This is a genomic window from Mycobacterium sp. KBS0706, from assembly GCF_005938675.2.
In the GTDB taxonomy this organism is placed as follows: Bacteria; Pseudomonadota; Alphaproteobacteria; order DSM-16000; family Inquilinaceae; genus Inquilinus.
Genome location: NZ_VCCH02000050.1, coordinates 1 through 55,322, shown reverse-complemented (window position 1 = coordinate 55,322; position 55,322 = coordinate 1). Strand labels below are relative to the sequence as shown.

Sequence of the window (55,322 nt, the reverse complement as noted above, 5' to 3'; positions counted from 1 at the left end):
CGTGGCCGCACGGCTGAACGCTGAGACAAAGACCCCCGAGTATGTCGATGCGGCCCGCAGCGGCCGGAACACGCTGTACGTAGTGACCGCCGTCAAATGGGGCGAGATGCAAGCCAAGAAGGGCAAACGGATCGGGTGGCAGCGGCTGCCGGATACCGGCTTCAAAGCCAAGGGCCAAGCTCTCCGGGCCGCCGAGCAGATGGTCGAAGCTGGCCGAGCGACCGGCGCGATGGCGGTGCAGCAGACCGCGGATCCTGATGCCGGCGATTACGATGAGCCGGTCATCCTGGCGAGCTTCGGTCGCCTGCCGGAAGGCTTTGCTGAGATCTGAGCCAAGGGCACGCTGATGGAAGACCTTCGTAAAAGGCTCGAATGGGACATCGGCATCGTGCTGCGTGGTCTGACCGGGCACCCGAGCCGGCGAAAGAAGGGCATGGACGAGATCATGGCCGGCATCGTCGCCAGCCAGATCGTCGATCAGCTGATCGATTCCGGTTGGACTGTCGGCCGGCGTGAGCACGGTCTCGCGGCGTGGCTGGACGGTGGCCGGAGACTGTCGCCGCCGCTGCACAGCGCTCCAGGCAGCAACCCGGAATGAACCTCGATCAATGGAGACGGAACATGACGGTAGCGCACAGCGACGAGACGATCCGCAAGCAGGCGGAGGAATACGAGTGGGCAACGCTACAGGCCCTAGGGGCCATGGATGTTGGCCGCAGGGAAGAGAAGGTGGATGCGTTCAAGCGCTTCTACCTAGTCTACATGCGGATCATCGAGTTGCCCTATGAACACAAGGTCATGGTCAACCGCCATCTCCTGGAGCGGGGGCGAATTTGCACCGGCGATCCCGACACTGTGATCAGGGCCATGGGCCAGATGGCTGACGAGAAGGAGGCGCGAGAGGCCGACAGCCGGCGCCCGCCCGGTGTTTCACTGCTCGGACCGTCACGTTGATCGGATTGACGCCGTGTCCACCCGCTAGCTTCTGTGGAAGCGGCGCTGGCGCTTTTTCACTCCCGCTGAACCAGGGTTGCCACCGGCTGCAATGAAGGCACGTCGGCCCTCCGAAGTGGCGACCAACCGATCCACCGTCTCGCCATCGGCGAAGCGGCTGCTCTCAGCCGTGATCCAGCCCCGCCGTTCGAGGCTCTTCTTGGTGCGCGTCGGGATACGGCGCGGTCCGACCCGCCAGCCAGCACTGTCGGAGCCCCAGACCTGTGGGCGGAACCCCGAGTTGAAGAGCGCGTCCATCGCCGCGAACTGAGGCGGACTCATGCTCCCGACCTGACTGACGGTGCGGTACGGCATTGAGGAGAACAGGTCGGAGGGCCGACTCGGTCCAGGTCGGCCTCGCTTGCTGCGGCGCACCCGACCGGAATGCGAGGAGCGGACCTCGCGTCCGGAGCGGCACCGCTGCAACTGGCGTCCACAAAAGGTGAGGAGCGGCCATGGCCCGACCTCGATGCTGGCCGGCTTTGAGTCCGCAATGGGCAACAGCGGACCTGCGGCAGCGCGTGTTGCAGACTTCACGGGAACCGTGCGTTTCGAGGAATTAGGTGCTCATATATATGACTGACGGTTATCTGTCGGTTGGCACCCACTATATCGCGGCTCCAGCCGGGCTAACTAGCCACTAACGGCACGGTTCACTTCTCAGGACGATGCATGTCGAAGCACATTTCAGCAAGGAGTTGAGAATTGATCGCAAAAGCCATCGACGAATTGGCCTCTAGCCCTCCACCCGAAGTCATGGCAGCTGTCAAGCTGCTCAACATAGTCTCCCAAGATCAACTTTATTTTGAGTTGATCGCCCGAACATTTGGGAAATCAAAGAATTTTGAACAACGAAAAGAGCTTCTCAATCTAGGTCATTTTACCGGCCAGGATTTCTTGAATCTCGTCATGGCGTGCGGAGACACCAGTAAAGGCACTGCCATCAACATTGTTACCACTATCTTTCGACGATTAGTTGAATGGGGATTGATATTTGATAACAGCTTTACGGGCGAACACAGCTTCGTCAAATATCAATGGAATAAAAATAGGATTGCCGGCTTCTGTGCTCTGCGGATTTTGGACAATGTCCTATTTGGGCCAAGCTATGTTGCGCAAAAATATCGGCGGAGCGTTCCTGCAGTTTTTGTGGAAAAATGTGGTGATTATCGCACGGGAACTGGCTTCGTCACGGCCGAGCCCAATTGCGCAAAAAGCGTAATCATAACAGCAAAGCATAACGTTGATCCTGCTGACGGGATCACATTTTTGAATTTTAGCGAGCCAAGCGGCATGAAATATGGGCCCCTAGCCGAAAATTGGATTCTTCACCCCGAGCTAGACCTCGCTCTCTTGCCAGTTGAATGCAGCGAACCTCCCATTCCAATTTTCCTGATAGGCGAGCCGATCGTTTTGTCACGTACGATCACCCTGGGCTACCCGACGATAGCGACCACTAATGGGCCATATATACTTGCTCATGGCGGAGAAGTGAACGCGCTAGTGAAGAATTATTACGGCGGCGAGTATGTCATCATCTCGAACATCGTAGCCCCCGGCAATAGCGGTGGACCCGTCCTTGATGAAGCCGGTTTATGCATTGGCCTCGTGGTGAATGCATTCGAGTCCCAGCACGAGGGGGGTGTAAGCAAATCCAATGCAGCCATTCCGTCCGCCCAGATTCTTGATTTTGTTGCGCCCTATCTTTGACGACCCTTCCTCGACCCGGGCAAGTTGTGCCGCCAGGCGCCTGGCTGGATTGCCACATCAATCGCAGCCTGCGCGGTAATGGGCCGCACCTGCTGTCTGCTCGGGCTCGCAAGCAGACGGATGACGTGGCACTGCACCTGGACCGTGCCCATGTCCGCATCGAGCCGAGACCGGTCTGACGGAGAGGTGCGGCGCCGACGCCGCGCCTCCCGACCGCTTAGGGTCGAATCTGGTCAAGAGGAGGCGCGGCGCAGCACCGCGCCTCCCGTTTCAATCTTCACGTGTTCAAGATCCGTGGGGTCGCCCCCGGCCCCGCGCTTTACGACTGCAGGTCCGCTTCCTGCGCGCGAGCGTTGGCGAAATCCTGCGCCACCTGCAGCGCCTCGATCTGGGCATTTAGGGTGGCAATCTGGGCCTCGGCCTGCTGGCCCAACGCCGAGGCCGTGTCCAGTTCGGCCGCCATAGCCTCTATCTGGTCCTGCAGCTGCTGGATCCGCACCAGGGCTTCTTGCAGCGCCCCCGTCATGATGGCGGAGGTCGGGAAGCCCTCCAGCGCCAGCGGCTCGGCCGGGAGCACCTCGTCCTTCAGGCGCTCGCCGTCCAACTCGACGATCCGCCGCCGTTGGACGTGGGCGCCGTGCGGCGCGCCATCCTCTCCGAAGCGGATCAGGATCTCATAGGGGACGGTGATATCGGTGATCGCCATGTGTGCCTCGTTGTCAGGAAACGATGGTGCCGTCGGCCCAGCACCAGTTGGTGCCGTTGTGAGTGGCGAACCGGCGGCCGCCAGAGCCGTCGGAGACGTAGATCATCTCGGTGGCGGTGCCGACCGGCAGGGTTGCCACCGTGTAGGAGCGCAGCCGGAAGTGTCGCGCAGCGCTGATCACCGTGTTGGCGCCGCCCATGCCGACATTGCCGACCTCGTCGATCCGCAGTCGCTCGCCGATGCCGCCGGTCGAGCCCGTCTGGAAGACGAGTCGCGACGGCACGCCGGCACCGCTCGGCGTGGCCTGGACCACCGCTTGGATCGATGCGGAGGGGGCGAAAAGAGACCCGTTGCTCCCGGCGAACAGGATTTCGGCGACGGTGTCACCGACCAGGAGGATCCCGTGGGTTCCATTGGCGCCGCCGCGCGACTTGCCGAGCAGGACGCGGGCCTGGGCAGCACTCGCGTCCCAGCGGGTGATACCCATTGTGGCGCCAGAGCCCGGGTCGTTGACCTGCAGGCTTGGCGTGATGCCGGCGACGTGCGCGTATACGCCGCCGATCGCCAGCCGGGACCCGTTCGTCAGCAGATCGCCTGTCATGGTGCCGCCGGCCGTCGGCAGCGCCCCCAGCGTCGCCAGCATGGCCGCGGTGGTGGTGTCGTCGAGCACCGTCCGGACAGCCGCGGTCACGGTCATCATCGCCCAGCTGCCCGACTCGGTTGCGTAGGGTGCCTGGTCGGCCGCGCTGACCAAGGCCGCGATCGCCGCCAGGTCGGCGTCAAATGGTTGGACAGCCGTCCAGGCGCTGTTCCTCCGGCCATAGAACGTCCCGTCCGCCGGCGCGTCGGGGAGGCTGGCCCAGGCTTCGATCACCTCGATCGCGAAGAAGGTCCGCGCCGAGGCCAGGACCTGGTCCTGCCCCGACATGTTGACGTTCGCCCGAATGGCGAAGACGTCGCCCTCGGCCACCTCGATCACGCCGGTGACCAGGGAGGAGTTGTTGTTGTTGAAGCCGGTCGAGCCCTGCCGAGGACCGCTGAGAGGGCTGCCATAGGCGGGCTCGACTGAGCTGGAGAAGTCGGCGGAGTTCTTCTGGATCGAGATGATCACCGATCCGGCGGCAGTAACGTTGTTCTCGAACTCGACCCCAGCCGTAATCCGCACCCGCGGCACATTGGCCGGGATCGCCAGATAGCGCCCCCGCGACAGTGCGTTGGTGCCGCTGCCGGCGGTGGTGATGTCGATCGCCGCGCCCGCAAGGGCGTTGGCCTTGCTGGTGGCCAGCTTCAGCACATTCGCGCCGACCAGGATGGCCCAATACTTGGTGTTGGCCGCCAGGCCGGTCGGCAGCGCCCCCGTGGTGGTCAGGTAGAACGGGCCCTCTCCGGTTGCCATCCCGTGCGCCACGGCCGTGATCTGGTCGGTGGCCGCGTCGGCCGTGAAGGTCAGGTCCGGCCCCAGCCAGAACCGGCTGCTGTCGTAGCGGGCGCGATCGAACGGAACGCCGATCGGGAAGGTCACGCCGGTCAGGTTCGCGGTCAGGTCGACCAGCGCGCCACGGAATCCGCCGGCCGCCGGCATGTCGCCGAATTCCAGCCCGGTGGCGCCCGGGTTGACGCGCACCACCTTGCCCGCCTGGCTGGTGTAGGCGTTTGGCGTATCGCTCAGGTCGAGGAAGTTGGTCACGCCGGCGCCGGCGGCGACGAACTCGACACCATTCTCTGCCGCATTGACCCGCACGACCTTGTTGGCCTGGCCGACATAGCTTGACGGCGCGTCGGTCAAGCGGATGAACTTCGCGTCGGACACCCCGCTGCTGGTCATCAGGCCGTTGGCCGTGCCGTCGAGATAGACCTTGGCGACCGCGCCGGCCTCCAACGAAATCGTGGTGGTGCCGCGCTTGATCGAGAGCGTCGCCGTACCCTGGTTCTGAATCGCGATCTCGCGCTTCATCTGCGGCAGGGTCAGGTCACGCGCCACCGCATTGCCGGTGACCCGCAGAAGGGTCGCCCGGCGGGCCTGGGTTGCCGTCACTGTGACGTTGCCGGCCGACAGGTTGAGCGGCAGGAACTCGGTCAGGGCGGCGTCCACCTGGCCAAAGGCGTCGTTGATCGTGACTTCCTTCTGGTCCTGGGCGGCCGCGACCTGGTCGAAGGCAAGGTTAGAGGACAAGGGTCACCTCTCGCGGGAAGCCGCGGCCGATCGCGGCGCTGATCTGATAGACGACGATGTCGAGTGAGGCCGGCGCCGCCCCGAAATCGGCGGCGATCTGGGCGGCCAGGTACAGGACGCTCGGCGCGGTGGTGGTCAGTGTCCGAAGCACGGCGCCGGCGCCGGACAGGATGTCGACCTCGTACCGCTCGTCGGCTTCGCCCAGCGGCATTGGGAAGTTGCCATTGCGCAGCGCGCCCCCGAGGCGGGTCCGGCGGATCCAGGACAGGGCAATGTCCGACCCGGCCAAGGCGCCCGTGACATGCACCGGCGCATAGGGGCGAAGGTCGTTGCCGCTCAGCCCATCGAACATCAGCTCGGCCCGATCCAGCCGCGCGCCAGAGGCCACGCCTTTGTAGTATTTCGGCACCCCGACCTGGGCCAGCGGCAGCCCCATTGTGTCCATGGCCAAGGCGTCGAGCAGCACGAAGGTGTCGCCCTCGGCATGGCCGCCGGTGAAGACGTCGGAACCGCGGCGGCCGCGCAGCAGGCCGGTCAGCCGCCAGGTGCCGGGCGCCGTCTCCTCGGCGCTGCGGAACTGGATGATCTCGGCCTGGCCGTCGCCACGGATCAGGGCCGCGGCATTCGCGCCGGCGAGCATCTCCAGCTGGGTCACGTTGGACAGGCCGGCGTCGAGGTTGGTGGCGAGCAGCACCACCAGCTCGGTCACCTCGTCGGTGCCGAAAGGGCGGTCGGTGTCGGGCAGCGCGGTCAGGGCGGTGCCCCAGGTGATCTCTCCCGTGGTCGACGCGACTGTCTCCAGCGTCGCCGGATCGTCGCCGCGATAGACCAAGCCTGCGCGCCAGCCATCCTGGCCATAGCCGCCCATGGCGATATAGGCGCGCGTGCTGCCGCCGCCGCCATCGTCCTGGTCGCGCAGAAGCACGGTGTCGAGGATGAACAGCCGGGTCGGGCCGGCATAGGGCAGATGCTGCTGCGGGAAGTCGCCAGGGTCGACCGGGACGATCGAGATATACTGGGCTGTCTCCTCGCTGACTGCCTTGGCCTGGACCGTGAGATCGGCGCCGAGATCGACCGAGATCAGCCGGAAGCGATGGATCGAGCCGTCCTTCATGGTCAGCTGGACGACGTCGGCCGGGTCCAGGTCCGCATGGGCCCAGCTGGTCGGCAGCTCGTAATCCACGCGCTCGGTCCAGGCCGAGAACAGCATCTTCTCCGCCTGGTGCTTCGCGATATCGGCGTTGATGGCCGCGGCGATCTCCATCCCGGTCCTGTTCGAGGACCACATGGTCGGCATCGGCAGCTGCATGCGCCGGGCCGTGACCGTCTGTTCCTGATAGTCGCGATCGGGGTCGCTGAAGGTGATCGTGATCTGCACCGGCAGGTCGACCTCTTGCCGGCGCGTTTCGGTCAGGATCGGGCCGTCGCCCTCGCGGACGAGATCGGCTTCGGTCAGCTGTCGCGCCACCGCGCGCCCCCGCGGCTGGAACCGGATCTTCCCGTCGCGCTCGACCTGGTCGAGCAGGAACAGGTCGGATAGCGGCTGGATGCCGTCGCTGGCATTGACCTGGCGGGCGATGGCGTAGCCGATGACCTCGTCGGTCAGCTCGGCGACGTCGATGTCGTCGTCGGCCGACAGCCCGACCTGTGTGCAGAGATCGGTGATGATGCGCGATATCGGCTCGCCGTCGCCGGCGACCCGGTTGATCGAGACGCGGGTCAGCCCCAACGCGCCGGACTGGACGATGATGGTATCGGTTCCGCCGTCGTAGCACTGCGATCCGACCCCGTTGAAGTTGCTTCCCCAACTGGTGTCCAGCGTCACCTCGCCGGTCGAGGTGTCGACCTGCTGCAGCGCGCCCGAATCCATCAGGACGTACCGGCCGCGCCGCAGCCGGAACTGGCCGGTCGCGCCGGCATCGAAGGTCATCTTGATGGTGGTGGCTGTCTTCCAGACGATGCCTTCGCCCTCCCGCCATTTGATCGTGTAGGACGGGCCGACCGCCGGGAAGTTACCGAGCTGGACCTGGAAGATCACGCTGTTGTCGGTCGGGTCGTACACCAGCGAGCTGGGCACCCCGTTGAAGTTGGCCCATCCCGCCGCCACCATCGCCGGCGTGATCGTGTCCAGCTTCTCGAACGCGACATTGGTGACGACGCCCGGCCCCAGCGGCGAGGCGGACACCGACGCCGTGACCCGGATCCGGTAGATGCCGTTCGCCGCGCTGCCGGTGCTGGGCGACCCGCCGAGGACCCAGATCTCGCCCGGCAGCCCGGCGCACAGGCCATTGACCTGCGTCTCGTCGATCGACTGGCCGGCGCCCCAGACATAGGTCAGGCTGCCGCCCTTCAGCACCCCGATGTCGCCGAAGATGCCGCCGCAGGCGACGTACTCGTCCACCCCGGCCGGGCCGTAGACCAGTGTCGTCGCCATCCTGGCGGTGCCGACGAAGCCGAGGTCGCTGTTGTCGAGGCCGCCGGGCGCGGCGAGGTCGCCGAAGCGGCCCTTGACCGTCCACGCCTGCCCGTCGACGCAGATGATCGGCCGGATGTTCGTGGCCCTCACCGCGAAGTACAGGTCGCCGTTCTGCCCTGTCACGATGCGGGACGGGAAACCGTCGGCCGCGTTGCCGGTGATGTCGAACACCGGCACCTGGCGGTCCTCGTCCATGGTCCACAGCTTGAACCGGCGGATGATCGCTAGGTGCGGGTCCGCGTCGGAATCGACCATGTAGATCGAGCCGCGGTCCCAATCCACCGCCAGCTCATTGTTCTGGTAGACGGTGGTGCCGCCGGGTAGCGGCGTGGCGGCGGCGTACAGCTTCGGGCTCGACGCCGACCGCGCCACCTCGACCGTGATGTTCGGGATCCGGTTGGCGAAGTTGTCCAACGGGAAGTCCTCGAAAACGATGTAGCACATCCCCCGATGCGCGGAGGTCTGGCCGGCCCCGACCTTGGCCTCGATATGCGGGTCGGGCATCTGGTCTTCCGACCCCGGATAGAACCGGAAATCCAGGTCGCCGATGTCGAGATCGAGATCCGAATCGCCCCTGGCGTCATAGATCAGCTTGGTGTCGGCCCAGATGCGGCTGGCGGCGGCCATCACGCCTTCGCACAGGCCGACCGCGAATGAACAGGTATAGGTATAGGTGACCGTCTTCTGGGTCGGGCCGCCCTTGCCGCCGACCGTCTGCTTCGTCTTGTGTTCCTGGAGCCCGTCACTCCAGATGATGTTGCCGGACACGCGCATGGTGCCCCAGACCTTGGCAATCGACTGGCCATAGGCCGAGGATGTGACGCTGAGGTCGCTGAGCCGCGGCCCCTTCGCCACCTGGGTCGGCTCCGGGAACAGGAATCCGCCCAACACCGATCCAACCGCGAAGCCGAGGCCGGGCTGCCCGAAGGCAAAGCCGACAGCGGCGCCCGCCACGCCGATCGCGAGCCGCCCCATCGTCAGCCCTCCCGATCCGGCAGCGCAAAAGCATGGGTCGCCTTCGCCGCCCAGGCTGCATAGGGATCCTCGACCACCTTGCCGGCTTTGGCATGAGCATGGACCAGCGACCAGGCGCCCTGCGCGTTGGTGCCGAGGATCCCGCAATGGCAGGGATAGATGCCGTCGCGGAACAGGATGATCAGGTCCTCGCGCAGCTCGGCCAGCGAGGCCGGCTGGGTCCGGGCCGCGATCTCGCGCACCACGTCGTAGCCGTGGGCGCCACGGCGGTATTCGGCCACGTCCTCGACCGCATGGCCCATGTCGCGCGCGGCGAGCAGCGCCAGGCCGACGCAGTCGATGCCGAAGCGGGATCGGCCGATATGCCGCCACTTCACGCCGAGATAGCAGCGGGCGGCATCAACCAGTCGCATCGGGATACCTCAGCACCTCGTCGCGGCCGGGCAGCAGCGGCTCGGCCCGCATGTTGATGATGTTCGCCCATTTGTGGATGCAGTGGTCCCGGGTCTTGAAGCATCCCGGGGTCAGCTCCAGTTCGTCGCCGATCGCCGGCAGGTACGGCGCCGGCAGGTGCAGCACCAGGTTCCCGGTCGCGGTCCAGCTGCGGATCTCGATCGCCTTGCCGGCGTTGGGGCCGGTTTCAAAGCGGGCTAAACCGTTGTTGAACCACTCGTCGACGGCCCGCGGGTCGGCGCAGCTCGCCAGCACCGTCCGGCGGTCGAACGCCGCGGTGATCGTGGCTGGGGCCCGGAACGGCGCCAGGTCGATCTTGCAGCGGCTGTCGCCGAGATCGGCTCGGCATTCGGTCTGGTACACCTCGCCGATGTTCTGGGCCAGGGCCTGCGTCAGGCCGCGCAGCTCGCTCTTGAAGGTGCCGTCCGACAGAGTGACGACTTCGCCCAGCCGGCCGCGCCGCAGCAGCATCTGGCCCTGCGAAAGGTCCGCCCAATTGACCTGGAAGATCCGGACCTCGGCATAGTCGAACAGCCCGGCGCGGATCTCCTCCGGCTGGATGGTTTCGTGGTCCAGCACGCCTTCGACGTCCAGGTTGTCGACCGCCATGCCGGCCTGGTTGGCGATGGCGCTGCGGCTGAAGCCGGCGGCGGCATGGTAGGGCTGGACGCCGATGACGAGATCGCGATCGTGGTCGGTGAAGCCGAGCACCAGGCCGTCGAGCCGCTGCAGCCGCCAGCAGGTCGCCAGCGTCGTCAGCTCGCCGTCTAGATGGGCCCGATAGGCGAGGCTGGTCGCCTTCATTCGTCCCGTTCCTTCAGCTCGACGATAGGGATCGTCGGAATCGCCCCCAGGCCGCCGCCGCGCAGCTCGAGCCCCAGCTCGTCGATGTCGAAGCGGACTGGCAGGTCGAATTCGCACGCGACCTCGATCACGGCTGCGGCCGCCGGCGCCGTGCCGAACAGCACCTCGCCGGTGTTGAAGTCGACCGCGACCTGGCCCGCCGGCGGCATCGGCCGCGGCGAGGGGGGCATGCCCGTGTCCCAGCCGTCGGGCAGCAGGCTGCGAAGGACGCCGTTGACCCAGATCTGGGCGGTTCCGCGCACCGGTCGCGTGATCGCCCGGTCGAACGGCGCCGGGCCATCGGCCTCGTACCGCTTGAAGATCGGGAAGCTCCGCGTGGCGCCATCGCCCGTGCCGATTTGCTGCCGGTCCATCTCGGAGTCCGCCCAGTCGCGGAAGCGGAATCCGCGCGCCCGGGCCCGACGCGCATAGAAGAACGCCAGCACCGGGCGCAGACCGTCGAGATCGTCGATGGCGAAGCCGATGTCCCAGCGTCCCCGGTTCAAAGACCAGTTCTGGTTGCGCTTCTCGCGCCCCGACGACAGCTCCTTGATCGTGGTGTTGAAGCCCGGGCCGCCCTTGGCCCCGCGCTCGATGTAGATCGGGAGCCTGACGTCATCGAAGGAATTAGCCATTGCCGCCGTTCCTTCGGATCGCCCGCAGCATCTCGGCGCCGAAGCTCGACATCACCTGGCCGCGGGATCGGCGGAAGCCGTCGAAATCCGAAACGCCATGGAGATGGATTTCCGCCTTCACCTGGCTGCCATTCTGGCCCCGGACGCCGACGTCCTGGTCGGTGGTCCGCATGCCGGAGCTGAAGCTGGCCGGTGGCGGCGTCGGCATGGCGAAGTCGAACACCCCGCCCCGGGCATGCGGCACCGCCGGCGGCAGGGCAACGCCCAGGCTCCCGTCCTGCAGCCTGGTCAGGTGCAGCGGCACCACCGACCCGTTGGCGTTGGCGGCGCGGACGGCTAGGCCCTTCGCGCCGGCGATCAGCGGCATGATCGCCTCGGGGCCGGCCTCTCCCATCAACCCCATCTGGCCGTCCGCCATCGGGAAATACGTCGGGCCGTTCACCACGGTGCCGGACGCGAAGGCCCGCACCGTGCCGCCGACGAAGGCCGCGCCCTTGCTGAAGCCGAGGAACGGCGCGGCGACGCTCAGCAGGCCGTTGAGGATGCCGCTCAAGCCGCCGCCGACATCGCCGGACAACAGGCTGCCGAACCCGTTCACGAGACTGCCCAAGGCACCACCGAAGCTGCCGAGGAACCCTGATCCCTCCTGGCGCACGCCCTCGGCCACGTCGTTCAGCGCATCTCCGACCTGGTCGACGGCGCCGCCGAGCACGTCAGTGCCGGCGCCACCCTGCAGCTTGTCGCCGGCCAGGCTGCCGGCCAGCTTGTCGAGCGTCGCGTCGGGCCGGTCCGGCAGCAGACCGGCGGCCAAGCCACCGGCGATGGCGCCGCCGGCGACGTTGATGGTCGCGGTCGCCACAGCGAAATCCGCCTGGGCCAGGTTGCTGTTGTCATTGGCCGGGCCGGTCCCGAGCAGATCATCGAGCAGTCCGCCGAGGCCGCCCCGGCTGGCCTGCTGGCCGGCAGTGACGTCGCTGTCGCCGCCCAGCAGATTGCCCATCAGACCGTCCGCCCATTGTCCGGCCCGGTCGATCAGCGGGTCGATGATGAACTTCTCGGCGGCCAGGTCCGCCAGCCGATTGCCGAAGGTCATCAGCGCATCGCCGGCGGTGCTGAAATCCGTCGTGATGCTGCGCGCCAGGTCGCCCAGCGCCGACTTGGCGTCATCGGCAAAGCCGAACAGCTCGGGGTTGTTGAGCCGCTGCAGCTGGCGCTGGATCGCCTCCTGAGCGTCCGCTGCCGTGTAGCCGGCCTCGGCCAAGCGCTCCAGGACGCCGGGGTCCATCGACTGCAGCGCCGTCTGCATCTGGGCGAGCTGGCGATACTGGCGTGACAGCTCCTCATCCGGCGTCGCCGTGGCGCCGATCAGGGAAATCGCCTCGCTGGTCAGCTGCTGGCGCTTGCGCTCCTCGATCTGGAGTTGCCGCAAGCGCTCACCCTGCTCGGCATAGGCCGCCGCGGTCTTGTCGATCTCCGCCCGCATCTGCTCGCTGACCTTGAGGCCGGCGGTCTGGGCGGCATAGAGCAGCTGCTGCTTGACGGTCAGCTCGGCCGAGGCGCGCGACGTCAGGCCGATCGCGTCGGCCTGGGTCTCGGTCTCATCGGTCGCTTTCTGGATGCGCTCGATCTCGCGCCCATAGTCGTTCTTCTGCTTGGCGGCACGGACCGCGGCCTTGGCGGCGAGCTTGTCCTGCTCCCGGTCGAACTTCTCGCCGGCGGCGACACCGGCATCGTCAATCAGCGGCTGGGCGTTGATCACCTGGCCTTGGATCGCGGCCTGGGCGGCACGCTCCCTGGCCTGGTCCACCGCCCGCTGGCGCGCCCGCGCTCGCTCGGCCGTCTCATTGCCGATCGCCGCCGCGTCGGCCCGGGTGTTGTCGATGCCCCGGCGGATGTCGGATTCCGCCTGCATGCGGTTGAACGTCTGCAGGAACTGCGATCCGAAGCCCTCGGCCTGGTCCACGATGGTCCGGGCAATCGGCATGTTGAGGTAGCGGTCGATGGAGCCAATCAGCCGGTCGACCATATCCGCCGACCGGCCGACCGCCGTGCCGAGCTGCCCCATGGCGACAGCCGCGTCGATCACGTCCCGGTCCAGCTCATCCGCCGTCCCGCGCGCCGAGCGCATCAGGGCTTCGAGCAGGCGGATCTCCTGGCTGCCGGTCTGAGTGTCCCGTGATAGGCGGGAGACGCTGCTGGCGATGCCCTCAATGGCTTTGCGGGCCTCCCCGTCCGTCTCCTGGGCGATACTCTGCAGATCCCGGTGAAGGTCGGAGAGGAAGGTCCGATCGCGGTTGCCCTCGAACAATGGCTTCAAAAGTGCCTGGACCTTCGCATCGAGATCGGGCGGGATCTCGACGTCGAGCTGGACACGGACGCGGGCCGGTTCGATCCGCGCCAGGCCGAATTCGCCATCGGGCAGTGACCGCGCCTTGTCGAAGGCGACGCCGACCTTGCCCAGCTCGTCGATCGCCTGCTTGGCGGCCTGGTCGATCGCCCCGAGCTGGCCCTTGATCTTGTCCTGGAACTCCAGGGCCGCCGCCTCGCGGGCGGCGCCGGACATCCCGATGAAGCTGTAAGCCAGCTGGTCGGCCTTCTGCTTCGCCAGCTCGCCGGTGCTGGTCCACTTCTTGAGGTTCTCCTCATGGATCTGCACCGCCTCGTCGGACGAGACGGTCGCGTCCTCGAACAGGCCGAACCCGTTGGCCAGGCCGGCGGCGATGGCCAGGGCAGCGCCGGCGACGGCCCCCCAGACGCCGAAGATCCCCAAGACCTGCGTGCCCTGCTGGGCAAAGGCGACCAGGGCGGACTGGCCCGACGAGACCTGGACCGCGAAGTCGCCGATCTGATAGCCCGCCTGCTGGGCCACGGCGCCGAAGCCGCCCATGCGGTTGCCGCCGGCCTGCAGGGTCTGCTCGTAGCGCTGCAGGACCTCGGCGCCGCGCTGCTGAGTGATCGTGCCTTCCTGCACCGCATTCTTCAGCACGTCCTGGGCTTCGGCCAAGAGCCGGGTCTGCCGGGCGGCCGGATCGGCCGCCTCGACGATATCCCGCAGCGCGCGGGCCTGGGCCGAGAGCGGCGGCACGGTACCGGGAAGCGAACCGCCGGCGCCGCCCTGTGCCGCCAGGAAAGCCCGCATGGCTGCCGTGGCCTCGGTCAGGGCGCGGGTGTTGTCGTTGACCGCCAGGGTTTGCGCTTCGACGCTAGCCTCGATCGCCGAGGCCGCCGCGGCAGCCGCAGCCCCGGACTGCTGGACCTGCTCGGCAGCTGTGGCATTGGACTGCCCCATCGCCGCCGCAGCCGTGGCGGCAGCCTGCTCGGCCGCGCCGAGGGCCGAGACCCGCGCTCCTGCAGCGCCGGCGGCGGTGCCGATCGCGACGATCGACGCCGAGGCCGGGCCGGCGCCGGCGGCCGATGCCTTCACCTGGTCGATGCCCTGGCGGGTATCGGCGAGTGCGGCCTTGGCACTGCTGGAGTCGCCCTCGATCCGGAGCGCGACGCGCATATCGGTCATCGGCTGTTCAACGCCTTCCGTGCGGCGGCCTCCATGACGCGGAGGTCCGCCCAGAGTTCAGGGGTCAGGTCGATACCTGCGGCCTTGGTGCTGGCGATGGCGGCGCCGTAGTCGAGGCCGATGTAGATGAGGGAGCCGGGTCCGAGGCCGCCCGGCACGCCTTCGGTGCGCCATTGGGTGCAGACCGAGGGCCAGGCGCAGATCGCGGGCACGTTGTCGGGCCAGATCCGGACGGGAGCGCCGATCGAGAGGAGACCGAGGCGCTTGCGCATCGCATCGATCTTCGTCTCGGACGCGCCGAACCGGCGCATATCCTGGATGGCTTCCGGCTCGATCTCGGCTGTGCTGGGACCGCCGCGGACCCATTGCCGGGCGGCCTCTTCTAGTTTCCCAGCTTGCCGCCTTTGGCGCCGTCGAAATACGCATTGATCAGCGCCGAGCGCGCATAGGGGATGTTGATCGCTCGGTCGCGCAGGGCATCGCTGTACGGGATCGGCTGCTTGTCGCCGCCGACGATGCCGCCGAGGCCCACCACCACCGCCTGCAGGAACTGCGTCGTCCCGGCGATGGTCGCGGTGTCGTACTGCGCCAGCTCGTCATGTCCGAGCAGGCGGAAGGTGGCGTCGAAGCTCACGGTCTCGAACCCGCCGTCGATCGGCTTCTGTGCCTTGACGCTGTGCTTGAAGGTCGGGTTCTCGTCCAGGATCCAGGTCATGTGCGGTCTCTCAGGTGAGCGTGATGGTGAACTGGTCGTCGCCTGCGGTCGGCTGCGGTCGCAGGGTCAGCGGCCATTCGGTCACGCCCTGGTTGTTCTGGTAGCCGGAGAGCCGGCCGACCTGGCAGCGCGGTGCCTTGACGGTGGTGATGAAGCCCGGCGCCGTGCCGTGGGTCAGGACGAAGGGCACCTTGGTGCGGGCCTCGGCCAGGCTGAACGGATCGAACAGGTTGAGCGGCTGGGCCTCGACCACCATCGACAGCTCCTCGGCCCGGTCGACGATGATGATGCTCTCGCTGCCGAGCAGCAGGCGCGGCTGGACGGTGTTGCCGAGATTGAGGTTGGCAGACCGCGTCACCATCGTGACGCCGTTCAGCGTGCTGACCGGGGTGTTGGCGCTGGTCGCCAGCTGCGGGTCCATGAAGTCGGCGAAGTCGACGGCCGGCGGCGGCGACTGCGTCGGCTTGCGCCACAGGCCGGTCAACGTGACCCGGAGGCCGGGGAAGCCCTGGGTCTCGACCTGCACCTCGGCGGTGCCGCGAGCGCCCAGCAGCACATGCCGGGTCTCGTCGATGAAGAAATGCACCGACACCGACTCATGCTGCCGGCTGATGGGGTTGTACTCGACGCTGGTGCCTGCGGTGATCACCTCGGCCAGGCCGCAGGCGCGCGCCATCGGGCTCCAGGCCGGCGCCGTGCCGGCGGTGCCAGAGCCGACCAGCTCGATCGTGCCGGTCAGCACCGCGTTCAGTCCGGCCGGATACTGCTCCTGCCCGCCGAGATAGGGCCGCTCCAGATTGCGGGAGACGTCCTGGCCCTCCATGGGGCGAAATTCCACGTTCGTGAGGAGCATCGCATTGGCGCCGGTCGGGGCCGCATCGGTGCCGTAGGTCGCCTCGGGCTTCACCAGGATGGTCTTGCTGGCCCAGCGGATCGGTTCGGCCATGGCTACTTCTCCCCCTTCGGCCGGGCGCCGGTCGGCGGCGGCTCTGCCGCGGACTTGGCCGCTGGCGCCGGCGTCTGTACGGACGGCACCGCCCGCTCAGTCCAGGTGACGCGTTCGAGGGAGCCGTCCGGCTTGCGGACGTAGCTGCCGCCCTTCGCAGGCAGGCTCATTGCGAAATCCTCAGCAGTTGCGGAATGGAGAAATCGATCTGATGGAAGGCCCGGCCGGCGTTGAGGCCGAGCAGCGCGCCGCGCTCGGCGCCGAAGGGTTCCCAGCCGCCGGGTGGCTTCCACCCGGCCAGGGCGCGCAGCACGAGGTCTTCGAGCTGGTCCAGCTCGGGGATGGTCTCGGCGCCGATCGCGTCACCCGCGAAGTCCACCACCAGGATCACCGCCAGGCGCCGCCGCAGCTGCTGGCTGTGCGGGCCGGCCACGTTCATGGTCTCCCCAACCCGGAAGCCAAGCGGCACGACAAAGGCCGCGGTTCCGCCCTGCGGCAACGATCCGGCCTGGATGAGCGCGCTCATCTCGCCGGCGCGACCGATCCGGCTGGCCAGTGCTGGCACCCGCTCAGTCAGGCGCGCGATCACGTGATCGACGAGGGTCACGGCGCACCATCCGCGATGGCGAGCCATTCCTTGACCTGGGCCTCGATCTCGATGCGATCGTCATTGTCGATGCCGAGATAGGGCCGCTCAGGCATCTCAATCTCATATGCCCCCACCTCATGGTCCGTGGCGAAGTTTGCGAGCCGCTTCGGCACGAACCGGTGCGACAGCTCGTCGGCGCGGGCGTCGTAGCGGCGATAGACGGTCTGGGTCCGTGCCTCGCGCTTGATGGTGCCGCCGAGCTGGTGGATGCGGGCATAGGCGACGTCGCTGCCCCAGGCGACGCCGTTGTCGTCCGCGACATGCGTGATGGACTGCACAAGCCGCGCCGACAGCTGCAGGGTCTTGCCGCCTTCGAGCTTCGCGCGGAGCGACTGCGGCCACGGATTGCCGTCCGGCGCCCGCTCGCGTTCGAACCGCATCTGGGTCGAGACCACCATCGCCGCGCCGATACCATCGTACAGGCCGCGGGCATTGGTCATGCGGTCGACCACCCGGCCCACCGCGGCCCGGACGGCGGCATCGTCGACCCGGATCGAGACGCCTTCCATCAGACGAAGCCTCGGAGGCGCTCAGGCGTGAAGACGCGCGGCGAGCTGGTCGACACGCTGCCCGAGGAGTTGCCGCGCTCCGGCTCGATCCCGTCGAGATCGAGGCGCTGCCGTCCGGCCGCGATGTCCTGCAGCGTCTTGATCGCGTCACGATAGTCGGCCGTGATCTTCTCGTCCGGCGCCCTGCGGTGCAGCTTATAGATCGCCACCGCCTCGGCCACGTCGACCAGCAGCTTGGGCACCGAGGCGATCGGCAGCCGGTAGCGCGCGGCCAGGTAGCCGTCGATCGTCGCATCGGTGTCGAGCAAGGCGCGCTCGACCACCTCGGCATCGACCTGGCCGGTCGCCGGCTGGCTGCGGTCGGTCAGCTGCCCCAGCAGCTTGGTCCCGTACCGGTCCTCGAGCTGGCCCTGGGTGGCGTAGGTCACTTCGCCTTGCCCTTGCGGCTGGCGTTCGCGGAGGGCGGGCCGATGCGTTCGCCCAGCAGGGCGGCGTCCTCGTCCGACAGCTCGGGGAGCGGGTCGCCGATCTCGAAGCGCTGGCCGCGATACTTGATCGCGACCAGGGCCACCAGGCGGGTCTGGGCAGGCTCAGCCATCAATTGACTGCGTCCTGGATGAGGTAGCCGGCATAACCGGCGATCACCAGCTCGCGCACGCTCTCGCCCATGCGGACGCGCTCACCGCCCCGAAGGCCGATCTTGCTGTCCGGCATCGAGCCCGCGATCTTGTCGCCCCATTGCGCGGTCGCGGCGAAGGTCAAGTCCGGGGACCGGAACGAGAAGTTGCGGTTGCGGTAGATGAAGGACGCGTGATTGCCCCAGACGCGGGCCAGGTTCGCCGCCTGGCCCTTGCGGGCCGTGTTCAGGCGGGACTGGCCGACGACGACCTCATCCAGCTCCAGTAGGTCGGCCACGGCCTGGCGGGTGGCGACGGCCTCGTCGCCGGAGTTGGCGTTGACGGCCTTCGCGATCTTCGGGTGCCGGCGCAGCTTGGACCACACCTTCTGGCCCAGGACGGCAATGTTCGGGCGTACCAGGCAGACTTCGAGACCTTCGAGGATATCGTCGACCGGGTTGCTCGCCGGGTCGTCCCAGCGGTCGGCCGCGGTGGCGAGCTGGATCTTGTTGCCGGCCGGATAGGTCGCCGGATTGAACAACAGCTTGGCGGCGCGGACCTCGCGGCCGAGGGCGATGTAGTCGGTCAGCCGCTCGGTCGCATGGGTCCGCGGGTCGTAGCCCATGGTCGCGCCGGTGTTGATGTCCTCCTGCGGCACCGGATCGTCCAGGCCGTAGTCGTCGACGCTGCCTTCCCGATCCTCGGCCCGGAACTCGATCTCGTTCGGCGCGCCGGTGCGGCCGACCTTCGTGTCGGTGACGTTGAAGCTCTCGTCGATCGGGTATTCCCACCACTTGAACAGCCGCGACGGCACGGTCGCGCGGGGGATCACATGGTCGGCGATGTACGCCTGGTTGCGGTAGCCGACCGCGACCGCGGTCAGCTTCGGATCGACGGGAAACGGCGCCTGGATGGACATGAGACCTCGCTTGGGCAGGGTTAGGCGGCGACGCCGCGGTCGATGAGAACGGAGCCGATATCGCCGAGGACGCCGGTCGCCATGGCCTTGCCGATGACGCGGTTGCCGGCGGCGGCGACGGCAACCGCACGGCCCTGGGCATCGGCGGTCAGATCGTCGCCCCTGGTCACGGGGCCGCCGTACTCGACCTCGGCGATCCCGGTCAGGACGATGTCGAATGTCACGCCCACGGCGCTGGCGCCGAGCATGTCGGTGACGCCAATCGACTTGTCGGCCGCCGCCGCCGCCGCAATGGCCGTATCGTCGTCAGCACCGAATTTGACGATGCGATACGGCGGGACGATCGCCCCGGCGACGAACGGCTTGACCAGGCCATGGTTACGCACGGCGGACCTCGTTGTTGGTGGTGACGTGGTCGACCGCCGCCGCGAAGCTCACGCTGTCGCCGATCGCGGCCCGGTCGGCCTGGTACTTCTTGGCCCGGTCGGCGATCGACTGCGCGGTCTCGTCGGCCGCCCGCCCGCCGGAGGCGACCACCTCGCCGAACGCCACGGTCGGCTGCAGCGAGGACAGGAACCGCCGAAAGAATCCGGCCGGGGTCTCCTTCTCGGCCCCATCTCCGGAGGCAAAGGCGACGGTCTCGGTGTCGTCCAGCTTCGCCAGGAAGGCCGCGACCTCGTCGCGGTGGCCCGCCGGCACGCGATTGGCGGCGATCAGGCCGTCAACGAATGTGGCGTCGGCCATGCGCCGGCGCTCGGCCGCCTCGGTGGCGAAGGCGGCGAGGCGCCGGTCTTTCTCCTCGTTCTCCAGGCGCAGCCGTTCCAGCTCCGCCGTGTCCTTCTCGGACATCGGGTTCTCCTCGGTGGTGGGGGTGGTGGCCGGGGCCGCGAAGGCGGGCGCCGGCTCGGCCGGGGTTGCGGGCTTGATCGCTTCCTCGGTGAGGAAGTCGAGATCCCAGGACGGGATCACCTGGTCGGCGACCTCGGTGCCCTTGTCGCCGATGATCCATTCACGCAGGCGGCGGAGGATCGTGACGACCGTGCGTTCCTCCCAGCCGAACTCGACAGTCTGGCCATTTTCGGCGGCAAACTGGACCGGCGGCAGCCCTTCGACGGCGGGCGGATGCGCGCCGAGGAAGCCGACATGCTTCAGATACCAGGTGCCCGGCACGGGATTGCCGGACGCTTCGGGCCGCCAGAAGCAGGCCGAGACCTGGGAATATCGGCCGTCATTGACGAGCTGGGCAAACGCAGCCTCGACCCGCTCGGGGACCACGCGAAGCTTGTCGCCGGCCGCCTCGACCTTGCCGACCCAGCCATAAGCCGGGTCCTCCATCTTCGGATGGCCGATCACCAGCGGCGCTGGCCGGATGGAAGGATCGTAGGCCGCCGCCGAGGCGGCTAGGTCACCCACGGTGATGGTGACACGCGCCCCGCTGGCATCCGTCCGGGTTCCGGCACGGAAGGCGTCGAAGGCATTGAGCGGAGCGTTGGGCACAAGGAACCTCGATCGGTGCGGGATCGAGGTCTGTGATAGGCTGAAGAGGTGAGGGCGAATTGACCCTACGTCGTTGGGTCAGAGACGCCCTCTCGGATGGTCCCAGCCTGCCATTGCGTTGGGGGCGACGTCGATGCTCTTGGAGGATTGGCGCTAACGGGGGGCTAACGCCTCATAGAACGGCTCGGCGGTCATGGCGCTATCATGCGTAGTTCGTCAGGGTTCAAGGGGCTCAGGCGGCTCCCTATGACGCTGCTCATAGATCGAATAATCGCGCCGCAGGGATGGATCATACAAATTCACCGCTCCGACGTGGACGCGGGCTAACTCTGTAGCTCGCTCAAGACCATTCCGATAACGGTGAAACAATGTGTCATGCTCGATAGAATATCTCACATTACCTGGCAAAAAGCGTTGCGCTCTCTCGGGATCCTCTTGGTAAAATATTTTATATGAGCCCAGTTCTTTATAAATTGCATCTTTAAGAATTTCAAATGCCGTACCTATTTTTCTTTTATCATCATCACCAATTGGGCCAATAGTTGCGAGTATAATCTTGCTCACAGCGGGAAATCGGCCCTTCATGTTCTCCTTCATTTCCGCAATAAGTAGTATAGCTACGCGTTGTTGTAGCGGATTCATTCCAACGGGAATATTGCCGAATCTAGGAAATATTTGATCCATCATACCATAATTTATGGACCAAAATGGATCGTCAAAATTTGAAAAATTGTTCGCATTGCCGCACATAATTCTGACTACTAATTCTGCCACTCCTTGGACAACGTTGAATTTTCGAGTCAACGCTTCATACTCAACCGCGTAAAGCGCTCGCCTAATTTCCTCATTCATTGCGACAAATGAATTCTGTACCAATTTTATATAGTTACGGACGCCTATCCTCAAATAAGAGATCAAATGCTTTTTCCCGGGATCAACTTTTATTTGGTCAACGATATCATGACAAATCCACTCGTACTTCTCTGCAAGTTCATATATGCCGTGCCCCGACCAATAGTCGCCACAGTTGTTTAATGTTAGGATTGTCTGTTCAGAAGCATGAGATAGGCTTCGAATAAAATCAACCCTCACTCCTCGCAAATCGTCATACCGGATGCCGCTAATGGGCGAATACGCACGGACGATTACCTCGTCTGAAAACAAAGCTGCTGTCAGAACGGGAGCTTCACGAAGCCCTCCAAATTCCATCTCGCGGGTAAGCGCGGATCGTTCTGCGCGGATCGCTTGTCGACCAATCTCACGGACAAACAACTCCGCCGCAAGCGGCGCATTGCCTCCTTTACTAATTCCCACAAGTAGTTCCGCAGAATCCCAAGAACACTTCGAGACGATAGTCTCACAAAAACTGGGGTCTGCCATTAAACGCAAGAGGGCAACTGCACACTCTCCATCTCTAAGATCCGCATCGTGCGTGAATGAATAAAAAGCATCATCACTGGGCGCCCGCTCCAGAAATACGGCAGCCCTACACATGTCCGGAATACTCGGTATAATCTCTCGAACAAAATCCACTCGATCGACGTCATCTGCGTGAGCTAGCATTCGACCGGATAAATTTACAAATGTTTTGTACTTACCTTTTTGTAGTTTGGCAACAATGAGGAACGATGCAGTAATAATTAGGAGTCCTGATGCAAAAGCCACTCCTGACAGAAGTTCCCAGAAAATAGATATTCCAACAATCCAGGCGTCTGGTATATTCGCCTTGGGTATCAAGGCGGCGACAAAGGCAAATGCAGCGCCAGCAAATACAAGTGTGTAAGCTGTATACAGGCCGATCGGCATGTTAGACAGTCGGAACCGATAGATTGGCTTTAGAAATTGTGGGATGGCTAGTGTTATGCCGAGGGCGGCAATCGCATCGCCGATTGAGAAATATACGATTTGAGACTCAGGTAAACCGGAGACCATGTTGATATGCCCCATGACCCTTCGCGGTGGGCAGAACTCGGCTGCTTGCGCGCGTGGTGGCTTAAATGACGAGAGCCTAAACCTATCCCCTTACAAAGCATACAGCTGACTAGGCGCCGTTGGCTGGGCCACACTGCCCGCGCGCAATACCGCGGAACGGCTCGCGGGGGGCGGGTCTCGGCCGAGCCAACGATCAACGCTGGTACAGTAGGATGCCGTAGCGTGCGCGGCTGAGCTGCTCCGTAGAGGTCGGCGAAGCAAGGGTGACGCTGGACCATCCCTTGGGGGTCCACTCAAATGCCACCAGCCCGCCGCGTCGCTTGTCGTCGTCAAACCGCCTCAGATAGCGCCTCCGCAGGATGTAATTCGTTGGCTGACCTGGCTGAGCGACATCGAACCAATCCAGCCAGATCTCGTCTGGGTCTTTCAGCGCGGCGGCCAGAGCCAGGAGGTATTCGTCCCGACCCTGTCTAGTCACCTTAAATGTGCCGTCGTAGGTCCGAAACAGCTCGTCGGTGATGACTGTGCGCGTCCCGCTGGGATCGCGCCACACCAGGGGCTGCCCGATTTGCCCGCCGAACTCCTGAAGGAACGCGCGAACGAAGTTCTCCTCCGTCAGGCCGATCGGGAGCTCGGGCACAGGCGACAACGGCATGGAGGGCAGCGGAGGAAGGTGGGGGATCGACGTCGATCGAGGCAAAGCATCGAGCCGGGACGGCGCCTGACCTGGCAAGGGTGGGCTTGAAGGTTTCGGCCGCGGTAGCGGCTGCCGCAACTCGGGCGGGGTGACGCCGCGCATCCAGCTGTCGCCGGGATTGTAGCCAAAGCCGGTGTCGATGCCTTTTGGCGTCCAGATTATCTCGGTCGAGCCGTCCGGAGCACGGACCTCGCGCGGTTCCATCTCGATCTCAGGCGGATCGACGGTGACCTTCAAACCGAATCGCTTAAGGTCCCGTTCCGACAGGCTCTGGGCGTGGCACCGGCAATTCCAGCCGTTGGGCGGCCAGTGAGTTTTCCACCAGGGATGGTCGATCGGCAGGACGATGTCGTGCCAGGCGTAGTGCTCCGGCCGGGTGCGCGCGTCGTGCACGTCCACATACCGGGCATAGGGCCGGGTCGCCTTGAGCCTCTGGGCCTGCTGCCAGCGGCCCGAGCTGTAGGCCATGCGGGTGTTGGTCTCGAAGATGACTCGGCTGCGCCAGTTGCGGCTGCCGTGATAGCTCCAGCCGTGCTGGGCGACGATCCGGTCGAAGTCCGCTCGGAACGTCTCCAGCGTGCCGCCGGAGGCGATGGCCTGGTCGAGCGCCTGGCGGAAGTCGGCGAGCAATGAAGCCGAGGTGGCGCCGGCCACCGAGAAGGCCCGCGCATGGGCCTGGTGCATCAGGTCCGACCAACTGTTGGTCGGCAGGTTGGTTTTGCTGCGGAAGTGGTCTATCGCCTCGATGAAGTGGACCGGCGTCAGCGAGACGGGGACGGCTTCACCGACCATCGGCTTGGTCGCTCATGCCGGTCACAGCGGCCAGGGCCAGGCCGTCGCGCAGCAGCTCGGCCAGGCCGTCGATCGGCATGGTCGACTCCAGCCGCGCCAGGCGTGCCGAGAACTGCACCGGCGTCTCGCGCAGGCGGATCGCTTGGTCCAGCTCGGCCTTGACCGCGTCGATCATCGCGTCCAGCACGGGGCCGCCAGCCGCCTCGATCTGGTCGGTCAGATCGTCGCCGGCGTCCCGCACGGTGGGCGCCGCGAAAGCGGCGGCCCGGGGCTGCTGCTCCGGCGGCAGGGCTGCCGGCTCGGGCTTGCCGACGAAGAACCACCGTCCGTTGACCTGGTCGACGAACTCGGCCTCGGGATCTTCTGGCTCGTAGCCGGCAGCCCGCATCCGATCGACATAGTCGACGGCCGAGATCTTCGCATCCGTCTCGGCCTTGCTGGTCTCGGCCGCTTCCTTCCGGTTCTCCGGCCGGGGCCGCCAGACGGTCGGCGGCGCCGCCCCGAGATAGTTCGCCTCGGTGATCCAGGTCAGCAGCTGGCCGTTCAGCGTGGCCGACAGCTCGTCGCAGTCGCCGTCGCACAGATCCTGCCGCACCTCGTTGTGCGTCTCGCTCGCCGCCCGACTGCCGCTCTGCCCGATGTTGGTCGAGAGGGTCTCGCCCAGCACGGCCTCGGAGATCTGCTCGTCGAGCCAGCGGAGGAACTTCTCATAGGTGTCGACGCCGCCGGCGCGGGCTGCTTCGAGGAACTCGACCACCGTCCCTTCGGGCACCACCACCGCGCTGTCCTGCGCCAGGCCGGCCAGGTCGCGCAGCAGCTTGTCGGGGTCGACGCCGGGGCCATAGGTGCCCTTGGCCGTCGGCATGCCGAACTTTTCGCAGAACAGCGCCCAAAATTGGACGGCGTTGCGTTTGAAAAAGCACGGCCAGAACAACCGGTGCCCCAGGCCGAGGCCGTAGGGATCGAAGCTGGTGCCGAAGCGATGGACCAGGAACTTCCGCGCCGGCAGCGCTTCCCCGTCGAGCTGGTTTTCGGGGGTCAGGAGCCGAAGCTCCCAACCCCGGTTGAACACGAACCGCCGCGGATCACGCGCCTTAGCCGCGACCGGAACGATGAACCCGTCCCGCAGCTCCCAGATCAGCTCGCTGGTGGCATAGCCCTTGAGCTGGGCGTCGAGCAGGTCCAGGCACAGCCCGTCGAAGGCGAGCCCCCATTCGCCGGCGAGTACCCGCTCTACCAGCTTGGCGGCCTGTTTGTCGGCGCGCCTGGTGCCGCCAGGCTCGACCTTCCAGTCGCGCGACACCACGGCCCGCTTGCGCTTATCGAGCACGCCGGAGACGTGCCCGTCGCGGGCCAACTCGTCGTAGAGCTTTAGCCCCTTGCCGACGCTGCGCCGGGCCAGGATGTCGTCCTGGGGGCGGAGGATGTCACCCCATCCGAGGATCGTGATGTCCCGGCGCGCCGTGGCCTGCTCTGGCATCCGGACAAGCGCCCTTGCGGCCGGCGCGGTCTGCTGGTCGGTCATAGTCCGTATCCCTGGTATGGCCCTGGCCGGCCCGTGGCGTGCTGGATGCCGGCGCCCATGCGCAGCCGCGCCATCGCCAGCACCCACAGCATTTCGAGGCAGTCCGGCCCGTCGTCGTGATCGCCCTTCGGGAAGTGCCGCAGCTGGTCGAGCAGCACGGTCTGGCCCGGATGAAACCGGATCAGACCGTTAGCGACATGCGGCTGCAGGCTCTCGATCCGCAGGGCCTTGTCTGACTTGGTCAGGATCGGCATCGCCGGCACCGGCACGCCCCGCTGCGCCGAACGGCGGACCAGCTCCGTCCGGAAGAATTCCTGGAACTGGACCGCTTCCACGCCCCAGACGAGGCAGCGGTAGTCCCGCTGCAGGGCGATGACGTCCTCTATGATCTTGTCGGGCAGGCGCCGGGCGATCTTGGCCTCGACCACGTCGAGGATGCCGGTCTCGCGATTCATGCCGCCGACCAGCAGGGCCGAGGGATCGCGCCCGCGGTTCTGTTTCCCGAGGCTGGGGTCGCAGGCGCCGAAGAACATCCAGTGCGTCAGGCGCGAGACCCAGAATGTCGGCTTGCCGAACAGCGCGTCCTCGCTGCTGACCGGGTCGTTCTGATACTCGCAGTCGAACGGCCCGACCTTGATCCGGACGCGGATCTTCATCAGCCGGACGAAAGGCTGCACCGCCGGCCAGAGCACCTCGGCGCCGGCATCCATGAGCGCGCGGTTCTCGGCATAGAAGGCGTCGGCCGCCGGCTCGCCGTCGTTGCGGAGGATCTCCTCCCACCGCTCCCACAGGTCCATCCGATCCGGCCAGCGGACGATGGCCCGGAAGACGGTCGGCCGCCACATCGGGTTGCGCAGCTTCCGCGCCAGGACGGCGTCATAGTGCAGAATCGTCCCGACATAGATCATGTCCATGGAGCCGTCCGGCGGCCCGAGCGGCTCGACCGCCTTGTCGATCCAGGCTTCCAGCTTGTCGCGCTGCTCGAGGGATCGGACGTTATCGTCGTTCTCCAGATCGTCGAGCCAGGCCAGGTCGGGTCGATAGGCACCATGCCGGACGCCGCGCAGGCGCTTGCCCGAGCCGAACGCCTGCACCTTGACGTGATTGCGGGTGACGATGATGCCGACCTGCCAGACGCGGCCGACGCCCGTGGCGTCCGGGAAGTCCTGCGCCAGGCGCGGGTTGACCTCCAGCTCGACCTTGATCCCCTCCAGAATGGCGGCGGCCTGGTCGCTGGCGTCCGACATCACCACCGGGAAGCGTTTGTACCCGTAGACGATGCACCAGATGATGAACATCTGGCCGTGGGTGGTCTTGGCGTTGCCGCGCGGCGCGGCGATGGCTTCACGGGCGCCGGTCGTCTTCGCCGGGTTGTGGATCAGCCCCGGCAGGGTCGCATAGAGCCAGGTGTGGAAGCCGCTCGCGGCGCTGGTGACGTAGTGCGGGAAGTAGGTCGCGCAGAAAAAGCCGAAGTCGGTCGCGCCCCGCTCGATCCGTGCCTTCCGCGCGACCGGATCGGGGCTGAACCCTTGGACGCTGTTCTCGATCTCCTGGCGCACCTCGGCGGCCAACGCCGCCATGGCCTGGAGAAACTCGGCCTTCTTCGTCTGCCTGCCGGCGCCCTTCGCCATCGTCAGCCATACTTCTCGGCGACGAAGCCAGCAAAGGGCTCCAGCACCTCGGCCATGGCTGCGCCATGCTGCGGGAACCGGTCGCGGACGAACACGGCCAGCAGCTGCAGCAGCTCGGTGGCGACGGCATAGCGACCCAGCTCGGGCGCGGCCTTGGCGACCGCGGCCATGGTCTTGTGGAAGGCGTCCGACAGCCGGCTGATCGCCTCCGCCTTGTCCAGCGCCGGGACATCCCTCTCGTCGCGGAGCTGGTCCATGGTGGCCTGGTGCAGCGTCAGGAAGTCGGCCAGCACCATCTGGGCGATCATCCCCGCGCCGGAGGTCGACAGGGCGGCGGCGCCGCGCGCCTTGTCCCAGTCGTCCCCCATCGCCGCCGCCAGCCCCTTCCAACGACGCACGGTGCCCAGGGCCACGTCATGCTTGTCGGCGGCAGCCTCCAGCGACAGGCGCTCATAGATGTAGCTGCCGCGGACGGCAGTCTTCACTTCCTGACCATGCGCCATGGTCAGCGCTCCAGGATCGAGCGGGCCGCCGCGGCGCCGGCCCGCATCACGGCGCCGAACGACGGCTTGCGGACGCCGGGGACCACCTCGCGGCCGATCGCGACGTCGCCGCCCCGCGCCGTCAGCACCAGCATGGCGTCGGTCAGGCTGGTGTCGAGCAGGTTGGCTGTCACCAAGAACAGGATGTCCGCGTCCACCTCGGCCCGGCTCGATGCCATGGCCAGGCTCGCCAGCCGCGCGCACAGCCAGTCGATATGGACGACCGGGGCCACACCCGGCCAGGCGCGACGGCCTTCGGCGATCTCAGCACCGCGTTCGGTGACGGCCAGGGTGTCCACTCCGCTCCGGTCCTGGCCGGCGACGACCAGGGCATGATCCTGCAGCCAGGCGCCATGCGCCAGGATCTTGTCGCGGACGATCGGTGCTCCGGCATCGGCGGTCAGGTCGCGGATGAGGGAGACGTTGCCGGCGCCCTGCGGCAGCAGGGTCAGCAAAGCCAGGACCAGCAGGCGTTCCCGTTCCTCGGCCGGCAGGTCGGCGAGGCAGCGCAGGATGGCCAGGCGCCGGTGCTCGGCCAGGCGTTCGGCGAGTGCGATCATTGGCCACCCCGTCCGAGCAGATGGTTGGTCAGCATGCCGAGCTGGTCCGAGATGGAACTCAGCGTGCCGGTGTGTGCCTCCGACTTCGCATTCAGCTTCTCGATGGACGCGTTCTGCACCGCCACGGCGGCCTGCAGCGCCTTCATGTCGTCGCTGGTCGGCATGTGTTTCATGCGCTCCCCGATCAGGACGGTTTCGCGCTCGACCTTCTCGACGCGCTGCGACAGCGCGGCGACGTCGGTCTTCAAGGCGAAGCGCTGGGCCAGCACCAGCAGGGCGAGGTTGGCCAGGATGGTCAGCAGCCCGATCACCCACAGCCAGTGCTGCCGCACGGCATCGAAGAACAAATCCATCAGCGCCCCCCGCGCTCGATCATGGATTGGCAGAAGGCGCAGCGCCGCGCCCATGGGGCAGCCAGGCGCCGCTCGGGCGGAATCGGCTCCCCGCAGCCGTCGCAGTCCCGCGGCCCCGTGTCCTCGGCCGCCGTCTCGCGGGCGCGACGACGCCGATGCGGGTCGAGCGCCTTCGCCCTGAGGCGCTCCTCCAGCTCGGCTGCCTGGTCGAACTCATCCGGCACGGCACACCTCGAGCTGCTCGTCCAAGCGCTTGAGGCGCTGGTACCAGGCGCGGGTCGCGGGCTTCTCCGGCGGCGCCGCGAATTCGTCGGCGACGCCGGGACCGGGCACGGGGAAGGTCGGGCAGACGCTATTTCCGCAGCCAGCGGTCAAGATCAGCGTCGTCAACATCAGGGCGGGCAGCGATTTCATTCTGACGGGCCAGGATCTTGACGTTGCGTTCGGCCTCGGCGCCCTGTGCGGCCCGCAAGGCAAGGAACGGGACCAGCGCGGCTTTGATTAGCTCGGCCAGTCCCTGGACGATATCGCCCCACATCGGGCGCGCGCCGTCAGGAGCCGGGCGCCGGCAGCCGCGCCCGGATGTAGTCGGACACCCGCTCCTCGGTCAGGCCGAAGCGCTTGAGGGCATCCGGCGCCGACCGAGCCAGATAGGTGCCAGCATCGGCGATCCACTGGTCCCGCACCTCGACCTTGGCGACGTCGTGCCCCAGTTCCAGGAGGCGGTTCCGGGCGTAGTCGATCGACCGGGCGGCGATCGTCTCCAGATATGTCCGGATCGCATCGTCGGCCTTGAGCCGCAGCAGCTTGGCCGCCCAGCCGATGACGGCCAGGCCGCCAGCGCCGAGCGCCGAGATGACGATGCCGACGAGATAGTCGACGGTCGCGGTGAAATCGATGACGAACCCGTCGCTGGCCATGGCGACCGGGGCGACGAGGAAGGCGAGCAGCAGCGCGACGAACGCCGCCCAGATGGCCATGGGCCGCAGGGAGATCATTTCCGCTCCTGGGGGGTGGTGGTGTCGGACAGGGCGCCGCCGGCGCGGGTGTAGACGTCGAGCAGCGCCTCGAGCTTGTGTTCGCGCTGGCCGTAGCCGGCGCCGGGGAGGCTGGCCCAGATGTTGCGGCAGCGGTCGATCGCCTCCGCGATGCGCCCTTGGTGGATCAAATCCACGGCGCGCCGGCCGCGGATCAGCTCGACCGCGGCGAGATCCTGAGAGTCCGGAGTGAAATCGGGCAGGCGCAGCCGCTTCGCCAGATCATCCCAGGTGCGGGCCAGGAATTGGTAACGGCCCGCAGCGCTCGACCTGATCCTGTACCGGGGCAGCCAGACCACCTTGCGGGGATGGTCCGCGTAGTCTTCCACCAGCGTGCCGCCGACAACGACTCTGTAACCGTTGTCGCTGCCCGCGATCGTGCTGGTGCCTTCGGAATAGGCCAGCATGTCGAGGAACGCGGCAAGGTTCGCGGAACCGAGTTCGAAGGGCGACAGTCGCGGCATGGTCGGGCACAGCTCCGCAGAGGGGGCGGCTCGGCCGCCGGGTGCCCGACATAAAAACGCCGCCTCAGGGGCGGCGAATTGACCCAACGGAGTTGGGTCAGAGTGCTTTATGGCTCGGGAAACCTACGACGCTTCTCCTTCAGTGCCAACAGCCTCGATCATCGACCGATTTTTGTCTCTGGCCTGGAGTTTAACCGACAATCCCACCCTTCCTAAGTGCCTTGACTGGTCCAGAAACCAAGCGCTAAGTTAACGATATTTTATGTTGAATTAGTAATGTAGGCATGAGGGATATCCACATGGAATTTGAAGCAGAGTCGGCAGATACGCCGGACGCATTTCTTAAGACCTTAGGAGAAAATCTGAAGGCGAAGGAAGGTGCCGATGTCGGCATGGCGGACATCCTTAAGACGCACATCCTGAAAGCGGCGCCCGCGCAGAACGCCGTAACTGTGGCCAAGGACGCGATCCTGAAACTCGCAAGCGAACGCGCAAATCCTTCGCAGCCGGAGGTGGCCAATGGCTGACCCATACTTCCTCCAGTCCTTGGGACTTTCCGGGTTCCGCGCGTATCTCCAACCGAAGACGTTCGATTTCAGCAAGAAGCGTTGCCTGGCGATCTTCGCGCCGAACGGCAGCGGCAAGTCCAGCGTCATCGATGCGCTGGAGTTCATGTTCTCCGAGGACGGAACGCTCGAACGGCTCGGACAGCGCGCCATCAACAACCAGGCTGGTCCCGTGGCACTGGCGCACAATCTGGCTGAGGAGGCGAATATCGCGTCGGCAGTTACGATCGGCGTGGTCTCGGGCAAGGTTGTCACCAATGGCAGCCGACCGGCGACGGGGGCGAAGCGACCGATGCCGGCGGTGGCCGCAACTGTGAACGCCTGCTTCGCGGTGCCGCCGATCATCCGCGGGCATGCGCTGCGCACGTTCGTCGAAACGCACAAGCCTGAACAGCGCTATGCGGATGTCGCCAATTGGCTGCAGCTGGGGCCTCTGGTTGAGGTGCAGAAGAACATTCGTTCGCTGCGCGCGCAGGTGAAGGCCGCGGCCGAGGACGAGACGGCGCTGCAGCGCGTAGACACCCAGCTTGCCAAGGAGACGGCCCAGGGGGTGAAAGCCTGGGATTCGGCCACGGTGCTTGCCCACGCCAACGTGTCGGTCCTGGCGCCACTCGATCCGGCGCTGGTGCTGGCGGCGGTGGCGGCCGGCGATCCGGCCTATCTCGAACTGGAAGTACGCGCCAAGGCCGAGGAGAACAAGATCGGACTTGCGGGCTTGCGCCAGATCCGCAATGCGGCTGCCGCTTTGCGGGCGGAGACGACGGACGCGGAGAGCGGCGGCACTGTCGTCAGCGGTGCCATTCCGACCTTTGGCGCGGCTGTCGAGACGCTGTCGGCGGCGGCGAGTAAGGAAACGGAAGAACGCGGTAAGGCGGCGAGCACCGTGTTTCAGGCTTTGTGGAAAGCCGCAGAACCGCTTTTTGCCGAAGGGGTGGCGGCACCTGACATTTGTCCGGTCTGCGCAACACCAGTCGCGGATACGGCGGCGGGTAGCGCTGAGACGATTCGGGAACACCTCGCCAAGCACCTTGAGGAGTTGGCGGACTACGCCGCCGCTAAGAAGGCGCTCGACGACGCCAAGACTGCGGCGATCAAAGCACATACCCAGTTGGTGGCAGCTCTGCCCGGGCTGATTGGCCTCCTCGGCGATGGCGAGGCGGCATTGAAAGCCGATCTCATCGCGTATCAAGCGGGCATCGCCGGCTGGCCTCAGACCGCTGTTGCAGCTCCAGCCGGTATTGTTGCGGCAATCTCTAAGCTCCTCGCCACGCTCGATCAGGCCATCGCCGACATCGAATCGAAGCAAGGCGACCACACCTATATCAAGGCCAAGGCGAAGATCGATCGGCTTCTGGAGCTGCAAACCGAGAGGGACCTTGCGCTGCGGACGCGCGATGAAGTGGGGAAACTCTCCAATGCCTTGACGGCGCAGGCCACGATAATCTCGGCTGAGATCCGCAAGAAGGTGCAGGCCCTACTCGACAAACTTCAGACGCCGATGAACGATATCTACAAGCGGATCCAGGGCGCTGGCGCCACGCCAATCCGGCTGGAGCTGCCGGCGGAAGACGATACGAACCAGCAGCGGCTCAACCTCCTGATCGATTTTGCCAAGAACCGCACGGGCGTGCAGCCGGGTGGCTATTTGAGCGACTCACAGATCCATTCGGTGGCGCTGGCGTTGCGGATGGCGGCGATCCAGCAATTCAATGTTGGCGCGCCCATAATCGCGCTGGATGACATCGTCACCTCCTACGATGCCGATCATCGGCGCACCATCGCCGGGCTGATCGCCACCATGTTCGGCGACTGCCAGATCCTGATCACCACCCACGACGAGCGATTCTTCAATTATTTGAAGGATCAGCTCGAGGCGAAAGCGTGGCACTTCACCCGGATCATTGGCCTCGACCCGGCCTACGGGCCGCGTTTCGCTGATCATAAGGTCAGCGATGAGATGATCGAGGCACGTTGGGAGGCTGGCCAGTCGGCGGCCAACGAGATGCGCCAGGCAGAGGAGGAATGGCTTCTCGGCGTTTGCCGGGATTTCGGGGTCAGCGTACGCATCCGACAGCTGGAGAGGGCCTACTCCTACGAACGCAGCGAGTTGGCTTCAGCGCTCGCCAGCCTGCTCAAGGATGCCAAGCTGGTGCCGGCGCTGGTGCCGGGCGTCAACAACCGGTTCCTCGACAGTTTGGTGAAGGGCGAGATCGAGAATTTTGGCAGCCACTTCCAAGACGGGCCCTATGGCGACGGTTCGATTGGTGACGAGAAAGCGCGCTGGGAGGAGTTCAAGACTTTCCGCAGCCAGTTTGCCTGCAAGAAGTGCAGTCGAACGAAATTCCAGCGGCCCTTGACCCTTAAAAAGCCGGTATGTGCGCATGGTGGCTGCGAGGCGCAGTTCGAGTTTGCGGGAGCCCCGGTAGTGGGGGCCTGAGGGAGCGTTCGAAACTGCTTCCATCCCTCTGTTGCGGACGGTAGCTGTCGCCGACCATACCCAGAATCGATGCCAATTCAGGAACCGGCGCCAAACAGATCGCCCTGCGGATCATCGCCACTCCGCGGACGCTTGCGAACGCGGCGCACCCATTCCTCGGTGCAGCCAAGGTCCCGTGCGCAGGCACGCGTTCCGCCTGGATGCTGCAGGATCTCGCGGACCAGCGCGCCATCACCCGCTGCGCGGGGGATCAGCTTGTGCCCCGGCCCGTGAAGTTCCGCGAGGACGCGGGTTGCCTCCAGGCCAATGATGCCGACCAAGGGCGACGTCGGCCGCACGTGCTCGATGCCGGGAATATAGCGCTTGCCGCCACCCCAGATCTTCGCCAGCGCACGCGCCTCGCGGACATAGCCGGCAACGGCCAGGTCGTAAAGCAGGCCGGGGAAGTAGTCCGGGGTGACCGGAGCCGTCATCGCGCTCCAGCCCTCCGCCGCTGCATGGCCTTGAGAGCTTCGACCACCTTCGAGGCGTCGGCGACCGACAGCATGTCGGGTTCCGGGATCACTTCCTCGGCCAGCCCGAGGATGCGGCGGATCATCGAGCGCAGGGCTGTCTCCGACTTTTCGCGTGCAACGTCTCGCCAGAGGATTCGGATCAGTCGACCTGTCGGCGTCCGGCCGAAGCGCAGCTCGGCGCCGCCGTCCTTCCAGCCCAGCCGGACGAATTCGCGGATCACGTTTCCGAGCTGAACGTCGTTGAGCCTGGCCGCGCTGTCCTGGCCGGTGACCCGGTGCAACACCGCACGGTAGGTCGCGTCGTCCAGCCCGAGTTGCTTCTTGGCGACATGGATCTTGGCTATGGCACCGGTTCGGCTCACGGCCTCACCTCGACCTCGCCCCATGCCTCGCGGAGCAACTGCTCGAAATCCGCTCGGATGCGGTCGGCATGGAATTTGGATGGGGCGATGACGATCTTCAGGTCACCGTCCCGCTCCAGACGCAGCGGTCGGAACCAGGTCGACCATCTCTTGATGCCGACCCGATCGACCAGGCCCCCGAATGGATGGACGCCCGTATCCAGGTCCGGGACCGGCGACGGCTCGGCCGTGTCCTCCGCGGGGACGTAGTCGCGCCAGCAGTCGTCAGCGAGGAAGGTCGAGGCCATCAAGTTGTATTGCGGGTCGGCCTTCGTTGCCCGCTTTTCGGCGGCATAGGCTCTGGCCGCTGCAGTCAGTTCCTCAGCCGTCGCGATCCCGGCTTTGATGAGGGCGTGGAACCGCCTCCTGGCCCGCTCGCGTGGGCTCGGCCGGCGCGGTGGAAAGGCGGCCCAGAAGGGGTCGAATACAGGATCGTCGGGAGGCTTACGGGGCATCGGCGGACTCCGTCGCCGAGACGGGCATGCCGGCCGCCAACGACGTCAGCACGTCATCGCGGACCAGCACGAAGCCGTTCGGGATCTCGGGGGTGGGCAGAGGCGGTCGTGCCGCCGGCGACGGCAGGCCGCGGATGACGATGTTGAACAGGACGGCGATGTCCGGCCTCGCTATACCGGCTCCCTCCATGATCTCGACCACGCCCGACACCAGCGTCCGTGCGTCATCGCGTGTGATCGCCATGTCGGGGGCCGACCGGGCCGGTGTCTGGATGCGCATAAGCGCTGCGGCGAGGGTGAATACGGTCTCGTTCGCGGCCCACTTCGCCGACCGCGACAGGCCGCGCGTCTGCTGAAAAATCCGGTTGAGCCTGGCAAGGCACAGGGCCGCTTCGAGGCTGTTCATTTGCCGCGGCCTCCTAGCGGTCATCAGCGTCAAGGCGATCGGCCTGATGCCGGGCCGAACGTCGCCAGGTGGCGATCTCCTCCCGCGCCTCCTGCCGGCCGCCGATGTAGGCCAGTGCCCCTCCCAGATCGGTGCCGCAACGCGAGAAGGCGGCCGCCAGGTCGTCGTGGCTGCAGCGCTTGAGAAGGCAGGCGAGTTGGTTCCCCTTGCCCTGGTCGGCTCGTTCGAGGGCGCGGCGGATTTCGCTGGAGGAGATGGGCGCAGGACGGCGAGGCATGGTCGCTCCTATTGGCCGCGCCGCTCCGCCAGATCGGCGGAGAGGACGAAGGTCGGCTCGATGGTGGGCATGGGGACGCGACGGAGAATCTCCAGCGCGCGGCTGTGGTGCGGCTGCCGGCGCAGGTGCCCGCGCTCGATCAGCTTGGTGATGAGCCGATGGATCGCGCCCTTCGACCGGAGGTCCAGTTCGTCGGCCAGCTCCTGATACGACGGGCAGACGCCCGACAGATCCATCAGCTCCTGGATCACGCGCATGCAGTCGGCCTGGTTCGGGGTCAAGCCCATGCCGGCCGACAGCGGGTCGAGAGCGAGATCAGCCATGGCAGCGCTCGACCTGCACCGGGCCGGAGCCGTGGGCATTGAAGCCGTCGTCCTCCTTCTCCCGCGCCAGGAAGGCGTCGACCTCCCGGTCAGTCATGAAGCGCCAGGCGCCGACCGCCTTCACCGGGTTACGCAGCCGGCTCCGACAGACCTCCAGAAAGGCAGCCGGGTCGGCCGGGGCCGGGATCGGAGGCAGGAACTGCAAGTTCGGGACCTCGATGGTAACTTCCTCGCCGGCGGCACCGACCAGGAACAGGCGGACGCTGGCGCGCACGCCCTCGGGCAGGATCATCGTCATGGAGCGCCTCAATTCGGGGTGCCCAGGCCCACGAAATGCGGGCCGTAGAGCACGATGGACAGGAGAGCGATCAGGATCAGGGTCTCGGCGATGAACTGCCGCGTGATCACGCGGACGCCGTGCAGCCAGTAGGCATGCCAAGCGAGGCCGCCGACGAGACCGGACAACCCGGCCAGCCAGACCCCCAGGATCAGGAGGCCGGTGTTCATGGCCGCGCTCCCCGCCGGCTCAGCCAGGCGGCAGCGAGCGCATGCATCTGCCGCCCGATCGGCATCCGCACCGAGCGTCCGTCCAGGATCGCCTGGGCGATCCGGTCGGCCGTGCCGTCGTCGATCACGGTTGCGACCTCTCCTTCGGGAGTGACGTCGACGATGCCGGACAGAGTCTCGTTGCCATTCGTCGCCGTCACGGCATAGCGATTGCCTCGCAGCTGCCGATAGGTCTGAACGATGCCGCGCACGGTGCCGTGGCCAGCCAGCGCGAAGCTGACCTCGCGGCCGATGAGGCGGGCCGTCACGGAACGATCCCCGCGGCTTCGAGACGGCGGGCCAGGTCGAGCGTCTTCTCTGACACGGCGACCGTCGGCCGGCTTTCAAGCGCGGCGGCCTCGACCTCCATGATGCCGATCAGCTCGATCATCCGCTTCACCTCGGCCTCGCTCAGCGGCTGGCGGGAACTGAGGCGGGTGTCCAGCTTGCGCCGCATCGAATGCAGCTCGCGGGACAAGGGCGACAGCAACTTAACCACGGGATCTCTCCTCCTGGGGCTTGTTGGGGCAGGTTTGGCAGGCGCGCCAATGGGCAGCGGCATGCGGGGCGTGGGTAGGACAGGGATCGAGCGCCAAACGGCAGCGGTCCCGCTGCACGCGCTCGGCCAGGAACGGACACTCGACCTGGTCGAGGGCGGCCAGCACCGCCGCCTCGAACCGGCTGGTGTCGGCGGCCGGGTATTTGCCCGAGAGGGCCAGGGACACCGCGGTGCGGCTGCGGCCGATGACATCGGCCACGGCCCGGATGCTGCCGCGCCGGGATGTCTCGGCGCGCAGCAACGCCACCACAGCGGGGTCAATCGGCCTGGACATTGGCGGTCACCACGCGGCCCAGGTTGCGGTCGAAGATGGACCCGTCTCGCCGCACCAGCGGGCTGGTAGGGCCGGTGTCGCGGACCAGGCGATAGCGCTTCTGGCCGGTATTGGGATGGGCAGCCACCCTGACCCGGCCGGTCAGCGGCACGAGATAGCCAGCGGCAACCAGCTGGGCGATATAGCGGCGGGTTGAACTCTCCAGCGCCCTTCGATCGCTGTCCGGCTGCGCGACGGCTGCGGCGAGGTCGGCGCGGCAGAACCGGCCGAGCTGCCGCATCGCTGCCCAGATCCGGGTCCGCTCCGTGGCGTCCCAAGCTCCGCCGACGCAGGTCGGCGCCGTGATCACCATCAGGGGCTCGACGTCTTCCGACCGACCGCGCTCGGTCAGCCGGTAGCATCCCTCCGATGCGCGCTCGATCAGTCCGGCCGCATAGGCGCGCCGCAAGTCGGTGCAGGCATCGCGGTAGCTCTTGCCGAGCAGCCCCGGCAGCTGGTCGATGGTGACGCAGGTGCCGGGCTCGGCCAGCGCATCCAGCAGCGCGCGCATCAGGCCACCACCACCGGCGCGCCGGTGTCGCGGCTGTGCAGCAGCACCTGGCCGCGCATCGCCTCGACGCCGACCGGGGCGCCCGCCTGGCGTAAGCCGAAGCGCTCGATCGCCGCCACCGCCTCTTTCAGCTCGCGGATATAGCCGCCACTGGCGCGGTGCGTGTAGGCGACGAGGTCATCCTTGACCTCGACCTCGCTGATGCCGGAGATGACCGACCGCACGTCATCGAGGGACAGCGGCTTGAACTCGACCTTCTGACTGATGCGCGAGGCCACCTGCGGATACCGGTCCAGCCGCTTCCTGATCCGGTCCATGCCCACCAGCACGGTCGGGATCTCCAGGTGGTCGGTGATGTCGCGGATGCCCTCGACCACGTCCCGGCCGGCGGCGACGGCGTGGTCAGCCTCGTCGATCAGGATCACGGTGGTGGCGTGCCCCAAGCGGGCCGCCTGCGCCTGACGCGCCGTCAGCGCCGCCACCACTGCCTCGAACAGCTTCGCCGTGTCGCGGGTCTGGGACGGCCGGCCCGTGGCAGCGGCATACATGTCCCGCAGGCACCAGCTATGGGTCCAGCCTTGCTTGGCGCGGACATGGATCGCCTGGTTCTGAACGCCCCACCAGACCGCCGTCCCGGTCTTGCCGAGGCCGGGCTCGCCGTCCACCAGCATCAGGCAGCTTTCCGATGCGCCGCGGTTCTTGAGCGCATTGAAGGCGCCCAGCCAGGCCATGACGTTGGAGACTTTCGGGATAAACACGGGCTTCATCAGGCGGCCTCTCTGCACAGGGAATTCAGCGCCTCGACGTCGATCGAGCAGGCGTCGAGCAGCAGCAGGAAGTGGGGGTCGGCCAGGCGGGGCTTGAGCCATGCCAGGTCGGTGGACGTCGCCAGGCGGGGATTGACAGCCAGCCAGGCGGCGAAGTCGTGATCGGTGCCGAAGATCGGGCGCGTCGTCGCCTCCCCGGCGTTAGCGGCAGCAGGTGTCGGCGCCGCGCTAACGGCCTCCATCGCGTCGAGCTGCTGGCGCGCGGCGTCCAGGAAGAACTCGTCCACCGTCGTGCGGTGCGCGTGCTCGATCAGCGGCGGCCCGCCATTCAGCTCGGCCTCGACAACGGCCAGATCGCGGTTCAAGCGATCGCGCCGGCCCTTGGTGCGGATCTGCTGTTCCCGCTCCGCGCGGGTGACCACCGGCATGAACGGCACCTTGTTGCCGTCGAGCTTGGCGATGCCAATCAGGCGCCCAGCCTGGTCGCGCACCCAGACTTGGCTGGCATCGTGCAGATCGAACCCGACCTGCACGGTCTCGCCATGGTGATGCTCCAGGTCGCGCAGGAAGTAGATGTTGGTCCACAGCTCGACCTGGCCGCGGCGGGCGACGCGCTCGACGGTCGGGCGGAACAGATCCACCGCCTCCTCGGGCGCCAGCCGGTCGATCATCGTGTCCGGCTGGTCGCGGAACAGCTTCTCCCAGCGGTCGAGGGGCGACATGCCCAGCTCGCTGTGGCGCCGGCCGTTGTAGGCTGCCACCTGGGCGCCGACGTACTCTCGAAAGTCGTCGAAGGACATCAGCAGCCGGGACCGGCCGATCATCTTGATGTCAGCGCGAGTCAGCTTGTGGACGCGGTGCTTCGCCTCCTCGTCCATCTTCGCGCCGATATAGGTCGGCAGTTCTTTCGCTGCGCGGACGAGACAGGATTGGTGGACGCGCTCGACCACGCCGCGGGCCTGGGAACTGTAGGGGAGCGAGTTTTCCTTGTGGACGCCGAGCCGGGCCAGGAAGCCGGTGTGAGGGCCGTCGAAATAGGCATTGTTGAAGCCCTTGCCGCGGTCGACGTACCACAGCGCCGGCACGCCCCAGGTCTCGCAGGCGTGCCGCAGGGCATCGGCAACGCCCCAGGTGTTCTCGACGATGCCGATCGACCAGCCCACGATCGCGCGGGTGGCGACATCGATAACCACGGTCACCTCGGGCCGGAACGGCTGGCCGTGGATCGGGTGCGCGATCTCGGCGTCGAAGGTGTGGCCGTCCGCGACATAGATCGCGGTAGGCCAGAGGTCGCCGAAATCGCGGGTCACGTAAGCCCTCATCGTCTTGAGCTGGCGCGGCCCGACCCGGCCGCGGTTGCGGTCGATCACCGACATCTGGCGGAGGAAACGCTTGACCTGGTCGTAGCTCGGCGCCGCGACGTTGGCTGGCAGCGCCTCGCCGAGTCGCTCCAGGCAATGGGCGATCGACCATTTCTGCGGCTGCGCCCACAGGCGCCAGAACGGAGGCACCCATTCCGGGACCACCGGCCGAGCGGGTGCAGCCTCGCGAGGGGCCAGTGCGACGGCGCCGGCGGCATCCGCCGCCTCGCACCAGCGCATCAGGGACCGGTAAGACAGAGTCCGCGCGCCAGACGCGCCGGTCCGGGCGTTGGCAGCCCGCGCTGCCTCAGTCAGATCTGGACGCAGGGCGCCCGACTGCGCCTGCTCGGCCAATAGCGCCGCCGCCTGGCTCCGGGACATCTGCAGGGCCGCTTGTAGCCGCACGACCTCGGCCACCAACTCCGCACGAGCATCCATCGCGGTGCGCTGCCAGATTTTCAGATGCTCTGCGCGAACCGGGGCGATCGGCTGAGGCGCGGGCACCGCCATCGGCACCTGCAGAGCCCGACGTGCCAGGGCGGTCCGCGCAGAAGTCGGCAAGGCAGAGATCGGGTACTCCCGGCCACCGCCGCGCCCCTGGCGCTCGCGGGCCGGCCAGCTCTCTCGCTTGGCTCGCCGAATGATAGTGGAGAAGTCGCTCGACAGGCCTGGCAGCCCCATGCCGGCGAGCGCTTTCGCGGTGAACCAGGCCTCAGTCACGGCTGATCCCCAGCGCTGCGCGACGGCGAGCGAAGTCGATGTCCCGGTCCAGCCTCTCACGCTGCTCCCGCAGCATGCCGACCTCGATCCACGGGAGATACTTCTTGTCGATCACGACCCAGCCCATCTCGTCCAGAAGGGCGTTCAGAGGGCGCGGGTCCTGCGTGACGGCGAGAAATGAGAGGAGGCGCACGGCATTGATGACGTGCTGCCCGCGGGCTTCCGAGACATACGCATTGAGCATCGCCTCGGTGACGGTTTCACCGAGGTAGTCGGACATCCTGGAGGCTACGTCGGCCCGGCTCATCTCGCTATCGGCCAAGGCCAGCTTGAGACCCCGGCACAGGCGCGCGGCCAAGCTTGCAGAGCGGATCAGGTCCGCGGCAAAGCGCCGGACGACCTCAGCTGGCCGCCAGTCGAGCAAGCTGGGCTGGTTGGGGTCTCTAGCCGTCCGCTGGCGAGCCATTAGCAGCTCCCCTCGGTCGACACACAGGAAACGATGTGCAGATCGAGGTCGGCTTTTGACGTTCGCCGCTCGTTCTGTGCCGTGATACGGTTCGCCGGCCTGGTGTTGGGGATGCGCTGCCCGTCGGCGCCGAACCGGTCAGGGAAAAGCCAGGAGACGGGCAGGCCCAACTCATCTGCGATGGCCTGCTCGATCCGCTCGCTCGGGACCAGCAACGCCTGCCCCACGGCTTGGCGCGAAACACCAAGCGAGGCCGCAACAGCGGTGAGGCTGCTCCCAATCAGGCGCAGCTCGCCCTGTATCCAGACTCGTCGCCGAGTCGGGTCCAGGGGAATGTCTTCCCGCCGGATGGCGGGATTTTTTGGGGGCATGATGATTGCGGGTGCGATTGGCATGACAACGAATATGGCATCGAGAACGATGCCTCTCAACTCAGAAATCGATGCCAATGTTCGATTTCGGGCATCTTTTTGTCAGCGCCAATATAACTATCTGAATTTGCAGAGAAATTTGTATCTTTGGCGCATGAGCGCAGCCGCTCAGGCGTATGCCAAGGTTGGGGTGAGGAAGATTGGCTGATCGAATGGTCGCCGACAGGCTTCGCCAACTGCGCGAAGCCCTCGGGAAGACGCAGAAGTCGATGTCAGACGCGCTGCAGCTCGGCGAAAGCTCCTGGCAGAGGCTGGAGCTGACGGGGAGCCTACCAAGCGGCGACACGCTCCAGCGCCTCATCGAACTCGGCTGCAGCGCGAATTGGATACTCGCAGGCCAAGGCGAGATGTTCACTGCGCATGCGCCGGCGGCGGCGGCCACGCTCCCCATGGCTCCCATTGACGGGCGCGCCTACGGATTATCTCTGGGCGCCGTTCCTATACTGGTGCCGGCAACCACTCCGGCAGGATTGGCCGCGTTCGGGCTGGATGACGAGCCCGGCAAGGTCTACGTGCGACTTCCTCTCTATGCGCCTCGTGCGTCAGCCGGACCGGGCCTCGCCGTGCGACACGAAGGGCTCTCTGCCGACCTTCTATTCGATGCCGAATTCCTGTGGCGGACCCTCCGGAGGCCGCCGGAAGTACTGATCTGCATGCAGGCCCACGGCGACAGCATGCACCCCAAAATCTCTCATGGAGACGTACTGATCATCGACACCAGTGTCGAGCGAGTCAAAGATCATGGGATCTATTGCTTCAGCTATGAGGGCGACCTGATGGTGAAGCGGCTGTATAGGGATTTGCAGACTCAGGCGCTAAAAATCGTTTCGGATAACAGCAACTACCCCGCGCAAGAACTGCCGGCAAATGAGGCCAATCGCATCAATGTGGTTGGTCTCGTCGTCTGGCACGGCGGCTTGGCTCGCTGAAGTTCGACGAGACGTCGGCTCCATATTGGCGATCGAGCACGCTCTCCGCCGATAGCATCCGATTTCTCACCGTTCCCTGCCAATTCGCGCGCCCGATCCTCTCATTCCTGCGCACTCCGTGCCAAACCGCCACGGGATCCGTTGGGACGAATTTGTGTTTGATCACCGGCACTTAGGGACGAATTTTATCTCATCCCTCTCTGCCAATCCGATCACCCCCCTATACCTGCACCCGGAAATGGCTGCCCACGCCCAGCGCCTGGATCTTGTCCTCGATCAGCCGCTTCACCGACTGGTCGAGCGAGCGCTGCACCTCGCGGATGCACACCGCCCGCACCGGCGCCGCCTCGATGCAGCGCCGCACCAGCAGCTCGGCGAAGGCGTGCGACTTGCCCGAGCCGCGGCCGCCATAGGCGCCCTTGTAGCGGGACGGCTGCAGCAGCGGGTCGAACACGGGCGCGAGAGCGGACGGCGGCAGGGCGGCCGGCGATTCGTCCAGGTCGCGGTAGTCCCGATACGCCTGTTCCAGCCCCAGCCGGTCGGCCGCGGCGCGGCCGGTGGCGGCGCCTGGGGACAGCTGGGCCTCGGTCGCGCCGGTCAGCCGGCGCATCGGCTCGGGCAGGGGCTCTCCCCGTCGCCGCCGCCTGGCTGCTGTCTCGAAGCACAGGATCAGGGTTTCGGGCCTCTTCGACATCTCACGAGCCCGCCTCCTGGCGTTGTCGTGATCGAAGCGGGCGAAGAGGGCCGCCGCCCCGGCGTCGCTGTGAAGCTGCCCGGCGACATCGCTCCAGACCAGCCTGCTCCCCGTCATATCCATCCGCATCCCGACCTCGCGTAAAAGAAAGCCCGCCGCGGCGGGGCCGAGCGGGCGCAACTCTTCGACTCTGCCGGAATTATGCGGCGTTATGCGGCGTCGCGTCAAGAACAAATAGGGAACATTCGATCGGGCGATCCGGCCGCCGCTGCCTGTGCCGGCATGGGGCGGAATCGGTTAACACATTGTACCCTTGTATTAACCCGTCATCATGTTCATGCTATGTTCCATGAACAAGACGCAGACCGACCAGACATCAGAGGTCCCGCCCAATCCCCAGGAGGAGAGGGCGGCGGATCTGTGCGTGCTGGCGGAGCTGGTCGAGATCCAGATGTCGATCGCCCGGGCGACGCAGCAGGAAGCGCTGCAGGCGCCGCAGCCCGGCGTCGATTATAGCCAGCGGATTGCCACCATCTCGCGCGCGGTGCGGCTGACCCTGCTGCTCAAGGGCAAGCTGTCCCAGGAGGACAAGGAGAAGCGCAAGACCGCGGCGAAGCGGGAGGCGGCGCAGGAGGACTTTCACGATCTGCGGGTGAAGCTGGCGCTGATGGCGGCCGCTTACGAGGCGTCGAAGGACAATGCGGAGATCGCTCGCCGCGTCGCCGAGGTGCGCGAGCAACTGGAGCGGCCGGAGGTGGCGGAGCTGATCGAAGCCAGCCGGGCTCCGGTCGCGGTGGCGGCCTTGTGCCGGCGCTGGGGCTTGCCGGTGCGGGTCGAGCGCTGGCTCGAGATGGCGGACGAGGCCATGGAGCAACTGGGCTTCCTGCCGGACGACGACGATCCGCCTGCGGACCCGCCGAAGCCCGACTCGGCCTCCGGCCGCAGGCGCAAGCCCAGGCCATCGGACACGGGATAAGTCCGCCGCGCGTTGCAGCTCACCCGTCCGCCCACTTTCAGCACCAACGAACGCAGCCTTCCACACTCCCTCCTTGCAGGAGGGGGGGAGGCTGCGCGCGTCCGCGCGCCCGCCGTCCTATAAAAACCCCGTCATCCCCGCGAAAGCGGGGATCTCGTCACGCTTGGACCGGGAAGAGATTCCCGCTTTCGCGGGAATGACGGTCAAGGGATGGGAGAGGTTGGAGGCGCTTGCACGGTCCGGTCTCAACCCGAACGCCGGCACGTAACAGTCCGAAACAAAGTGTGATTTTTGCTTGCCGGCCGAGGGGTCTAGGGTGCCTTCGTCCCGAAAGGGAAGCCTTGTCAGCACTTTGCGTCGCGAAGTGCATGTAAAGCGAAGCGAAGGACACCCCCATCGTGGCTCATCTCTCGGCGGAATCGGGCGCGGCAACGCAGAAGACGCTGAAGACCGCGATCAAGTGCACCGGCGTCGGCCTGCATGGCGGCCAGGACGTCACCATGGTGCTGCGCCCTGGCGAGATCAACACCGGCATCGTCTTCGTGCGCACCGACGTCCCCCAGGGCCGGCGCAGCATCAGCGCGCGCTGGGACAAGGTGTCGGACACCCGTCTGTGCACCGTCATCAGCAACGCCCAGGGCGTCACCGTCGGCACCATCGAGCATCTGATGGCCGCGCTGCGCGGCTGCGGCGTCGACAACGCCGTGGTCGAGCTGAACGGCCCGGAAGTGCCGATCATGGACGGCAGCGCCGCCCCCTTCGTGTTCCTGGTCGAATGCGCCGGGCTGGTCAGCCAGCCGGCGCTGCGCCGCAGCATCCGCGTGCTGCGCCCGGTCGAGGTCACGGCGGAGGACCGCTGGGCCCGGCTGACGCCGTCGGCCAGCACCACCTTCAGCTTCGAGATCGAATTCCAGAGCCGCGCCATCGCGCATCAGGAAGGCCTGATCCGGCTGGCGAACGGCAACTTCAAGACCGAGATCGCCCGCGCCCGCACCTTCGGCTTCGCCCAGGAGGTCGAGGCGCTGCGCCGCCACGGTCTCGCGCTCGGCGGGTCGCTGGAGAACGCGATCGTGGTCAGCGGCGACCGGGTGATGAACGCCGAGGGCCTGCGCTACGAGGACGAGTTCGTGCGCCACAAGATCCTCGATTCGATCGGCGACCTGTATCTCGCCGGCGCCCCGATCCTCGGCCATTTCCACGGCTACAAGGCCGGCCACGCGCTGAACAACCAGCTGCTGCGGGCCCTGTTCGCCGACGACACCGCCTGGTGCTACGACACCAGCTTCGGCGCCGAAACCGCGATCGAGCCCTGGGCCCGGTCCGCGCCGGCCGCCGCCGCGCTGCCCACCGCCAACGCGGCCTGATCCCGTTCCGCTTGCCGCCGTCTCGCCCCTCTTCGCTGAAGCGTCGAGGGGCGACGTACGTCTGCCCGCGGGAAGGCGTCTCGCCATTCGCGTTCGGGGTGGGTATATAGGGGCCCGGACAGAACCGAAGGCGATGATCGAGTGAACAAGCGTCTGCAGTTTCGCCACCTGGCGCGGGTCGGGCTCGTCCTGCCGGCCGTTCTCCTCACCGCCTGCGGCGGTTCCTCCTCCGACACTCCGACGCCGGCCGCGGACCAGCCGCCGGAGGCGCTTTATTCCCAGGCGCAGCAGGCCTTCGACGAACGGGACTTCAAGACGGCGTCGTCCCGGTTCGACGAGGTCGAGCGGCAGCACCCCTATTCGACCTGGGCGACCAAGGCCCAGCTGATGTCGGCCTATTCCAGCTACCAGCGCGGCGACTATGACGGCGCGATCGTGGCGCTGGACCGTTTCATCAGCCTGCATCCGGGCAGCGAGGAACTGGCCTACGCCTATTATCTGAAGGCGCTGTGCTACTACGACCGGATCTCGGATGTGGAGCGCGACCAGCGCATCACCCAGCTGGCGACGAGCGCGCTGAACGACGTCATCACCCGCTTCCCGGACAGCGACTACGCCCGCGACGCCAAGCTGAAGCTGGACCTGACCTATGACCAGCTCGCCGGCAAGGACATGGCGATCGGCCGCTTCTACCTGAAGCGCGGCGAGTACAACGCCGCCATCAACCGCTTCCGCAGCGTGGTCAAGAACTGGCAGACCACCAGCCAGGTGCCGGAGGCGCTGGAGCGGCTGGTCGAGGCTTATGTCGCGCTCGGCCTGAAGGACGAGGCGCGGCACGTCGCGGCGGTGCTCGGCCACAACTACCCGGGCGACCCCTGGTACCAGGACGCCTATGTCCTGCTCACCGGGTCCGGCATCCGCCCGCCCGACGACAAGGACTTCTTCGACCGCACCCTCGGGTCGATCCTCTGATCCCATGCTCGCCGGACTTTCGATCAGGAATGTGGTTCTGATCGAACAGCTCTCGCTTGGCTTTGCCGAAGGCCTGTCGGCGCTGACCGGCGAGACCGGGGCCGGCAAGTCGATCCTGCTCGACGCGCTCGGCCTCGCCCTCGGCGGCCGCAGCGACTCCGGGCTGGTGCGGCACGGCGCCGAGGCTGCGACCGTCAGCGCCGAGTTCCTGCTGCCCGACGACCATCCGGTGAAGGCGCTGCTGGCCGGGCAGGACCTGCCGGTCGACGACGCGCTGGTGCTGCGCCGCAGCGTCGGCGCCGATGGCCGCAGCCGCGCCTTCGTCAACGACCAGCCGGTGTCGATCGGCCTCCTGCGCCAGATCGGCGCCGGGCTGGTCGAGGTGCATGGGCAGTTCGACACCCAGGGTCTGCTCGACCCCCGGACCCATCGCGAAGTGCTCGACGCCTATGCCGCCGCCGAGGCGCTGGCCGCGGCCTGCGCCAAAGCCTGGGATGCCTGGCGCGGCGCCCTGCACCGGCAGGAGGACGCGCTGGCCGAGGCCGAGCGGGCCCAGGCCGAGGAAGGCTTCCTGCGCCATTCGGTCGAGGAGCTGGAGGCGCTGGCGCCGGAGCCGGGGGAGGAGGCGCAGCTGGCCGAGCGCCGCGCCCTGCTGCAGCATCGCGAGAAGGTGATGGAGGGCGTCACCGCCGCCCTGTCCGAGCTGTCCGGCGACCGCGGCGCCGAGCGCGCGCTGGTGGCGGCGCAGCGGGCGCTGCAGCGCATCGCCGATCGCGCCGCCGGCCGCCTCGACCCGATCCTGGACCAGCTCGGCCGCGCCCTGGACGAGGCGGCGGAGGCCACGACTGCGATCGAGCGTTTCTCCGCCGATATCGATCTCGACGCCGGCGAGCTGGAACGGCTCGAGGACCGGCTCTATGCCCTGCGCTCCCTGGCCCGCAAGCACGGGGTGGAGACAGAGGCGCTGCCCGAGCTGCGCCGGCAATTCGCCGAGCGTCTGGCGCTGGTCGAGGACCGGGCGGCGGTGCTGGCGCGCCTGGCCGCGGCGGCCGCCGAGACCCGCGCCGCCTATGTCCAGGCCGGCGAGGCGCTGTCCAAGGCCCGGCGCAAGGCGGCGTCCAAGCTGGACGCCGGGGTGAAGGCCGAGCTGCCGCCCCTGAAGATGGAGCGCGCCCGCTTCGTCACCGAGGTCGAGCGGCTGGCGGAAGCGGAGTGGGGCCCGGCCGGGCTCGACCGCGTCACCTTCCTGGTCGCCGCCAATCCGGGCAGCCCGCCCGGGCCGATCGGCAAGATCGCTTCGGGCGGCGAGCTCGCGCGCTTCATGCTGGCGATCAAGGTGGTGCTGGTGCATCAGCGCGGCACGCCCGGCACCCTGCCGTCGATGATCTTCGACGAGGTCGATGCCGGCATCGGCGGCGCCGTCGCCGATGCGGTGGGCGAGCGGCTGAAGCGCCTCGGCCACCAGGTGCAGGTGCTGGTGGTGACCCACAGCCCGCAGGTCGCCGCCCGCGCCGACCATCACTGGCAGGTGCGCAAGGCCGACCGCGGCGGCAGCGTCGTCACCCAGGTGGCGGGATTGACCGCCGAGGAGCGGCGTGAGGAGATCGCGCGGATGCTGTCCGGGGCGAAGATCACGGCAGAGGCGCGCGCGGCGGCGGACAGCCTGCTGGGGAGGCGGGAATGAGCGACCAGGATCTGCGCGGCCGGCCGGTCGATGCGCTGACGCCGGAGGAGGCGGCGGCGGAGCTGGAGGCCCTGGCCAAGGAGATCGCGGGCCATGACGTCGCCTATCACCAGCACGACACGCCGACGGTCTCGGATGCGGAGTACGACGCGCTGCGCCGGCGCAATGCCGATCTGGAGGTGCTGTATCCCGAGCTGATCCGCCCGGACAGCCCCTCGGCCAAGGTCGGTGCGGCGCCCGCCGGCGGCTTCAGGAAGATCCGCCACGCCATCCCGATGCTGTCGCTCGGCAACGCCTTCACCCCGGAGGACGTGCACGACTTCCTCAGCTCGGTCCGCTCCTTCATCAAGGAGCTACGCGACGACCCGGAGCGCGCCGTCGCGATCATGGCCGAGCCGAAGATCGACGGCCTGTCCTGCTCGCTGCGCTACGAAAAGGGGCGGCTGGTCCAGGCCGCGACCCGCGGCGACGGCAGCGAGGGCGAGGACGTCACCGCCAACGTCAAGACCATCGACGACGTGCCGCAGCGCCTGAAGGGCGACGCGCCGGAGGTGCTGGAGATCCGCGGCGAGGTCTATATGGACCGCAGCGACTTCGCGGCGCTGAACGCCCGCCGGGCCGAGGCGGGCGAGCCGATCTTCGCCAATCCGCGCAACTCCGCGGCCGGCAGCCTGCGCCAGCTCGACCCCACGATCACCGCGTCGCGGCCGCTGCGCTTCTTCGGCTACACCTGGGGCGAGGTGTCGGCGCCGCTGGGCAAGACCATCGAGGAGATCCGCAAGCGCTTCACCGCCTGGGGCTTCCGCCTGAACGAGCCGTCGCGCCTGTGCCACAGCGCCGAGGAGCTGCTGGCCTATTACGACGAGATCGGGGCGCTGCGGGCCGAGCTGCCCTTCGACATCGACGGCGTGGTCTACAAGGTGAACCGGCTGGACTGGCAGGAGCGGCTCGGCTTCGTCAGCCGGGCGCCGCGCTGGGCCACGGCGCACAAGTTCAAGGCCGAGCAGGCGCAGACGGTGCTGAAGGCGATCGACATCCAGGTCGGCCGCACCGGGTCGCTGACCCCTGTGGCGCGGCTGGAGCCGATCACCGTCGGCGGGGTCGTCGTCTCCAACGCCACGCTGCACAATGAGGACGAGATCCGGCGCAAGGACGTGCGCATCGGCGACACGGTGGTGGTGCAGCGCGCCGGCGACGTCATCCCGCAGATCGTCCAGGTGATCCTGGAGCGCCGCCCCGAAGGCGCGGTCGAGTACGTCTTTCCCGATCACTGCCCGGAATGCGGCAGCCTGGCGGTGCGGGAGGAGGGCGGCGCCATCCGCCGCTGCACCGGCGGCCTGATCTGCCCGGCCCAGGCGGTGGAGCGGCTGCGCCATTTCGTGTCGCGCAACGCCTTCGACATCGAAGGGCTGGGCGACAAGCACATCCGCGCCTTCCACGCCGACGGGCTGATCAAGACGCCGGGCGACATCTTCCGGCTGGAGCAGCAGGACAAGGCCAGCCTGACGCCGCTGCGCAACCGCGAGGGCTGGGGGCCGAAGAGCGCGCAGAAGCTGTTCGAGGCGATCGAGACCCGGCGGACCATCCCGCTCGACCGCGCCATCTACGCCCTCGGCATCCGTCAGGTGGGCGAGGCGACGGCCAAGCTGCTGGCCCGGCACTACGGCAGCTTCGCGGCCTGGCGGGCCGGCATGGAGGCGGCGCAGGATCATGAAAGCGAGGCGTATCGCGACCTGACCGCGATCGACCAGATCGGCCCGTCGGTGGCCGACGACCTGCTGGCCTTCTTCGCCGAGGAGCACAACCGGACAGTGCTGGACGATCTGGCGGCGCAGCTGACGATCGAGGATTTCGTGCGGCCGCGCGCCGCATCCAGCGCCGTGGCCGGCAAGACCGTGGTGTTCACCGGCACGCTGGAGACCCTGACGCGGCCGGAGGCGAAGGCGCGGGCGGAATCGCTCGGCGCCAAGGTCGCCGGCTCGGTCTCCGGCAAGACCGATTATCTCGTGGTCGGCGCCGATGCCGGCTCCAAGGCCGCCAAGGCGCGCGAACTCGGCGTCACCACCCTGACCGAGCAGGAATGGCTCGACCTGATCGGCGGGGCGGGGGAGGAGAGGGCGCCGGACAAGACCGAGGCCTGAAGGACGACCATCCTCCAGGCCTCGCGAGTTACAACCGTTTCCTAGACGTCTTCAGCTCGGCTTACAGCACGAAGTCGGCGGCCACGAGGGCGATCGCGCCGGTCAGCCGGATGTGGAAGTCGGAGACGCTGTCACCGTTGACGTCGCCGGCAACCGTGGTGACGCCGCCGCCGATGGAATAGCGCAACTGGCCGGCGACGCCGGTGAAGAGCCCGGCACCAATGAAGGTAAACGCCTGGTCGCCGGCGACGCCGCTGTTGGCGTCGATCACCGACAGGTCGATGCGGTCGCCCTGGGCATGGCTGAAGTCGGTGATCAGGTCGGCATTGACCCCGACCGGGCTCTCCGACGTCGCCTGATAGACGAAGCGGTCGGCCCCGGCGCCACCGGACAGCGTATCCGTGCCGCCCGCACCAACGAGGACGTCGTTGCCGTTCCAGCCCTGCAGCGTGTTGGCCCCGGCGTTCCCGACCAGGGTGTCATTCCCCTGGCTGCCGGAGATGTTCTCGATCGCAATCAGGGTGTCGCCTGTCGCGTCGCCACCCGCCGCCGTCCCGGCGGTGAGATTGATCGAGATCCCGACCGCGCTGTCGAAGTAGCTGGCGGTATCGGTGCCGGTACCGCCGTCGAGCACGTCGGCGCCGGCCACACCGCGGAGCACGTCGTTGCCGCCCCAGCCCTGCAGTGTGTTGGCACCGGCATTCCCGACCAGGGTGTCATTGCCCTGGCTGCCGGAGATGTTCTCGATCGAGACCAGGTTGTCGCCCTGGGCGTCGCCGCCGCTGACCGTGCCGGCGGTGAGATTGATCGCGATCCCGACCGCGCTGTCGTAATAGCTGGCGGTGTCGGTGCCGGCGCCGCCGCCGAGCGCGTCGGCCCCCGCCCCGCCGCGGAGCACGTCGTTGCCGTTATTGCCCTGCAGGTTGTTGACGCCGGCGTTCCCGACCAGGGTGTCATTGCCCTGGCTGCCGGAAAGATTCTCGACCCCGCTCAGGGTGTCGCCCTGCGCGTCACCGCCGGTGCCGACGCCGGTGGCGAGGTTGACCGAGACTCCGACCGCGCTGTCGAAGTAGGTGACAAGGTCGGTGCCGGCGCCGCCGTTCAGCACGTCGGCTCCCGCGCCGCCGCGGATGATGTCGTCGCCGGCGTCACCGAAGATGGTGTCGTTCCCGCCCAGCCCCCAGGCGTTGTCGTTTCCGGCGCCGAGGGTCAGGACGTTGTTCTCGCCGGAGCCGGTGACGGTGTCGTTCTCATCGGTTCCGATCGCATTCTCGACGCTCGACAGCCAGATCTCATATCCGGGGAAATTGCTGTCGGTGAAGACGCCGTCCTGCAGGTTGATGGTGGCGGAGAAGCCGACGAAGATCACGGTCGAGGCATCGAAGGTGTCAGTTCCGGCGCCGCCGAAGAAGGCCTCGCCGATGCCGCCGTTCCACCCCTGCTCGATATAGAAGCGGTCGTTGCCGTCATTGCCGTAGATTTGGTCCTTGCCGCCGCCTGCGGTCAGCGTGTCGTCGCCGGCGCCGCCCTGGATCAGGTCGTCGCCATTGCCGCCGCTGATGAAGTCAGCCCCAGCGCCACCCTGGATGTTGTCGTTGCCGCCATTGCCGTAGAGGGCATTGGCCGCGGCGTCGCCGGTGATCGTGTCGACCAGCTGCGTGCCGTTGACGTTCTCGACCCCGGAAATGCTGTAGGGGCCGCCGAAGGTGGCCACGAAATCATAGGTCCCGGAGGCCAGGTTCACGGTCGATCCACGCGACGAGTAGTTGCTGAGGTCGAGCGTGTCGATCCCGGCGCCGCCGGTGGTGTTGTCGCCGAACTCGCCGTCGCGGACATAGAAGGTGTCGTTGCCGTCGCCGCCATCGACGGTGTCGGTGGAGAAGCCGCCCTCGATCCAGTCGTTGCCGGCGCCGCCATTGACCACGTCGATGCCCAGGCCGCCGGTCAGGACGTCGTTCCCATCGCCACCGTTGACGGTATCATTGCCGCTGTTGCCGTTGATGGTGTCGGCGCCGGCATTGCCGTTCAGGACGTTGTTGATGGCATTGCCCTGGATGGTGTCGTTGCCGCTGCCGCCATTGGCGTTCTCGATGTAGGACCGGGAATCGCCGTTGAACAGCAGCGCGTTGAAGATATTGCCGCGGGCATAGCCGCCGTTCGGTCCGCCGCCGAGATAGGCCTGCTGGGCCGAGGAGAAGACGGAATAGCCGCCCGGGTTCAGGTCCAGGCTCATATTGGTGGTGTAGTTCGACAGGTCGTAGGTGTCGACGCCGCCGCCGTCCCAGATCGTCGCGAAGATGCGGTTGCCGCCCGGAGCGATGGCGACGTTGCCGTTGACGAAGGTCGTGCCGGCGGTCGGGCTCCAGGTATAGACCGTGTCGCCGGAGTTGGTGGTGAAGTCCGCGCCGTACATGTATTGCAGCGCGGCGATATCCAGCATCATGAAGGTCTGGGGCGCGCCCCAGGTCTCGTAATTGTAGCCGCTGGTGTCGTCGCCGATGAAGGTGCGGTACGTCATCACCGAGAATTCGAGCGAATCGACATTGGCCGGCAGCGCCCCGAAGACGTTGGTCTCCTGGCCGTGCTTCAGGCCCAGCGCATGACCGAGCTCATGGATCACGGTGTGCCAGTCGTAGTTGCCGGCGGTCGGCAGATCGCCGCTGGGTCCGAAGAAGGCGTCGCCGCCATAGACCTGGTTGGACGGGTAATAGGCGTAGGCCGTGCTGGGATTGGTGGTGTTGCAGACGCGGATCGTGCCGGCGCCCGAACCGCTGCCGGCATAGTCGATGGTGAGATTGGTAAAGCCTTCGACACCGAACCCGCTGGCGCCGACGGGCTGCGTGAAGATCGCGGAGTTCAGCGCGAAATGGACGGCGATCATCTGCTGCGCCGTCATCTGGTGGAAACCGCTGAACGCCTCCGGATGGCCGGCCTGGTAGTCGCTCACCGCATCCGGATCGCTGTAGGTGATGAAGCCGTCCGACCAGCGGACGCCGGCCAGGATGCCGTCGATGTTCTGGTTGCCGGACGCGGCCACGGCCACGCTGGCGTCGCCGGAACCATTCTCCTCCGGCTTCGGCGCTCCGGAGACGGCGCTCGATGAAGCCGAGGTGCTGTGGACTATGAATCCGTCGGACCGGTCGCCGATCGCGGCGCGAATGGCGTCCGCGAGCGCGCCGTTTTGGCCGGCCAGGACCGCGTCCAGGCGGGAGGCGTCGGCGAATGTCTGGTGGAACAGCAGGTCGTGCGACAATTTTCGCATCGACGACCATGCCATCGGATCGGTGAGAAGATCACCGTCGGACGACAGGGCATCATATTCAAGGATACTTGACGATTTCATACCGGGTCTCCCCTACGTGGTGAAGATCCGCAACCTATGAGTGAAGATCCGCAACTTCTTGTTGATTGTTATTTGATTGAAGGCACGATCGTTCAAGGTCCGAACACGTCGTTTGCCCGCGTGCTTCGGCCCGAATTGAGCATGTCAGGAGATTGTGTCGCGAAGATGTTGCAATCCCGCCCTGGTGCGTAAGATTATCCCCGCCGCCGGTCCTACCGCATCGTAAGGCATCCCAAGATAAACAGTATTTTCCTACTTCGCCGATTATACATAAAATTATTCATAATGTCAATTGCGGGTAAGAAGTCGCTTGGCTTTGGCAATCGTATGAGTAAATTGATGCGCCGATGGAGCGGATGGTGATTTAATTCCTGAAGATCAATGTTCGAATGAACCCTCGGATTCGCCATATTTTTGTGGAAGAAAGCGACTGCTGTCGCCCGCCGGTCTTGCGCGGTCCCCAGCATCTCTGCGCGTCCGCGAAGGAACCGCGACCGATGAACGCCCAGAACTGGCCCTCGCTCTGCTTTGCACTGTCCGTGTTGCTCGTGGCGTTGCCCTGGTCGGCGCAGGGGGGCGCCGTTCTCCGGGACGGCGGCGCCCCGCAGTTCCGGGAGCAGGGAATATTGAGCGCCCAGGCCGGCATGGCGCGGCCGCCGGACGATGAGGCGGTGCTCGCCCAGGAGTTTCGCGGGGCAGTCGACGACGGTTCGAATGCGGCCCTGATCCGCTTCATCGCGCGGCATCCGGAGACGGCCCTGGCGGACGAGGCGTGGCGACGGCTGCAGCAGCGGCCCGCGCCGGACGAGCACCCATTGGCCAATGACCCGGATGCCGCGGTCTATGCCGCGTTCGACACTGCCCGCCGCACCGGCACGGCCGAGGCCTGGCGCGACTTCGCCCGGACCTACGCCACCCACCCGCTCGCCGCCGAGGCGACCCGGCTCGCGTCGCAGTGACGGTCAGAGGTCCTTCTCGGCCAGCTCGCGGAAGGCGTCGGGGACAGAATGCGACGGGCTCAGCGCGACCGACCCGTATCCGACCGCCTGCCATCCGAACCGTTCGCGGATGGCGTCGACGGCCCGGTCGGCTTTCCAGCGCGCCAGGCCCCTGCCAGTACCGGGCCGGCGCCGCTCGTCGGCGAGGCCGAGCGGCAGCTCCAGCTGCAGCTGCGGCCGGTCCTCGAGATGCGATACCGAGATCGCCAGCAGCGAGATGGTCTTCTCCCCGGGATGCTGCGCCAGCACCCCGCGCACCAGCTCCTCGGCGATCTCGGCCAGGATCGTGGTCGCCGAGACCGGCGCTTCCAGCGTCACGGCGCGGGTGACCGAGCGCAGATCGGCGAAGCGGACGCGCACCGTCACCGTCCGGCCGGGCCGGGACTTGGCCCGCAGCCGGGTGGCGACCCGATCCGCCAGATGGCGCAGCGCCGGCACGAACACCCGCTCCTCCGCCGGCTTCCGGCCGAGTGCGGATTGCGCCCCGGCCGAATGCGACCGCCGCCGCGTCTCGATCGCCCGCGGATCGCGGTTCCAGGCCAGCGCCGACAGCTTCTCCCCGGCCGCGTGGCCCAGCAGCCGCTCCAGCGACCCTCCCGGCATCGCCGCCAGCTGGCCGATGGTGTGGACGCCGCTGTCGGCCAGCCGCGCCTTGCTGACCGGGCCGACGCCCCACATCAGCTCGACCGGCAGGTCGTGCAGGAACGCCAGCTCGGCCTTGGGGTCGACGACCACCAGCCCGTCCGGCTTGGCCACCTGCGAGGCGATCTTGGCCAGATGCTTGGTGCGCGCCACGCCGATCGAGATCGGCAGGCCCAGCTCGGCCCGCACCCGCCGCCGGATCGTCCGGGCGATCTCGTCCGGTGGGCCGAACAGATGGGTGCAGCCGGCGACGTCGGCGAAGGCCTCGTCGATCGAGATGCGCTCGACCAGCGGCGTGAAGTCGCCCAGCACCGCGATGGCGGCGTCGCCCAGCCGCTGATACTCCTTGAAATGCCCGCCGACGAAGATCAGCCCCGGGCACAGCTCGCGCGCCCTTCGGCCCGGCATGCCGCCGCGCACGCCAAAAGCCTTGGCCTCGTAGGAGGCGGCCAGCACCACCCCGCCGCCCACCGCGATCGGCCGGCCGCGCAGCGACGGGTCGAGCAGCTGCTCGACCGACGCGTAAAAGGCATCCAGATCCGCATGGAGGATGGTGGCTGTCGCGTCGATCCCAACCGTCACCTGTGGGGCTCCAAGCGGATTGTCAGGAACATATAGAGAACATCTGGATGAAATTGTCAAGCTGGCGGCGTCACCATCGG

General features: G+C 66.8%; 61 protein-coding genes (1 of these 61 running past the window's edge). 13 read left to right on the top strand and 48 right to left on the bottom strand.

Annotation, left to right across the window (positions count from 1 at the left end; all coding sequences use genetic code 11):
* The 4 genes from FFK22_RS24755 to FFK22_RS24740 form a co-directional block, all read left to right on the top strand.
* On the top strand, positions 1-331 hold the 3' portion of the coding sequence (locus tag FFK22_RS24755) for a hypothetical protein (RefSeq protein WP_138891198.1). It extends 203 nt beyond the left edge of the window; the window shows 331 of its 534 coding nt (coding positions 204-534); the start codon falls outside the window, past its left edge; it ends in the stop codon at positions 329-331.
* 15 nt (positions 332-346) lie between these two features.
* Entirely contained in the window at positions 347-598 is a 252-nt protein-coding gene (locus FFK22_RS24750; RefSeq protein ID WP_138891197.1) for a hypothetical protein, read from the top strand.
* Between the two features lie 23 nt (positions 599-621).
* Positions 622-954: a hypothetical protein gene (locus FFK22_RS24745; RefSeq protein ID WP_138891196.1), complete on the top strand. Its 333-nt coding sequence runs from the start codon at positions 622-624 to the stop codon at positions 952-954.
* Between the two features lie 744 nt (positions 955-1,698).
* On the top strand, positions 1,699-2,703 hold the full coding sequence (locus tag FFK22_RS24740; RefSeq protein WP_138891195.1) for a serine protease: 1,005 nt from the start codon (positions 1,699-1,701) through the stop codon (positions 2,701-2,703).
* A gap of 319 nt (positions 2,704-3,022) precedes the next feature.
* On the opposite strand, the gene FFK22_RS24735 is transcribed toward FFK22_RS24740, so the two are convergent.
* The 29 genes from FFK22_RS24735 to FFK22_RS24605 form a co-directional block, all read right to left on the bottom strand.
* Positions 3,023-3,409 carry a hypothetical protein gene (locus FFK22_RS24735; protein WP_138891194.1) on the bottom strand — a complete coding sequence of 129 codons (387 nt, stop codon included), beginning with the start codon at positions 3,407-3,409 and terminating at the stop codon, positions 3,023-3,025.
* A 13-nt stretch (positions 3,410-3,422) separates the two neighbouring features.
* Complete coding sequence (locus FFK22_RS24730; RefSeq protein WP_138891193.1) at positions 3,423-5,582, bottom strand: hypothetical protein; 2,160 nt, start codon at positions 5,580-5,582, stop codon at positions 3,423-3,425.
* Positions 5,572-9,033 (bottom strand): phage tail protein, encoded by a 3,462-nt coding sequence (locus tag FFK22_RS24725; protein ID WP_143956868.1) that lies wholly within the window; start codon positions 9,031-9,033, stop codon positions 5,572-5,574. Before FFK22_RS24725 ends, FFK22_RS24730 begins: the two co-directional genes overlap by 11 nt.
* A 2-nt stretch (positions 9,034-9,035) precedes the next feature.
* On the bottom strand, positions 9,036-9,446 hold the full coding sequence (locus FFK22_RS24720) for a hypothetical protein (RefSeq protein ID WP_138891154.1): 411 nt from the start codon (positions 9,444-9,446) through the stop codon (positions 9,036-9,038).
* Positions 9,433-10,290: a DUF2163 domain-containing protein gene (locus tag FFK22_RS24715; protein WP_138891153.1), complete on the bottom strand. Its 858-nt coding sequence runs from the start codon at positions 10,288-10,290 to the stop codon at positions 9,433-9,435. Before FFK22_RS24715 ends, FFK22_RS24720 begins: the two co-directional genes overlap by 14 nt.
* A complete protein-coding gene (locus tag FFK22_RS24710; protein WP_138891152.1) occupies positions 10,287-10,964 on the bottom strand; it encodes a DUF2460 domain-containing protein in 678 nt (225 codons plus the stop codon). The genes FFK22_RS24715 and FFK22_RS24710 overlap by 4 nt, the downstream gene beginning before the upstream one ends.
* Positions 10,957-14,478, bottom strand: coding sequence for a phage tail tape measure protein (locus FFK22_RS43955; protein ID WP_221938827.1), 3,522 nt, complete (start codon positions 14,476-14,478; stop codon positions 10,957-10,959). Before FFK22_RS43955 ends, FFK22_RS24710 begins: the two co-directional genes overlap by 8 nt.
* The gene (locus FFK22_RS24700; RefSeq protein WP_138891151.1) at positions 14,475-14,789 is read right to left on the bottom strand and encodes a DUF1799 domain-containing protein; all 315 of its coding nucleotides are present in this window, start codon (positions 14,787-14,789) and stop codon (positions 14,475-14,477) included. Before FFK22_RS24700 ends, FFK22_RS43955 begins: the two co-directional genes overlap by 4 nt.
* 71 nt (positions 14,790-14,860) lie before the next feature.
* On the bottom strand, positions 14,861-15,193 hold the full coding sequence (locus tag FFK22_RS24695; RefSeq protein WP_138891150.1) for a hypothetical protein: 333 nt from the start codon (positions 15,191-15,193) through the stop codon (positions 14,861-14,863).
* 10 nt (positions 15,194-15,203) lie between these two features.
* Positions 15,204-16,139 carry a phage tail tube protein gene (locus tag FFK22_RS24690; protein ID WP_138891149.1) on the bottom strand — a complete coding sequence of 312 codons (936 nt, stop codon included), beginning with the start codon at positions 16,137-16,139 and terminating at the stop codon, positions 15,204-15,206.
* Positions 16,140-16,141: 2 nt separating this feature from the next.
* Positions 16,142-16,309, bottom strand: coding sequence for a hypothetical protein (locus FFK22_RS43160; RefSeq protein WP_186002634.1), 168 nt, complete (start codon positions 16,307-16,309; stop codon positions 16,142-16,144).
* A complete protein-coding gene (locus tag FFK22_RS24685; RefSeq protein WP_138891148.1) occupies positions 16,306-16,746 on the bottom strand; it encodes a hypothetical protein in 441 nt (146 codons plus the stop codon). Before FFK22_RS24685 ends, FFK22_RS43160 begins: the two co-directional genes overlap by 4 nt.
* Positions 16,743-17,297, bottom strand: a complete 555-nt coding sequence (locus FFK22_RS24680) for a phage virion morphogenesis protein (protein ID WP_138891147.1) — start codon at positions 17,295-17,297, stop codon at positions 16,743-16,745. The genes FFK22_RS24685 and FFK22_RS24680 overlap by 4 nt, the downstream gene beginning before the upstream one ends.
* Positions 17,297-17,725 carry a gp436 family protein gene (locus FFK22_RS24675; RefSeq protein ID WP_138891146.1) on the bottom strand — a complete coding sequence of 143 codons (429 nt, stop codon included), beginning with the start codon at positions 17,723-17,725 and terminating at the stop codon, positions 17,297-17,299. Before FFK22_RS24675 ends, FFK22_RS24680 begins: the two co-directional genes overlap by 1 nt.
* Positions 17,722-17,895, bottom strand: a complete 174-nt coding sequence (locus FFK22_RS43155) for a hypothetical protein (RefSeq protein WP_186002633.1) — start codon at positions 17,893-17,895, stop codon at positions 17,722-17,724. Before FFK22_RS43155 ends, FFK22_RS24675 begins: the two co-directional genes overlap by 4 nt.
* The gene (locus FFK22_RS24670; RefSeq protein ID WP_138891145.1) at positions 17,895-18,833 is read right to left on the bottom strand and encodes a major capsid protein; all 939 of its coding nucleotides are present in this window, start codon (positions 18,831-18,833) and stop codon (positions 17,895-17,897) included. The genes FFK22_RS43155 and FFK22_RS24670 overlap by 1 nt, the downstream gene beginning before the upstream one ends.
* A gap of 20 nt (positions 18,834-18,853) precedes the next feature.
* Entirely contained in the window at positions 18,854-19,219 is a 366-nt protein-coding gene (locus tag FFK22_RS24665; RefSeq protein ID WP_138891144.1) for a DUF2190 family protein, read from the bottom strand.
* Entirely contained in the window at positions 19,212-20,330 is a 1,119-nt protein-coding gene (locus FFK22_RS24660; RefSeq protein ID WP_138891143.1) for a peptidase, read from the bottom strand. Before FFK22_RS24660 ends, FFK22_RS24665 begins: the two co-directional genes overlap by 8 nt.
* Before the next feature lie 216 nt (positions 20,331-20,546).
* Entirely contained in the window at positions 20,547-22,277 is a 1,731-nt protein-coding gene (locus FFK22_RS24655) for a hypothetical protein (RefSeq protein WP_138891142.1), read from the bottom strand.
* 178 nt (positions 22,278-22,455) lie between these two features.
* On the bottom strand, positions 22,456-23,751 hold the full coding sequence (locus tag FFK22_RS24650) for a PBECR2 nuclease fold domain-containing protein (RefSeq protein WP_138891141.1): 1,296 nt from the start codon (positions 23,749-23,751) through the stop codon (positions 22,456-22,458).
* Positions 23,741-25,276: a DUF935 domain-containing protein gene (locus FFK22_RS24645; RefSeq protein WP_138891140.1), complete on the bottom strand. Its 1,536-nt coding sequence runs from the start codon at positions 25,274-25,276 to the stop codon at positions 23,741-23,743. Before FFK22_RS24645 ends, FFK22_RS24650 begins: the two co-directional genes overlap by 11 nt.
* A complete protein-coding gene (gene terL / locus FFK22_RS24640; RefSeq protein ID WP_138891139.1) occupies positions 25,273-26,907 on the bottom strand; it encodes a phage terminase large subunit in 1,635 nt (544 codons plus the stop codon). Before terL ends, FFK22_RS24645 begins: the two co-directional genes overlap by 4 nt.
* Before the next feature lie 2 nt (positions 26,908-26,909).
* Positions 26,910-27,410 carry a DUF1804 family protein gene (locus FFK22_RS24635; RefSeq protein ID WP_138891138.1) on the bottom strand — a complete coding sequence of 167 codons (501 nt, stop codon included), beginning with the start codon at positions 27,408-27,410 and terminating at the stop codon, positions 26,910-26,912.
* A gap of 2 nt (positions 27,411-27,412) precedes the next feature.
* Positions 27,413-28,009 (bottom strand): hypothetical protein, encoded by a 597-nt coding sequence (locus FFK22_RS24630; RefSeq protein ID WP_138891137.1) that lies wholly within the window; start codon positions 28,007-28,009, stop codon positions 27,413-27,415.
* Entirely contained in the window at positions 28,006-28,416 is a 411-nt protein-coding gene (locus FFK22_RS24625; RefSeq protein ID WP_138891136.1) for a DUF2730 family protein, read from the bottom strand. The genes FFK22_RS24630 and FFK22_RS24625 overlap by 4 nt, the downstream gene beginning before the upstream one ends.
* Positions 28,362-28,586, bottom strand: a complete 225-nt coding sequence (locus FFK22_RS44830; protein WP_221938826.1) for a TraR/DksA C4-type zinc finger protein — start codon at positions 28,584-28,586, stop codon at positions 28,362-28,364. Before FFK22_RS44830 ends, FFK22_RS24625 begins: the two co-directional genes overlap by 55 nt.
* Before the next feature lie 128 nt (positions 28,587-28,714).
* A complete protein-coding gene (locus FFK22_RS24615; protein WP_138891135.1) occupies positions 28,715-28,900 on the bottom strand; it encodes a hypothetical protein in 186 nt (61 codons plus the stop codon).
* Positions 28,901-28,913: 13 nt separating this feature from the next.
* On the bottom strand, positions 28,914-29,360 hold the full coding sequence (locus FFK22_RS24610) for a hypothetical protein (protein WP_138891134.1): 447 nt from the start codon (positions 29,358-29,360) through the stop codon (positions 28,914-28,916).
* Positions 29,357-29,863 carry a glycoside hydrolase family 104 protein gene (locus FFK22_RS24605; RefSeq protein ID WP_138891133.1) on the bottom strand — a complete coding sequence of 169 codons (507 nt, stop codon included), beginning with the start codon at positions 29,861-29,863 and terminating at the stop codon, positions 29,357-29,359. Before FFK22_RS24605 ends, FFK22_RS24610 begins: the two co-directional genes overlap by 4 nt.
* A 299-nt stretch (positions 29,864-30,162) precedes the next feature.
* On the opposite strand from FFK22_RS24605, the gene FFK22_RS24600 reads away from it, so the two are divergent.
* Together FFK22_RS24600 and FFK22_RS24595 are read left to right on the top strand one after the other, a co-directional pair.
* Positions 30,163-30,390, top strand: a complete 228-nt coding sequence (locus tag FFK22_RS24600) for a hypothetical protein (RefSeq protein WP_138891132.1) — start codon at positions 30,163-30,165, stop codon at positions 30,388-30,390.
* Positions 30,383-32,866, top strand: coding sequence for an AAA family ATPase (locus tag FFK22_RS24595; protein ID WP_138891131.1), 2,484 nt, complete (start codon positions 30,383-30,385; stop codon positions 32,864-32,866). The genes FFK22_RS24600 and FFK22_RS24595 overlap by 8 nt, the downstream gene beginning before the upstream one ends.
* Positions 32,867-32,943: 77 nt before the next feature.
* On the opposite strand, the gene FFK22_RS24590 is transcribed toward FFK22_RS24595, so the two are convergent.
* From FFK22_RS24590 to FFK22_RS24515, 16 genes are all read right to left on the bottom strand, one after another.
* Positions 32,944-33,339 (bottom strand): hypothetical protein, encoded by a 396-nt coding sequence (locus tag FFK22_RS24590; RefSeq protein WP_138891130.1) that lies wholly within the window; start codon positions 33,337-33,339, stop codon positions 32,944-32,946.
* Positions 33,336-33,743, bottom strand: a complete 408-nt coding sequence (locus FFK22_RS24585) for a regulatory protein GemA (protein ID WP_186002631.1) — start codon at positions 33,741-33,743, stop codon at positions 33,336-33,338. Before FFK22_RS24585 ends, FFK22_RS24590 begins: the two co-directional genes overlap by 4 nt.
* Positions 33,740-34,030: a DnaA N-terminal domain-containing protein gene (locus FFK22_RS43150; RefSeq protein ID WP_186002630.1), complete on the bottom strand. Its 291-nt coding sequence runs from the start codon at positions 34,028-34,030 to the stop codon at positions 33,740-33,742. The genes FFK22_RS24585 and FFK22_RS43150 overlap by 4 nt, the downstream gene beginning before the upstream one ends.
* A gap of 196 nt (positions 34,031-34,226) precedes the next feature.
* On the bottom strand, positions 34,227-34,643 hold the full coding sequence (locus FFK22_RS24575) for a hypothetical protein (RefSeq protein WP_138891127.1): 417 nt from the start codon (positions 34,641-34,643) through the stop codon (positions 34,227-34,229).
* Between the two features lie 13 nt (positions 34,644-34,656).
* Positions 34,657-34,920: a hypothetical protein gene (locus tag FFK22_RS24570; RefSeq protein WP_138891126.1), complete on the bottom strand. Its 264-nt coding sequence runs from the start codon at positions 34,918-34,920 to the stop codon at positions 34,657-34,659.
* An 8-nt stretch (positions 34,921-34,928) separates the two neighbouring features.
* Complete coding sequence (locus tag FFK22_RS24565; RefSeq protein ID WP_221938825.1) at positions 34,929-35,243, bottom strand: LexA family transcriptional regulator; 315 nt, start codon at positions 35,241-35,243, stop codon at positions 34,929-34,931.
* Positions 35,236-35,541, bottom strand: a complete 306-nt coding sequence (locus FFK22_RS24560; protein WP_138891125.1) for a hypothetical protein — start codon at positions 35,539-35,541, stop codon at positions 35,236-35,238. The genes FFK22_RS24565 and FFK22_RS24560 overlap by 8 nt, the downstream gene beginning before the upstream one ends.
* An 8-nt stretch (positions 35,542-35,549) precedes the next feature.
* Positions 35,550-35,750: a hypothetical protein gene (locus FFK22_RS24555; protein ID WP_138891124.1), complete on the bottom strand. Its 201-nt coding sequence runs from the start codon at positions 35,748-35,750 to the stop codon at positions 35,550-35,552.
* Complete coding sequence (locus tag FFK22_RS24550; RefSeq protein WP_138891123.1) at positions 35,747-36,058, bottom strand: hypothetical protein; 312 nt, start codon at positions 36,056-36,058, stop codon at positions 35,747-35,749. The genes FFK22_RS24555 and FFK22_RS24550 overlap by 4 nt, the downstream gene beginning before the upstream one ends.
* Positions 36,055-36,288, bottom strand: a complete 234-nt coding sequence (locus FFK22_RS24545) for a hypothetical protein (protein WP_138891122.1) — start codon at positions 36,286-36,288, stop codon at positions 36,055-36,057. The genes FFK22_RS24550 and FFK22_RS24545 overlap by 4 nt, the downstream gene beginning before the upstream one ends.
* Positions 36,281-36,622 carry an XRE family transcriptional regulator gene (locus FFK22_RS24540; RefSeq protein WP_138891121.1) on the bottom strand — a complete coding sequence of 114 codons (342 nt, stop codon included), beginning with the start codon at positions 36,620-36,622 and terminating at the stop codon, positions 36,281-36,283. Before FFK22_RS24540 ends, FFK22_RS24545 begins: the two co-directional genes overlap by 8 nt.
* On the bottom strand, positions 36,606-37,172 hold the full coding sequence (locus FFK22_RS24535) for a hypothetical protein (protein WP_138891120.1): 567 nt from the start codon (positions 37,170-37,172) through the stop codon (positions 36,606-36,608). The genes FFK22_RS24540 and FFK22_RS24535 overlap by 17 nt, the downstream gene beginning before the upstream one ends.
* Positions 37,172-37,939, bottom strand: a complete 768-nt coding sequence (locus tag FFK22_RS24530) for an AAA family ATPase (RefSeq protein ID WP_186002629.1) — start codon at positions 37,937-37,939, stop codon at positions 37,172-37,174. The genes FFK22_RS24535 and FFK22_RS24530 overlap by 1 nt, the downstream gene beginning before the upstream one ends.
* Complete coding sequence (locus FFK22_RS24525; RefSeq protein ID WP_138891118.1) at positions 37,939-40,020, bottom strand: Mu transposase C-terminal domain-containing protein; 2,082 nt, start codon at positions 40,018-40,020, stop codon at positions 37,939-37,941. Before FFK22_RS24525 ends, FFK22_RS24530 begins: the two co-directional genes overlap by 1 nt.
* Complete coding sequence (locus FFK22_RS24520) at positions 40,013-40,444, bottom strand: DNA transposition protein (RefSeq protein ID WP_138891117.1); 432 nt, start codon at positions 40,442-40,444, stop codon at positions 40,013-40,015. Before FFK22_RS24520 ends, FFK22_RS24525 begins: the two co-directional genes overlap by 8 nt.
* A gap of 41 nt (positions 40,445-40,485) precedes the next feature.
* A complete protein-coding gene (locus tag FFK22_RS24515; RefSeq protein ID WP_138891116.1) occupies positions 40,486-40,935 on the bottom strand; it encodes a helix-turn-helix domain-containing protein in 450 nt (149 codons plus the stop codon).
* Between the two features lie 134 nt (positions 40,936-41,069).
* Here FFK22_RS24515 and FFK22_RS24510 point away from each other — a divergent pair, with 134 nt between their 5' ends.
* Positions 41,070-41,846: a LexA family transcriptional regulator gene (locus FFK22_RS24510; protein ID WP_138891115.1), complete on the top strand. Its 777-nt coding sequence runs from the start codon at positions 41,070-41,072 to the stop codon at positions 41,844-41,846.
* Positions 41,847-42,066: 220 nt separating this feature from the next.
* Here the strand turns inward: FFK22_RS24510 and FFK22_RS24505 are convergent, their stop codons facing one another.
* Complete coding sequence (locus FFK22_RS24505) at positions 42,067-42,657, bottom strand: phage terminase large subunit (RefSeq protein WP_221938824.1); 591 nt, start codon at positions 42,655-42,657, stop codon at positions 42,067-42,069.
* A gap of 232 nt (positions 42,658-42,889) precedes the next feature.
* On the opposite strand from FFK22_RS24505, the gene FFK22_RS24500 reads away from it, so the two are divergent.
* The 5 genes from FFK22_RS24500 to ligA all read left to right on the top strand — a co-directional run bounded on the left by FFK22_RS24500 (position 42,890) and on the right by ligA (position 49,677).
* Positions 42,890-43,516 carry a hypothetical protein gene (locus FFK22_RS24500; protein ID WP_138891114.1) on the top strand — a complete coding sequence of 209 codons (627 nt, stop codon included), beginning with the start codon at positions 42,890-42,892 and terminating at the stop codon, positions 43,514-43,516.
* Between the two features lie 398 nt (positions 43,517-43,914).
* Positions 43,915-44,880 carry a UDP-3-O-acyl-N-acetylglucosamine deacetylase gene (lpxC, locus tag FFK22_RS24495; RefSeq protein ID WP_138891113.1) on the top strand — a complete coding sequence of 322 codons (966 nt, stop codon included), beginning with the start codon at positions 43,915-43,917 and terminating at the stop codon, positions 44,878-44,880.
* Between the two features lie 141 nt (positions 44,881-45,021).
* Positions 45,022-45,852, top strand: a complete 831-nt coding sequence (locus FFK22_RS24490; RefSeq protein ID WP_221938823.1) for an outer membrane protein assembly factor BamD — start codon at positions 45,022-45,024, stop codon at positions 45,850-45,852.
* A complete protein-coding gene (gene recN / locus FFK22_RS24485) occupies positions 45,773-47,536 on the top strand; it encodes a DNA repair protein RecN (protein WP_306770162.1) in 1,764 nt (587 codons plus the stop codon). The genes FFK22_RS24490 and recN overlap by 80 nt, the downstream gene beginning before the upstream one ends.
* On the top strand, positions 47,533-49,677 hold the full coding sequence (gene ligA / locus FFK22_RS24480) for an NAD-dependent DNA ligase LigA (protein WP_138891111.1): 2,145 nt from the start codon (positions 47,533-47,535) through the stop codon (positions 49,675-49,677). The genes recN and ligA overlap by 4 nt, the downstream gene beginning before the upstream one ends.
* A gap of 61 nt (positions 49,678-49,738) precedes the next feature.
* On the opposite strand, the gene FFK22_RS24475 is transcribed toward ligA, so the two are convergent.
* The gene (locus FFK22_RS24475; RefSeq protein ID WP_186002627.1) at positions 49,739-52,939 is read right to left on the bottom strand and encodes a M10 family metallopeptidase C-terminal domain-containing protein; all 3,201 of its coding nucleotides are present in this window, start codon (positions 52,937-52,939) and stop codon (positions 49,739-49,741) included.
* A 578-nt stretch (positions 52,940-53,517) separates the two neighbouring features.
* On the opposite strand from FFK22_RS24475, the gene FFK22_RS24470 reads away from it, so the two are divergent.
* A complete protein-coding gene (locus FFK22_RS24470) occupies positions 53,518-53,979 on the top strand; it encodes a hypothetical protein (RefSeq protein ID WP_138891109.1) in 462 nt (153 codons plus the stop codon).
* A 3-nt stretch (positions 53,980-53,982) separates the two neighbouring features.
* Here FFK22_RS24470 and dinB read toward each other — a convergent pair whose 3' ends face one another.
* Entirely contained in the window at positions 53,983-55,242 is a 1,260-nt protein-coding gene (dinB, locus tag FFK22_RS24465; RefSeq protein ID WP_221938821.1) for a DNA polymerase IV, read from the bottom strand.
* Positions 55,243-55,322 lie beyond the last annotated feature (80 nt).

Excerpts from the sequence above, each read along its gene's own strand:
- FFK22_RS24625 (WP_138891136.1), bottom strand. The coding sequence starts at position 28,416 with ATGGGCGCGGCGCTGCGCCTTCTGCCAATCCATGATCGAGCGCGGGGG.
- FFK22_RS24595 (WP_138891131.1), top strand. The coding sequence starts at position 30,383 with ATGGCTGACCCATACTTCCTCCAGTCCTTGGGACTTTCCGGGTTCCGC.
- FFK22_RS24470 (WP_138891109.1), top strand. The coding sequence starts at position 53,518 with ATGAACGCCCAGAACTGGCCCTCGCTCTGCTTTGCACTGTCCGTGTTG.
- FFK22_RS24500 (WP_138891114.1), top strand. The coding sequence starts at position 42,890 with ATGAACAAGACGCAGACCGACCAGACATCAGAGGTCCCGCCCAATCCC.
- recN (WP_306770162.1), top strand. The coding sequence starts at position 45,773 with ATGTCCTGCTCACCGGGTCCGGCATCCGCCCGCCCGACGACAAGGACT.
- FFK22_RS24720 (WP_138891154.1), bottom strand. The coding sequence starts at position 9,446 with ATGCGACTGGTTGATGCCGCCCGCTGCTATCTCGGCGTGAAGTGGCGG.
- FFK22_RS24680 (WP_138891147.1), bottom strand. The coding sequence starts at position 17,297 with ATGGAAGGCGTCTCGATCCGGGTCGACGATGCCGCCGTCCGGGCCGCG.
- FFK22_RS24570 (WP_138891126.1), bottom strand. The coding sequence starts at position 34,920 with ATGCCTCGCCGTCCTGCGCCCATCTCCTCCAGCGAAATCCGCCGCGCC.
- FFK22_RS24510 (WP_138891115.1), top strand. The coding sequence starts at position 41,070 with ATGGTCGCCGACAGGCTTCGCCAACTGCGCGAAGCCCTCGGGAAGACG.
- FFK22_RS24535 (WP_138891120.1), bottom strand. The coding sequence starts at position 37,172 with ATGCGCGCGCTGCTGGATGCGCTGGCCGAGCCCGGCACCTGCGTCACC.
- terL (WP_138891139.1), bottom strand. The coding sequence starts at position 26,907 with ATGGCGAAGGGCGCCGGCAGGCAGACGAAGAAGGCCGAGTTTCTCCAG.
- FFK22_RS24645 (WP_138891140.1), bottom strand. The coding sequence starts at position 25,276 with ATGACCGACCAGCAGACCGCGCCGGCCGCAAGGGCGCTTGTCCGGATG.
- FFK22_RS24735 (WP_138891194.1), bottom strand. The coding sequence starts at position 3,409 with ATGGCGATCACCGATATCACCGTCCCCTATGAGATCCTGATCCGCTTC.
- FFK22_RS24600 (WP_138891132.1), top strand. The coding sequence starts at position 30,163 with ATGGAATTTGAAGCAGAGTCGGCAGATACGCCGGACGCATTTCTTAAG.
- FFK22_RS24575 (WP_138891127.1), bottom strand. The coding sequence starts at position 34,643 with ATGAACAGCCTCGAAGCGGCCCTGTGCCTTGCCAGGCTCAACCGGATT.
- FFK22_RS24700 (WP_138891151.1), bottom strand. The coding sequence starts at position 14,789 with ATGCGCCGGTTCGGCGCGTCCGAGACGAAGATCGATGCGATGCGCAAG.
- FFK22_RS24725 (WP_143956868.1), bottom strand. The coding sequence starts at position 9,033 with ATGGGGCGGCTCGCGATCGGCGTGGCGGGCGCCGCTGTCGGCTTTGCC.
- FFK22_RS43150 (WP_186002630.1), bottom strand. The coding sequence starts at position 34,030 with ATGGCCTCGACCTTCCTCGCTGACGACTGCTGGCGCGACTACGTCCCC.
- FFK22_RS24540 (WP_138891121.1), bottom strand. The coding sequence starts at position 36,622 with ATGTCCAGGCCGATTGACCCCGCTGTGGTGGCGTTGCTGCGCGCCGAG.
- FFK22_RS24565 (WP_221938825.1), bottom strand. The coding sequence starts at position 35,243 with ATGGCTGATCTCGCTCTCGACCCGCTGTCGGCCGGCATGGGCTTGACC.
- FFK22_RS24615 (WP_138891135.1), bottom strand. The coding sequence starts at position 28,900 with ATGTGGGGCGATATCGTCCAGGGACTGGCCGAGCTAATCAAAGCCGCG.
- FFK22_RS43160 (WP_186002634.1), bottom strand. The coding sequence starts at position 16,309 with ATGAGCCTGCCTGCGAAGGGCGGCAGCTACGTCCGCAAGCCGGACGGC.
- FFK22_RS24590 (WP_138891130.1), bottom strand. The coding sequence starts at position 33,339 with ATGACGGCTCCGGTCACCCCGGACTACTTCCCCGGCCTGCTTTACGAC.
- FFK22_RS24605 (WP_138891133.1), bottom strand. The coding sequence starts at position 29,863 with ATGCCGCGACTGTCGCCCTTCGAACTCGGTTCCGCGAACCTTGCCGCG.
- FFK22_RS24670 (WP_138891145.1), bottom strand. The coding sequence starts at position 18,833 with ATGTCCATCCAGGCGCCGTTTCCCGTCGATCCGAAGCTGACCGCGGTC.
- FFK22_RS24555 (WP_138891124.1), bottom strand. The coding sequence starts at position 35,750 with ATGAACACCGGCCTCCTGATCCTGGGGGTCTGGCTGGCCGGGTTGTCC.
- FFK22_RS43955 (WP_221938827.1), bottom strand. The coding sequence starts at position 14,478 with ATGACCGATATGCGCGTCGCGCTCCGGATCGAGGGCGACTCCAGCAGT.
- FFK22_RS24560 (WP_138891125.1), bottom strand. The coding sequence starts at position 35,541 with ATGACGATGATCCTGCCCGAGGGCGTGCGCGCCAGCGTCCGCCTGTTC.
- FFK22_RS24690 (WP_138891149.1), bottom strand. The coding sequence starts at position 16,139 with ATGGCCGAACCGATCCGCTGGGCCAGCAAGACCATCCTGGTGAAGCCC.
- FFK22_RS24475 (WP_186002627.1), bottom strand. The coding sequence starts at position 52,939 with ATGCGAAAATTGTCGCACGACCTGCTGTTCCACCAGACATTCGCCGAC.
- ligA (WP_138891111.1), top strand. The coding sequence starts at position 47,533 with ATGAGCGACCAGGATCTGCGCGGCCGGCCGGTCGATGCGCTGACGCCG.
- FFK22_RS24745 (WP_138891196.1), top strand. The coding sequence starts at position 622 with ATGACGGTAGCGCACAGCGACGAGACGATCCGCAAGCAGGCGGAGGAA.
- FFK22_RS24710 (WP_138891152.1), bottom strand. The coding sequence starts at position 10,964 with ATGGCTAATTCCTTCGATGACGTCAGGCTCCCGATCTACATCGAGCGC.
- FFK22_RS24530 (WP_186002629.1), bottom strand. The coding sequence starts at position 37,939 with ATGAAGCCCGTGTTTATCCCGAAAGTCTCCAACGTCATGGCCTGGCTG.
- FFK22_RS24695 (WP_138891150.1), bottom strand. The coding sequence starts at position 15,193 with ATGACCTGGATCCTGGACGAGAACCCGACCTTCAAGCACAGCGTCAAG.
- FFK22_RS24655 (WP_138891142.1), bottom strand. The coding sequence starts at position 22,277 with ATGGGGCATATCAACATGGTCTCCGGTTTACCTGAGTCTCAAATCGTA.
- FFK22_RS24505 (WP_221938824.1), bottom strand. The coding sequence starts at position 42,657 with ATGACGGGGAGCAGGCTGGTCTGGAGCGATGTCGCCGGGCAGCTTCAC.
- FFK22_RS24630 (WP_138891137.1), bottom strand. The coding sequence starts at position 28,009 with ATGATCGCACTCGCCGAACGCCTGGCCGAGCACCGGCGCCTGGCCATC.
- FFK22_RS24610 (WP_138891134.1), bottom strand. The coding sequence starts at position 29,360 with ATGATCTCCCTGCGGCCCATGGCCATCTGGGCGGCGTTCGTCGCGCTG.
- FFK22_RS24650 (WP_138891141.1), bottom strand. The coding sequence starts at position 23,751 with ATGGTCGGTGAAGCCGTCCCCGTCTCGCTGACGCCGGTCCACTTCATC.
- FFK22_RS24635 (WP_138891138.1), bottom strand. The coding sequence starts at position 27,410 with ATGGCGCATGGTCAGGAAGTGAAGACTGCCGTCCGCGGCAGCTACATC.
- FFK22_RS24750 (WP_138891197.1), top strand. The coding sequence starts at position 347 with ATGGAAGACCTTCGTAAAAGGCTCGAATGGGACATCGGCATCGTGCTG.
- FFK22_RS43155 (WP_186002633.1), bottom strand. The coding sequence starts at position 17,895 with ATGGCTGAGCCTGCCCAGACCCGCCTGGTGGCCCTGGTCGCGATCAAG.
- FFK22_RS24715 (WP_138891153.1), bottom strand. The coding sequence starts at position 10,290 with ATGAAGGCGACCAGCCTCGCCTATCGGGCCCATCTAGACGGCGAGCTG.